Here is a 56,315-nt window from a genome sequence, read left to right on the forward strand (position 1 = left end):
TTGCACGTCATCGTCATGGCCCGCCTCAAATACGACACCCGCACCCAGCAATACCGCGACCGACGACTCGCTGAAGGCAAGAGCAAACGCGACATAATCCGCTGCCTCAAACGAGCCGTCGCCCGCGAAATGTTCCAACATCTCACCCAGAAAACTGCCACTTGACACTCATAGGAGCATCACATGCGTTCAGCCTTCGAGCAGTTTCTCCGTCGCGGCCAGCAGAACGCAGGTTGCGACGCCGTCCATCGACTTCTCCAGCTCACCGAGCGACGGGAAGCTCGGGGCGAGGCGAATGTTCTTGTCTTCCGGATCTTTTCCGTACGGGAAGGCCGAGCCGGCGGCCGTCAGAGCAATTCCGGCGTCCTTGGCCAGCGCGATCGACCGAGCTGCCGTGCCCTCGAGCACGTCGAGGCTGATGAAGTAACCACCCTTGGGCTCGGTCCACGACGCGATCTTCGACGCACCGAGCCGGTCCTCGAGGATCTGCTGCACCAGCGCGAACTTGGGCTTGAGAATCTCGCGATGCTTGGCCATGTGAGCCCGCACCCCCTCCGCGTCACCGAAGAAACGCAGGTGCCGCAGCTGGTTGAGCTTGTCCGGGCCGATGCTCTTCTTACCGAGGTGCTTCTGATACCAGGCGAGGTTCTCCTCGGAACTGCCGAAGAAGCTGACGCCCGCACCGGCGAACGTGACCTTCGACGTCGAGGCGAACACGAACGCGCGATTGGGGAAACCGGCCTCCGCCGCCATCCCGATGACGTCGTAGGACGGCGCGAACTCCTCGGTCAGCGGATGCACCGCGTAGGCGTTGTCCCAGAACAGACGGAAATCAGGCGCAGCAGCCGGCATCGTGGCCAGTGCGCGAACGACTTCCTTCGAGTAGACGGCTCCGGTGGGGTTTGCGTAGTTCGGCACCACCCACATGCCCTTGATCTGCGGATCCGACGCCACCAAGTTGGCGATCTCGTGCACATCGGGTCCGTCGGGACCCATCGGCACCGTAATCATCTCGATGCCGAAGCTCTCGGTGATCGCGAAGTGACGGTCGTAGCCGGGGGCCGGGCACAGGAAGCGAACGTTCGGCTCCGCCGACCACGGGCGCGGCGAATCCGACAGCCCGTGCAGCAGAGCCCAGACCATCAGGTCCTGCATGATCTCAAGGCTGGCGTTGTTACCGGCCACCAGGTTCTTCACCGGGATGCCGAGCAGTTCACCGAAGATGGCACGCAATTCCGGCAGACCCGCAAGGCCACCGTAGTTGCGGCAATCGGTGCCGTTGCCGTCCTTGTAGTCCGCGCCGGGGAGCGTCAGCAGCTCGGCAGCGAGATCGAGCTGCTCGGGCGACGGCTTGCCGCGGGTGAGATCCAGCTTCAGATTCTCGGCTTTGAGCTGCGTGTACTTCGCGCTCTGCCGCTCGTGCTCGGAGGCGAGCTCCTCATGGTTCATCAGACCCAACTGGGTTTGCGCTGGCATGCGGAGCGGCCTCTCGGTGACTGGGTTCCCCGGACAGTGTCTATGTCACTGAAATAAAGGGGACCCCGCGCACCCGGCAGAGCCCATTGACCCTTGCTGCCTTCCGGCCCTGGGGGAGTTCACAGGATGCGCGCCGCGCGGGATCCGTTAGGAAGTGTAGCCGCCTCCCGTCGAGCAACGCATCACCACCCTTCGCGCCTCCCGATTTGGGAGATGGTGGGGGTAACCGGGTAAGCTCCCCCACGGAGGATTCGCCTAGTGGCCTATGGCGCTCGCCTGGAACGCGGGTTGGGTTAACGCCCTCAGGGGTTCAAATCCCCTATCCTCCGCCAGAGAAGCCCCCGTGACACGTCACGGGGGCTTCTTGCTGTTCGGGGAGGGGTGCTCCGGCTCGCGCCCACCCGTCTCCCGATCAGCCCACCCGTCTCCGGATCAATGGGCGTTCGAGTCCGTCTGAGTGCAACAAAGCCGCATTCATCCGGTGGGGTGCGGCGACCCGATCCGGATGAATGCGACTTTGTTGCAATCTGAGCGACTGAAACCCACATTGATCCCAAAGTGGGGGCGCAGCAGACCGGCGTCACCAATCTAACGAGCCGACCAACCACCATCCATGGTGTAGGACGCCCCGGTGACCATGCCTGCGTTCTCGGAGGTCAGCCATCCCACCAGTGAGGCGACTTCGGCGGGTTCGACGAGTCTCTTGATGGCGGCCTCGGTCAGCAGAATTTTCTCGAGTACTTCGTTCTCGGGAATGCCGTGTGCCTTGGCCTGATCGGCGATCTGTTTTTCCACCAGCGGTGTGCGGACGTATCCCGGGTTGACGCAGTTGCTCGTCACGCCATGCGCTGCACCTTCGAGGGCTGTCACTTTCGACAGTCCTTCGAGTGCGTGTTTGGCGGTGACGTAGGCGACCTTGAATTCCGACGCCCGCAGTCCGTGCACCGACGACAGATTGATGACTCGGCCGAACCGGCGGGCATACATCCCAGGCAACGCCGCACGAATCAGCAGGAACGGTGCCTCGACCATCAGCGTCTGTATTCGACGGAATGCGCCGGGGTCGAAATCGACGATCGGTGCGACGGTTTGGATACCCGCATTGTTGACGAGGATGTCGACGTCCAACCGAAGGTCGTCCAGCGCGGTGGTGTCGAGCAGATCGACCGACCACACCTCGCCGTCGAGCTCGGCCGCCAATTCCTTTGCTGCGACGTCGTTCACGTCGGCGATGGTGACGCGGGCACCGCGGCCGGCGAGCTCACGCGCGCACGCGGCCCCGATGCCGGACGCTCCCCCGGTGACGAGGGCGGAGCGTCCGGTCAGGTCGGTCACCGCTTTACACTCGGATCGAGCAGACCGGCCTTCGCCAGCTCGGCTTCGGTGGCCAGGTTCTTGGCGTCGGCAATGTCGATGCTTTCGAGCGCCAATCCCTTTGTCTCCCTGGCTACGACGACGGCAACCACGGTGATCGCGCAGGCCACGGCCAGGTACACCGCGATGGGCACGGACGAGCCGTAGATGTCGAGCAGCTTCACGGCGATGATCGGGGCCAGCGAGCCGGCGACGATCGAGGTGACCTGATAGCCGAGGGACACACCGGAATACCGCATCCGCGTCGGGAACATCTCGGCCATGATGGCCGGCTGCGTGGCGTACATGAAGGCGTGGAACATCAGGCCGATGATGATGGCCAGCAGGATGACGACGCTGTGGCCGCTGTTCATCATCGGGAAGGCGAAGAAGCCCCACGTTGCCGCGGTGAGGGCACCGGCGAAGTACACCGGACGGCGGCCGATGCGGTCGGCGAGCCTGCCCACCAACGGAATCGTGCAGAAGTGGATCGCGTGGGCGATGAGCATCCACCACAGGATCGTGCTGGTGTCGGTGCCGACCTCCACCTTGAGGTAGGTGATGGAGAAGGTGACGACGAGGTAGTACATGACGTTCTCACCGAAGCGCAGACCCATCGCGGTGAATACGCCACGCGGGTAACGCTTCACGACCTCGAAGACGCCGTACGACGCGGCCTTGATGACCTCGGCCTGCTTGTGTGCCTCGAGGAAGATCGGGGCGTCGGAGACCTTGGTACGGATGTAGTAGCCGACGAAAACGATGACGGCAGAGAGCCAGAACGCGACGCGCCAGCCCCAGCTGAGGAAGGCTTCGTCGGACAGGGTTGTCGTCAGGACGAGCAGTGCGACGGTGGCGAGGAGGTTACCGGCGGGGACGCCTGCCTGCGGCCAGCTGGCCCAGAATCCGCGGCTCTTGTTCGGGCTGTGTTCTGCGACAAGGAGAACCGCGCCACCCCATTCGCCGCCGACGGCGAAGCCCTGAATGAATCGCAGGGTCACCAGCAGTGCCGGGGCCCAGTAGCCGATGGCCTCGAATGTCGGTAGGCAACCCATGAGGAACGTGGCTCCGCCGACGAGGACGAGGCTGAACTGCAGCAGCTTCTTTCGGCCGTACTTGTCTCCGTAGTGTCCGAAGACGATGCCGCCCAGGGGTCGTGCGACGAAGCCGACGGCGTAGGTGACGAAGGCCGCGAGGATGGCGTCGAGTTCACTGGTTCCGGCCGCGAAGAAGATCTTGCTGAACACCAGTGTGGCGGCGGTTCCGTAGAGAAAGAACTCGTACCATTCGACGATGGTGCCGGCCATCGATGCTCCGACGACCTTCTTCAGGCCGGTGGGGGTGGCATCGGGGTCCGGCTCGGACCTTTCTGCCAGCGGTTGGTCGACGCTCATAGCTTCTCCTGTGTTGCTCGGCACTGCGTGCTCGTGTTTGTGACAGACCACACATGTAGCGGGGTTGGTCTGAGTATTGGTGCAGATCTTTTTCTGCGCAAGAGGCATGGACGCAGGTTCGATCTGCAAAACTGCACACATGACACGCGGTGACGGGAAGGTTCCCAGTGCCGACGATCTGCTGGTCCTGCTCGCCGTCAGTCGAACCGGACGCTACAGCTCCGCTGCCGACGACCTCGGCATCAACCACACGACCATCTCCCGACGCATCGCCGCACTCGAGGACACCCTCGGCGGACGAGTGCTCACCCGTGCCGGCGGAGGTTGGGAACTGACTCAACTGGGGCACGGCGCACTGGCCGCTGCCGAGGCCGTCGAAAACGCGCTGCAGACGCTGGTCTCGAGCGACGCGGGTGCGCTGAAGGGCGTCGTACGCATCTCGGCCACGGACGGTTTCAGTGCTTACATCGCAGCCCCTGCGGCTGCTCGCGTGCAACGCACTCATCCGCTGGTGTCGGTGGAGATCGTCGCGACCACCAGACGTGCGTCGAGGCAACGGTCCGGACTGGACATCGAGATCGTCGTCGGACAACCGCAGGTGCATCGCGCGGAGGCCATCAGGCTCGGCGACTACGTGCTGGGTCTGTACGCGTCGCAGACCTACGTGGACGAGCACGGCACACCGCAGGTGCCGGCCGACCTCGCCGCCCATCCGTTCATCTACTTCATCGACTCGATGCTGCACGTCGACGATCTGGATCTGGCCCCCAACTTTACTCCGACGATGCGCGAATCGGTGACGTCGACCAACGTCTTCGTCCATGTCGAGGCCACACGAGCCTCGGCAGGCATCGGATTGTTGCCGTGTTTCATGGCCGACCGACACCCCGACCTGCAACGAATCCTGCCCGACGCCATCGCGGTGACCCTGACCTACTGGCTCGTCACCCGCACCGAAACCCTCAGACGACCCGAAGTGTCCGCAGTGATCGACGCGATTCGTGCGGTGGTCACCGAACAACACTCGGCTCTACTGGGTGAGAAATGAACGCACGGAACCTACGCCCCACAAGGAGAGTCCCCTGATGTCCGATATCGATTTCTATTTCGATCCGGTATGCCCGTTCGCGTGGGTGACCAGCAAATGGGTTCGCAAGGTTCAGGCCCAACGCGACTACACCGTCGACTGGCGGTTCATCTCGCTTCGCCTGCTCAACTCCCACATCGACTACGACGCCCATTTCCCACCCGAGTACGAGGCCGGCCACACCGCGGGTCTGCGATTACTGCGGGCCGCTGCCTCTGTTCGTCGTGAGCATGGGTCGGACGCTGTCGGGCCGCTGTATCAGGCCCTCGGAACGCACATCTTCGATACCGAGATCGTGCCCGACGACGCAGCGAGCCACGGACATCGCGGCACCGCGGCATTCCTCGGGCCGATCCTCGAGGAAGTCGGGCTGCCCACCCATCACACTGCAGCACTCGATGATTCGACGATCGACGACGAGATCCGGGCCGAAACCGATCATGCGCTGTCGCTGACCGGCAAGGACGTCGGAACTCCCATCATCGCCTTCGAGCCGCCGGACGGTGTGGCGTTCTTCGGTCCGGTGATCAGCCGACTACCCAGCGACGAAGAAGCAGTACCGCTGTGGGACAACGTGATCGGACTCGCACGATTCCCTGGATTTGCCGAGATGAAGCGCAGCATGCGTGAACTCCCCCAGTTGAAGGCACTGGGGGTGACGGAGGACGAGGTTGGCGTGCAACAGGATTGGCACGGCGGGAGCCGACGGCAGAAGAAGTGAATTGCCCTCCGATCTAGTCGGTCAGTACGTCGTCCATGTTGCCGACGTCCGGGGTCCCGGTGTCGAGGCCGTACCGCAGGTAGACGGTGCCCTTGCCGTCGACGGCCGGTGGCTCGAGCAGCGTCAGATTGCTGGGCACGGTGCCGTCGGCGAACACCTTCTTTCCCACTCCGAGAAGGATGGGATGCACCCACAGATCGAGTCGATCGAAGAGCTTCTCGCGCAACAGGGTCTGCACCAGATCGAGACTTCCGACCACCTTGATATTGTCGTGTCGATCTCGGATCTCACGCACGGCTCCGGCCAGGTCCGGTCCGAGCTGGGTCGAACCGTTCCACAGCAGATCGGGTGTGCCGCGGGAGGCCACGTATTTCGGGATCGTGTTGAACAACGTTGCGAACGAATCGTGTTGGTGCGGCCAGTACGCGGCGAAGATGTCGTAGGTGCGCCGCCCGAGCAGGAGCGCATCCGTGCCCTCGTAAGCGGCGGCGACCTGCGCCCCCGAAACCTGGTCGAGCAGAGGAGCCTGCCAGCCGCCGAAGGGAAAGTTCTCGGGGTCTTCCTCTGGGCTTCCGGGTGATTGCGCGACGAGGTCGAGGGTGGCGAACAGCTCCAACGTGATGAGGCCCATGATTGCTCCTGGTTCTGTAAGACGAAAGCTTCTTCAGCTCAATACTTTCCGAAGTGTTTCGGCAAATTCGGTCGGCTTTCCCATCTGACCGAATTCACCGCCGAGGAAGCCCGAGTGGCCACCGGGAAAGACGATCGGCTCCGATCCGAGGGTCGATGCAGTGGAATATGCTGCGCGAGCGGCGATGTGACCGTCCTCGGGACCGCCGGATTCTTCGCCGACTCCGATCACGACCGTGGTGGGAGCAGCACGCACCGCGTCGACGTCGGGCGCGAAATCGACTCCGCCGCCTCGCATGTTGGACATCAGGGCGTCGTCGCGGGTTCCGTCGTCCTCGGCCGAGAGGCCGAACTGCGCCGGGTCCAGTGCCGGGCGATCGAAGAACGTGTTGTCGATGGGGCCTGCGTGCATGAGCAACGCCATGAACTGGGCCATGGCCGGACCGCGGCCGTGAGCGTCGTATGCGGCCACCATGTTTGCGCACACGGTCGCGATGTTCTCGCGGTCCGGCAAGGTGCCTCCGGCGGGTGGTTCGTGGGCCACCAACGTCCGCACATCGGACGGGTATCTGCTGACGAGTACCAGCGCATTGACCGCACCCCCGCTCGAGGCGAACACATCCACAGGCCCATGGCCGACGGCGGTGAGCACTGCATGCAGGTCGTCGGCATGTTGGCCGAAGGTGACCGCGGCCGTCGTGTCGTCTCGTCGACTGCGTCCCACATTTCTCGGGTCGTACGTGACGACCACGCGGCCACGGAAATGCGATGCCAACGTCCCGAACCCGCTCGCATCCATCGGTGAGCCGATGAGCACCAAGGGAGTAACCCCGGGCTCGAGTTCGCCGACCACGTCGTACGTCAGGGTCGCACCGGGCACGGAAACTGTGTGTGTCGTCATGCTGGTGTGGACCTCGGTACGAGCGAAAACTCACCGGCTAGTCGTAGAGAATCGCAGTTCCCGTCTGTCGCAACTTCTCCAAACCTTCACGAAACCGGCTCAGGTATTCGGGCGAATGCCCGACCCACTCGGACGTCTCCTCGACGATGCGTACCGGTTCCGCGCTGCGGTAGGAATGAGTCGGATTGCCGGGGAACTTCTTGTCGGTGACGTTCGGATCGTCCTCGACGCTGCCGGTCGGCTGCACGATGTAGACCCGTGGACGCCCCTCGCCGACGGCCATCTCGGCCGCGAGCACGGCACCGTCCAGCACCTTGGTCATGTAGATGTAGTTCGAGATGTGCTCGGGACGGTAATTCGAGCGATAGCCGGGAGACAAGTAATCGCCGGCCTTCAGATCGGCCTTCGTGCCATGAAAATAACTTTGGTCGCTCCGCAGGCTGCGCTCCTGGGAGGCACCGGACTCGTGCACGCGAAATCGCTCCAGTGTGTCGGCCATGTCTGCCATAGAAATTCCTCCGTGTCGGTAGCCGGAAGAGTGTGCACCACCGACTGGGTCTTGCCGCAAGCCCCCAACTCAGCGATAAACTGAAGGCAACGCAGGCGAGCACCGCTCAGGATTTCCGCTCCCCGGGGCGGGCACCGACAGTCCCGACGCGAATCTGGATATGGCCTCCGCGGACAGCGCGGGCCGAAAGATCCTGCAGCAGTGGCGTCATCGCCGTCCACGGATGCGCGTCGATATCCGACCCTCCGAGTCGACACGCAAGCTTGGCAAGCGGGGCCCAAGCAGCAGCTCGTCCGACGGGCCGCTGCATGTCGACGACGGCCACCACTCCGCCCTCGCCAGTGTTCGCGATCATCGATTCGAGCGCCGCCTGCCATGGCGTCATCAACGACAGCGCGTAGGTGCTCAACGCCGCATCGAACGGGACCTGCTCCCCCAGATCGGCGGACGTCAGGGCGGTGGCGTCGGCGGGGATCAATGTGACATTCATCCACCCCGCGCGGGCAGCTCGAAGTCGCGCCTGTTCGAGCATCTGTGGGCTGGCGTCGATTCCGGTGATCGAGCCGGTCGGGCCGATCATCCGCTGCAACCCGGCGAAGTTCAGCCCCGTCCCGCAGCCGAGGTCCAGAACATGGCTCCCCACAGGCAGATTCATCAGCTCGAACGCCGCGTCCCGCCCGGCTCGATACACCGGCCATTCGGCGGAGATCACGTCATACAGGCGCGCCGAGAAGGTGTACTTGGTCGGTCGTCTCATCTCGGGTCTCTCCAAAGCGCGGGCATAGTGGGAGGTATGGGAATTCGTCGTTCGTCTTCGAGTGTGCCCGAGAGCCGCGCCGACGTGGTCGTGGTGGGCGGCGGTACCGCCGGCATCGTGGCGGCGAAGACCGCGGCCGGCTTCGGCGTTCGCGTCGTGTTGATCGAACGGGACCGCACCGGCGGCGACTGCCTCTGGACCGGATGCGTGCCGTCGAAGGCCCTGCTCGCGGCGGCCTCGGTGGCTGAGACGGTTCGATCCGCGTCCCGGTTCGGCATCAACACCGAGCCACCGCGCGTGGATTTTGCACGCGTGATGCAGCACGTGCACGGGTCGATCGCCGAGATCGCGCCGATCGATTCACCGGAGGCACTCACTGCGGCCGGGGTCGACGTCATCAGCGGTGACGCCGTGTTCACCGGTCCGAACACGGTGAATGTCGGCACGCGGATGCTGCATTTCGGTCAGGCGATCGTGACCACCGGCGCGCATCCCACAGTGCCGGCGATCGACGGCATCGAGCACGTGGACTACCTGACCAGCGACACCCTGTGGGAACTGACGGACTTACCGCAGCGACTGCTGATCGTCGGTGCCGGATCGGTGGGTTGCGAAATGGCGCAAGCATTCTCGCGTCTCGGATCCGACGTTACCCTTGTCGGACGGTCAGCGACTATCCTTCCCCGCGAGCACCCTGAGGCCTCGTCGATACTGACGCAAGCACTGGCGGACGAGGGCGTACGCGTGCTGACCTCTACCGCAGTCGTGCGCATCGGCGACGGTTCCGCAGTTACCGACTCGGGCGTAGACATCGCTTTCGACCGGGTCCTGATCGCCACCGGGCGGACTCCGCGCACCGCGTCCCTCGGCTTGGACACGGCCGGTGTGGAAGTGGACGACAACGGATTCGTTCAGGTCGACGAGCATCTGCGGACCACCAATCCCCGCATCTGGGCGGCGGGAGATCTCACCGGCCATCCGCAGTTCACGCACACTGCCGGTGTGCACGGCAGTCTGGCCGCGAGCAATGCTGCACTCGGCCTGAACCGAAAGGTGAGTACGACCGGAACTCCACGGGTGACGTTCACCGATCCCGAGATCGCCTCGGCCGGAATCGATGTGCGAACTGCAAGGGAGCGTGGTTTGCGGCTGCAGATCCTCGACCACCACCACGTCGATCGCGCCGTCACCGAAAGAGCAACGAACGGGTCGACGACGCTGATGCTCGACGCCAAGCGTCGCATCGTCGGGGCCTGCGTTGTGGGACCGCGGGCGGGCGAGACGATCGGGGAGCTGATCATCGCCATCGAGCAGGGTTTGCGTACTCGCGATCTCGCCGGAGCCACGCACCCGTATCCGACCTACAACGACGGACCGTGGAACGCGGCGATAGCGGACGTAAAGGCGCAGTTAGCTTCTCCGGTGATTTCTCGAGCAACGGCCGCACTGGCGAAGGTGCGCGGCGCGTGGATCAGGAAAGCGCGCGATACCCGGCAATGATCCGCTGGGTGGAGCTCACCGCGACCACCGCCGCCCACACCACGGCGATCTGCCAGGAGATACCCGGCAGCAGCAACCAGAGACTGTGCACCGCAATGGTTTCAGCACCCTCGGCCAATCCCCCGAGGAACGACAGCGAGCGGCCGTCGTCGATGGTGCGACCGGTGCGTTCGGCAATCGAGGAGAACGCAAGAAATGCGGTGCCGTTGATGTAGTACGCCAACAGCACCAGCAGGAACGGCCACCAGGGGGCGTCGTACGCGGCCGAGGCACCGACCGCAACGCCCACCACGGTCGTTCCGTAGACCACGAAATCGGCGGTGATGTCGAAGAATCCGCCGGCACCGCCCGTAGTGGAACGCCTACGCGCGAGAGGCCCGTCCAGCCCGTCGGCGATTCGGGAGACGATCCACAATGCCAACGCGAGCAGCCAGAATTGCAGGCCCGCGGCCAGTGCACTACCGAGGCCCAGTACGAGTCCGGCAGCGGTGATCCGATCCGGGGTGATCGAGGAACGGTCGAGCGCGCAGGCACAGCGATCCAGCGGGCGTTCGAGGTGGCGGCGCAGAAAGCTGTCTATCATTCGGTGGCTCCGGTCAATCCGAGACGTCGGGCCAACAGAGCCGAGCCGGCCGCGATCGCCAGCACGGCAAGCAATGCGATGGCAAACGGCCATGACAGCGGCGACGTCCCGTAGGCACCGAGCGCGGTGTAGGCGACGGTCGCGGGCACGATCCCGATCATGGTGCCCACCACGTAGTCACGTTGCCCTACGGCACTGACTCCGGCCGCGTAGTTGACCAGGGAGAACGGCAGCGGCACCAGGCGCACGAGCAGTACCGACAGCAATCCTCGTCGTCCGAGCATGGCGTCGAGCCGGCGGAGCCTGTCCCATTCGGTGCGGGCCACCTGTCCACGGCCGAGCGCCCGCGCTCCCCAGTACCCGAGATATGCCCCCGCGGTGGCAGCGAACACCACGACGGTCGCGCCCACCGCCAACCCGAACAGCAGTCCCGACGCGATGGTCAACGTGCTGGCGGGGAACGGGGTAGCCGACAGGACGGCATAGAGCACGACGAACAACGCGATGCCCCAGGGCCCGGCCGACGCCACGCGATCGCGGATGAACGACGGATCGGGAAGATCGACGGTGCTCAGCACGATCACCACAGCGATGACGATCACGGCAGCCGCGAGCAATTTCAGGGTCGTGCCGCGGCGACTACGCGTCGGGCGGTCCTGCGTCACGGTGTGTGCCTCTCGTCCGACGGTTCACGATCCATTGTGCACACGGCCGGTCTGCCCGCGTGTTCAGCGGTTGTCGCATTCGACCGATTACGGTGGTGAGGGCAGCGTCGACGACGGCTGCTTCGGTTGATCTGGAGGGCCCACGGTGATTCGTTCAGTACGGCGCGCAGTGACGATTGCCGCGAGCGCAGGGCTGCTGCTCACCGCATGCGCGGCACCATCATCGGAGGCTCCGCGCGCCGAGAACTTGTCCTGGAGCGAGATCCAGGAGCAGGCGCAAGGACAGACGGTATCGCTGTGGATGTACGGCGGCGACGAGCAGGGCAATGCTTATGTCGACGACGTGCTGACGCCCGCGGCGGCCGAGGAAGGCGTCACGCTGCGCCGGGTGCCGGTGGAATCGACGACCGATGCCGTCAACCGCATCCTGTCCGAGCGGCAGGCCGGGGTCACCGACGGCGAAGTGGATCTGGTGTGGGTCAACGGCGCGAACTTCGGCACCGGTAAGCAGGCCGGGGCGTGGCTGTGCGGTTGGACGCAGAATCTACCGAACATGGAATTCACCGATCCCGAGGATCCGCTGTTACTCGACGACTTCGGCACTTCGGTCGAGAACTGCGAATCACCCTGGCACAAGGCTCAATTCACGTTGGTTTACAACGCGGCTGCCATCCCCGATCCGCCGACGACATTCGACGGCGTGCTCGACTGGGCTCGCGCGAACCCGGGCCGCTTCACCTACCCCGCTCCCCCGGACTTCACCGGCTCGGTGTTCGTGCGTGAAGCGTTGACCAATATATCCGGAGGCGTCGACGAGGTTCCCGCTCAGTTCGATCAGGCCTCCTACGATCGCCTCGCCCCGGCATTGTTCGACCGATTGAACGAGCTCGCCCCGTCGCTGTGGCGCGAGGGAACGACGTATCCGCAGTCCTCCTCCGAGCTCGACGCCCTCTACGCCGGTGGCCAGGTGGACATGACGATGACGTACGGCCCCGCGACCCTCCCGAAACTTGTCGCCGACGGCACCTTCCCGCCGGAGACCCGCGTCCTGACTCTCGACGAGGGAACCGTCGGGAATGCGAGTTTCCTTGCCATTCCGTCGACGTCGGGGAAGTCGGCCGCGGCGCAGGTGGTTGCCAATCTCGCGTTGTCGCCCGAGCAACAACTCGCAAAGGCGACGCCGGAAGTGTGGGGCCAGTTCACCGTGCTCGATATCGACCGATTGCCCGATGACGCCCGCGCCAGGTTCGAGGCGTTGCCGAGTTCGACGGTTCTGCCGTCCTACGAAGAGCTGTCGGCCAACGCGCATCCAGAACTGTCAGCCGACTGGGTCTCGCCGGTCGACGAGGGTTGGCGTCGAAGCGTGCTCGCCGGTCAGTGAGCGCGTCCACGAGGAGCTTTCGCGGCACAGCGGCGGTACTCCCCGCCGTCGTCTTGGTCGTTGTCGTCGTCGGCGGCGGTCTCGGAACCGTGGTGCTGCAGAGCCTGGGTCTGATGCCTTTCGTCGGAACCCCCGAACTATCGGTCGACGCGTACTCCGCTCTGGGCGGTGACCTATGGCGCTCGGTGGTGCTGACGCTGTCGATTGCCGTCGTCTCGACGGCATTGGCCACGGTGATCGGGCTTGCCGCGGCACTGACGGCCTTGTCAGGTGGACGCACCCCGCTGGTCGCTGCCGGGTTGACCGTCACGGTTCCCCACCTGATCGGTGCCGCGGCGATGGCATTGCTGTTGGCAGATTCAGGGATGCTGCCTCGTATTCTCGGCATGACCGACGGCGGCTGGCCGGAGTTGGTCGGTGGGAAGTGGTGGATCGCCGTCGTCGCCGAATATGCCTGGAAAGAATCGGCTTTCGTGGCCGTTGTCGTGGCCGGGACTCTCGCCACCCGAGTAGCTGCATTCGACGAGACGGCCGCGACCTTGGGTGCCGGACGGTGGGCTCGGCTCCGTTTGGTCACGCTGCCGTTGGCTCGGCCCGCGCTGATCGCATCGGCGGCCATCGCGTTCGCCTACACGGTCGGCTCGTACGAGGTAGCCCACATTCTGGGTCGCCCGTATCCGGAGCCGTTGTCGGTGATGGCGATTCGTCTGTTCACGTCGATCGATCTTCAGACGCGTCCGCAGGCAGCTGCTGCCGCGACGATCGCCACCGCTCTGACGGTGGCCGTAGCCGCGGTGGCGCTGCACTATCTGCGCAGATCGGCGGCGTGGAAATGAACAGGGTGGAAGTGAACAGGGTTCTTCCCGCTGTCGGCAGGTCCGTACTGGTCCTGTGGTTCCTGTTGCCGCTGATCCCGGTTGTCTTGTGGGCCATCAGCAATCGCTGGTCTTTTCCCGGCTCGGTTCCGCAAGAATGGGGATTCGACGGCGTCCGTAGCGCCCTCGATGCCGGGGGCGTCGATGCTTTTGTGCGGTCTACCCTGCTCGCTCTCGCCGTCGCAGTCATCGCAACGCCATTGGGCGCGTTGGCCGCTCGCGCACTCGTGAACGGTTCCGTGCGTTTCCCCGCTTTCGTGGCCGGGGTTCTCTTCGCTCCGTTGGCCCTGCCCCCGTTTGCCGTGGCGTTGGGACTCGATGTTCTGGTGCTGCGCTCGCGCATTCCGAGCACGGTGGCGGTGATCGCGTTGCTGACGGTCGCGGCGATTCCGTACACGACGTACCTGATGCGAGTGGCGTTCGGCGCGTACGACATCGGCTACGAGGAAGAAGCTCGGACGCTCGGTGCGTCGAGTGCCATGGTGCTGCGACGGATTCGCATTCCCCTGTTGGCTCCGGCATCGGCGGGGGCGGCGTTACTCGCGTTCCTCGTGGCGTGGAGCGACTACGTGATCACTCTGCTGATCGGTGGAGGCAGACTGGTCACCGTGCCCATTCTCGTTGCCTCGTTCGCTGCCGGGACCGGTAACGACTCGGTGGTGGCGGCGCTGTCGGTTGCCGCCCTCATACCGCCGTTGTTGCTGGTGCTCATGCTCGCTCGGCTGCGCCGTAGGAGTGCACGATGAGCGTCGAACTGTCCGTTCACGGGCTCACGAAAGTGCATGCCGGTCAATCGGTTGCGGCTCTGAATTCGTTGGATCTCACCGTGCCACCGGGATCCTGCACGGCGATTCTGGGGCCGTCGGGTTCGGGCAAGAGCACTGCACTGCGGATCATCGTGGGACTGGATTCACCCACTGCCGGCACGGTGCAGATCGACGGACGCGAGGTGAACGGCGTTGCGGCAGAGAACCGCGGCGTCGGGATGGTGTTCCAGCGTCCGATGTTGTTCCCGCACATGTCGGTACTCGACAACATCGGCTTCGCCTACCGCGCTGCCGGGGAGAGTCGCAAGCGTTCGCGCGAGCGGGCCCGGGAGTACCTCGAACTGGTGCATCTCGGCGACATCGGGGGCCGAGCGGTGTCCGAGGTGTCGGGCGGGCAGGCCCAGCGGGTGGCGTTGGCGCGCTCACTCGCCGGTTCACCGCGAGTGTTGTTGCTGGACGAGCCCTTCAGTGCGCTGGACCCGGTGTTGCGCACCGAGATGCACGACCTGGTGCGCGAATTGCGTTCGACGTTGGATCAGACTCTGCTGCTCGTCACCCACGATCAGCAGGAAGCGGCGGTGCTCGCCGATTCGGTGGCGGTGCTCATCGACGGTCGATTGGAGCATCACTCCGATATCGCAACGGCCTACACGCGTCCGAGCACGTTGGCAGTGTCGCGACTGATGGGTGGGATGAACGAAATCGGGGGGCAGTGGGACGGGGTTGGGGTGCATCGCTCCGAGCTCGGGGAGCTGGAGGTCGAAGGAGTCTCTTTGCCGGCTGGGCCTGCCGTGCTACTGCTTCGACATGAGTTGATCACTTTGAATGACAACGGGATTCGTGGGGTCGTGTCGGGCATACGGCCCACCGGTTTTCGCAGCATTGCGGACGTCACCGTGGGCGCGACGACCGTGAAAGTGGAGTTGGCAGCGGGATCTGATGTGCGGGTCGGGGACGCCGTGGGATTGCAGATTCCGGGTGGGGCGAGGTTTGTCACGGGTTGAGGTCGAAGATGTGGCTGTTCGCAGTTCTCGCACTCCGGAGCCGGCCGAAGTCCCCATACCGCTGAGATGGTCGGCAGATCGGGCGTACCGGTCGCCGTGAGGTGAAATAGCTACCCTTGTGGTGTTCGATCCGACGTGTCGCAGGCCGGGTCTTCGAACTCGGTCGTCAAGGCTCGCGATCGAGGTCTGACCGTTCTCGCAGCCGTCTTTCCGCCTGTCCGATCCTCAACGGCTGTTCGAGTGGAGTTGTGAGCTGACGGCTCGTAGCGAGGACAGGTACGCGAACAGGGCGTTGGCCGCAATGACGCCGACTGCCAGCGACAGCGTTGCGGGCAGGCCGATCGGACCCACGAGGGCTCCGGCGAGGCCGGCACCGATGGGTTGTCCGCCCCACGCCAGCATGCGGGCCGTGGTGTTGACGCGGCCCTGAAGTTCGTCCGGGGTCACCAAGTGGCGGACGGTGATGCCGTTGATGATCACCGTCGATGCTGCTGTTTGGAAGACGACCAACGCACACACTCCCAGCACCGGTACGGTGGCCAGAATCCACACGCTGATCGCGCCTGCTTGTACGAGCAAACCGGCGATGGCGATCGTCCCAGCTGTGAACTTTCGGGACAGGCGCGGCAGTAATGCTGTCGAGATCAGGGTTCCAACCCCGAGGGCTGCGAAGAACAGACCCAGCTCGCCGCCGTCCTCGTCGACACCGTACCGCTCGACGGCGGTGACGACGAGGAGGCCGGTCATGATGCCGCCGGCAACACTGTTGCCGGTCCCGATCAGGGTGAGCAGGCGGACAAGTGGGTGACCGTAGATGAAGCGCACCCCGTTGCCGATATCGCGCCACAAATGGGGTTGTTCCGTCCGCGGCGCGGATGTGGGTTCACGTACCCACAGCAGTAGGATCGCGGTCACTGCGAACGTGGCCGCGTTGAGGGCCAGCGCGGCGAACGGCGAGGATGCGGCAATAAGCACACCACCCAATGCGGGCCCGGCCATAGTGATGACCGTTGCCATCGCAGTTTGTCGCCCGACCGCGTCGGCCAGTCGAGCGCGTGGCACCAGTGAGGGCAGCAAACCGAAGCCGGCGGCGTCGAAGAACACCATAGCGGCGGCGCTGACGAACGCTGCAACGAACACGTGTGCCGTCGACAGAGTCGCCATCCAATACGCAGTCGGTATGGATGCCGTTGCAGCGCATGCGGCGAGCGCGGTGACGACCATCGTCGGGCGACGCCGCCAGCGGTCGGCAACGGCACCGGCGAACAGCCCGAACAGCAGGTACGGTGCCGATTCGACAGCGGTGAGAAGCGCAGTGGCTGCGGCACTTCCGGTGGTGCGGTAGATGACGAGCGGAAAGGCTACCAACGCGACGGCAGTTCCGAACCAGGCGACGGTGCGCGCGAGCACCATCAACCGGAACGCGGACCCCAGCGGCGTCGGAGCGTTCGTCGAGCTCACTTGCCGAACACGTTGTCCGCGGTGTTCTCGATGGCGTCGACGATGCGGACTCCGGCAGCCTGGAAGTCGGCTTCGTTCTGCGGGTACACCCGGGAGTTCCGCACCGCTGGTGAGTTCGCGAGCAGAGCCGATATATCTGTCACGGCGGTCGCGGCGTCCGCTTCCGATCCGGCGTATTGCACCAGGACGACGTCGGGTGCAGCGCTCAAGGCTGCTTCGGGGGTGATTTCGGCGAAATTGCCGTCGAAGTCGGCGAATTCGTTGGTCATGCCGAGTGCGTCGACCACTGCGCTGTAGTAAGACCCACTCAAGGCGTAGAGCTTGCCGTCGAAGCTCTGGACAACCGCTGCCGACAGCGGCGCACTGTCGGTGTTCTTCGCTCGTGCTGCGGTGACGCGATCGCGCAGCGAGGTCACGACCTCTGCTGCTTTGTCCGGGACGCCGTAGATGGTGCCGAGGTTGTCCACGTCGGTGTAGACCGCGTCGATTGTCGTGGGCGCGGGCGTGTTCTGGCAGTATTCGCCGAGGACGTAGAGGTTGCCGCCTGCAGCGGTCAGGTCATCGGAGCTTGCCGATCCTTGGCCGCCGAGTTGCCCTTGGTCGTTGGACAGGAACAGATCCGGTGAGGCCCCGATAAGGAATTCGCGTGAGGGTGCATAGTCGTCGGTGTTGGAGGTCAGGCCCGAGAATCGGTCGAGTCCGTCGAATGCGTAACTGCCGTTGGTGTATCCGATCGCGCTGTCGGCGACGCCGAGTGCATCGAGCGTGGCGATGACTCCCGGAGCTCCGAGGAGTACCCGCTCGGGTGGGGCGTCGTAGGTGTAGTCGACGCCGCAACTGGCCACGGTCACCGGGTATGCCGAGGTGCCGCTGTCGGTCTCGGTGCCTGCGGCAGTGGGTTCGGCCTGTCCGCTCGAGCAGGCGGACAGTAGGAGAATGGTTGCGGCGAAGCAAGTTCCGGTTCGTACGGCGATCTTCATGGTTGGCTGCTTTCGGTGCGGGTGTCGAAATTGGGTTGAGTAGCGGTGCAGCTCGCGGTGGATGGGCGGTGCGAGGTGGCGGGTCCGAAATGGACGCAGCGTCGGCCGGTGATCGGGTTGACGGCGATGACCGAGTCGACGCCGTAGACCTCGCGAAGCATGTCCGTTGTCAAGACGTCGGTGGGAGTTCCGTGGGCGACGAGGGCACCGGATTTCATGACGAACAGGCTGTCGCAGTAGGCGGCAGCGAGGTCGATGTCGTGTAGTGCGACAACGACGGTGGCTTCGGTTGCGGTGAGCAGTTCGAGGAGGTCGAGCTGCGCCGAGATGTCGAGGTGATTGGTGGGTTCGTCGAGGATCAGTATCGGAGCTTGTTGCGCGAGGGCCCGAGCTACGAAGACGCGTTGCCGCTCGCCACCGGACAGGGTCGAGATCTGACGGTCGACGAGGTGCGCGATCCCGGCGGCCATCACGGCGGCGTCCACTGCGGCGACATCGACCGCGCCGAAGCGTCGCAGACCGGTGTTGTGCGGGATGCGTCCGAGTTCGATGATCTCCCGTGCGGTGAACTCGAATTCCGGTGAATCGTCCTGCAGGACAACCGCAGTCCTGGTCGCCGATTCACGAGCGCTGAGGCGGCGAAGGTCGTCCTCGCCCAGTACGATCGTTCCGCCTGAGGGCATGAGGGCCCGGTAGAGCGTGCGCAGCAGCGTCGACTTTCCGCTGCCGTTCGGTCCGAGAAGTCCTACAACCGAGCCTGATTCGGCGTGTATGACCCCGTCGGTGAGAATCTTGGCACCGTCGATGGCGACGGCGACACCCTGTGCGCCGAGTTTCATCGAGCCCTCGCCGTCCGCCCGGAGGAGACCAGCAGGTACAGGAAGAACGGAGCGCCGATGGCCGAGGTGACCACCCCGATCGGAAGTTCGGCGGGGGCGCGGAGCACGCGGGCGGCGATGTCCGAGAGCGGTAGGAAGCATGCGCCGAGCAGTGTGGCGGTGACGACGACGCGGCGGTGATCGGCACCGACGAGCAGACGCGCTATGTGCGGGATGACCAGGCCGACGAACCCGATACCGCCTACTTCGGCAACGATGACGCCGGTCAGGACCGACACCACCACCATCAGCGTCATTTGGAATCGCGCGACGTCGATGCCGAGGGAGTAGCCGAGGTCGGTGCCGGAAGCCAGGGCGTTCAGGCGGGCACTGTTCCACATCAGCCACGTCGTGGCCGCCGCAATGACGACCGAGGGCAGCAGCAGGCTCGCCCACGATGCTCCGGCGATCGAACCGAGACTCCAGAACAGCACGCGCTGAGATTGATTGGGAGTGGCGATGGTTTGAAAGAAGAACGTGAACGAGGAGACGAGGTACCCGACGGCGACCCCTGCCAGCACGAGCCGGGTCGGTGTCCATTGCCCTCCGCGGCGGGCGAGGACGAACACCAGCGCGAACGCCAGGAGGCCGCCGATGAAGGCTGCCGCGGACAGCGATACGCCGCCGAGTACCCCGGTGCCGAAGACGATGACGATAACTGCGCCCAGGCTCGCGCCCGGCACGATTCCGATCAGGTAGGGGTCGCCCAACGGGTTACGTACAACGACTTGGATGACCACGCCCGCTATCGCCAGACCCGCGCCGACGACGATGGCGAGAATGGTGCGCGGGACGCGGACCTGCCAGACGATCTGATCGTTGACCGGTGTCGAGGTGTGCGTGCCCGCCATGCCGAGGTGTTGGGCGACCGAGCCCCAGATGTCTCCGAGTCCGATGGTGACAGCGCCGATGCTGACCGACGCCACCGCGATGACCACGATGGCGACGCCCGAGATCGCCAGCAACACGCGAAAGCGTTGGGGCGAGGCGAAGGGCGGTGCGCCCGTGCTGCGCACCGCAGTGGCCGGCGATCGTTTCATCAGGTCTACATCCCGGCAGCTAGTTGTTAATGACAATCAGTGTCGATACAGTAGCGAACACAGTGCGGAGACGACACCTCGGGCTGTGCGTACTGGTGAAGGAGCCGACCCTGATGCATACGGAGATCGCGTCTCTCAGGGAGATTCACGATCGGCTCAACGGCGCAGTCGATCCTGCGCCGACTCAGAGACCCATGAATCGAAACGGTGCCTCGATTCACCTCCCGAAGCCACGCACACTCGACTCGCCGTTCACAGCGCTGGTCCATGCCCGGCGTTCGCGGTACGACTTCGACCCGAGTGGCGAACTGAGCGTGGATTCGGTCGGAACCCTGCTCGGTACCGCGCTCGGACTCGGACGCCGGATCGAGGCCTACGGCGACCGCGAGTACCCGCTGAGCGTGGCACCGACCGCAGGCGGCCTCCGCACCCGCGACACGTTCCTGTTCGCAACCCGCATCGCCGGCATCCGGCCGGGGATCTACCGATACGACATGGCCGATCGTTGTTCGCACGCACATACCGAAGTCTTCGCAGCCGAAACTCGCTGCGATACCCCGATACCCCGATACCGCAATCGGTTGGTCAGTTATGAACACCCTGAAACTAAGCTGTTCCCATGCCCGCCGGACGCTTCGCCCCCAGTCCTTCGGGCGATCTGCATCTCGGCAATCTACGAACCGCACTACTGGCATGGCTCTTCGCCCGCTCCACTGAACGTCGTTTCGTGATGCGCGTCGAGGACCTCGATCGCGTGAAAGCCGGCTCAGAGCAACGTCAACTCGACGACCTCGCGGCAATCGGCATCGACTGGGACGGGCCGATCATGCGGCAATCCGAGCGTCGGGAAATCTACGACGCCACGATTCGCACGCTCACCGCCGCCGGGCTGACGTACGAATGCTTCTGCACGCGTCGGGAAATCCTGCAGGCCGCGTCGGCTCCGCATGCACCCGACGGCGCATACCCGGGGACCTGCAGAAATCTGACCGCTGACGAGAAAGCAGCCAAAGACCGACCACCTGCCATCCGATTGCGCTCGCAGACAACCGAATTCACCGTCGTCGATCAGCTGCACGGTCTCTTCCGAGGCCAGGTGGACGACTTCGTCCTGCGTCGATCCGACGGTGTACCCGCCTACAACCTCGCCGTCGTCGTCGACGATGGCGCGCAAGGCGTCGACCAGATCGTCCGCGGCGACGACCTGCTCACGTCCGCGCCGCGGCAGGGCTACCTCGCTCAACTCTTGGGCCTGACCCCCGCGACGTACGTCCACGTGCCCCTCGCTCTGAACGTCGAGGGCAAGCGCCTTGCCAAGCGCGACGGTGCCGTCACGTTGCGCGAACGGCCCGATGCGTGGGCGCTCATCACCGGCTCCCTCGGCATGCCGGACGTGAAGAACGCCGAGGAACTGCTCGAACAGTGGAAGCCGAGGCTGGTGCCGCGCGAACCGTGGGTGTTCGACCCCTCGATCGTCTGACCACGAACCGATCGAGATCACGTTGCAACGCGACAGAACCCGACTCGAGGACGAATCGGACGTACAGTGACCGCGACAAACTTATCCCGAGGGAGAAGGACACCATGACCTCAGGCGGCTACGACCCCGACAAGGATCCACAGAACCCCGGTGGTTATCCCCCGCCGCAGGGCGGCGGCTACCCACCACCCGGCAACTACCCACCACCCGCGCAAGGCAACTATCCGCCGCCCGGGAACTACCCGCCTCCTCCCGGCGATTACCCCCAGCAAGGCGGCTATCCGCCACCCGGCGGCTACCCACCGCCCGGCGGCTACCCACCGCCCCCACAGGGCAACTACCCGCCGCCTCCGTCGTTCGGTAACTCACCGATGCCGACGCAGCTGTCCGTGGGAACGGCCATCGGCTACGGCTTCGAGAAGTTCAAGCAGAACGCACTCGTCTGGGTCGGCATCGTCCTGATCGCCGCGGTCATCCAGGTCGTACTGAACTACGTGTTGAGCTCCAACAACATCGTCTTCAGCTTGATCTTCAGCGTCATCATCGGTGTCGTCTCACTCCTCATCCAGGCGGCACTCGTTCGCGGCGCTCTGCATGAGGTGGACGGGGTCAAGCCCGCGTTCGGGTCCTTCTTCCAGTTCGGCAATGTTGCCGCCGTCATCATCGCCGGCATCCTCGTCGGCATTGCAACCAGCATCGGCTTCGTTCTGCTGATCATCCCCGGCATCGTCATCACGTTCTTCACGTGGTGGACCTTCCAGTTCGTCATCGACCGCGGCGACGAGCCGATTCCCGCCATCAAGGCCAGCGCGCAGGCAATCGCGTCGAACGGCGGGACCCTCTTCGTCCTCGCGCTCGCCCTGGTCGGCATCAATATCGTCGGCGGCCTCCTCCTCGGCATCGGCCTGCTGGCGAGCATTCCGATCACGATCATCGCCGGAACCTACGCCTACCGCGTCACGGTGCGTGGCCATGTCGCCTGACCTGTAGTCCGCCTCGATGGGCGCGCATCCCACCCCGGGATTCGCGCCCATCGTCGTCTCGGTGCTTGGATTGTCAGGTGACTACTACCCAACACACCGCCCCTGACGGCGGCACCGAGTCTGGGCAGGCCACGTTCGCTCACATCAGCCGGGGCTACTACCCCACCATCGTCGCGTTGTTCGTCGCGACGCTGCTGATCTCGAATGTGGCCGCCAGCAAAGGTGTCGCCTTCTTCGCCTCGTCCGACGTCATGCTCGGACCGTTCCAAATCCTGCCGATCAATACCGACGGCGCATTTTTCCTCTTCCCCCTCGCCTACATCCTCGGCGACGTGCTCAGCGAGGTCTACGGCTTCAGAGCCACGCGCCGGGCGATCTACCTTGGCTTCGGCTCCCTGCTGCTCACGTCCGTGTGCTTCTGGATCGCCATCGAACTCCCCGCCGCCTCGTTCTACGAGAACCAGGCCGCGCTCGAAAGCGTCGTCGGCGTCGTCCCCCGACTGGTCCTCGCCGGTCTCGCCGGCTACACCGTGGGGCAGCTCCTCAACTCCGTCGTGCTGGTCAAGATCAAGGAACGCACCAAGGAAAAGCACCTGTGGGCGCGACTGATCGGCTCGACCATCGTCGGCGAATTCTTCGACACGCTGATCTTCTGCTCCATCGCCGCCGGAGTCATCGGCATCACCACGTGGACCGACTTCATCAACTACGTCATCGTCGGATTCCTGTGGAAGACACTGGCAGAGGTCATCGTCATGCCCATCACGTACCGCGTCATCTCGTACATCAAAAAGCGCGAGCCGTCGTACCAGGATCGCTAGAACGCGACCCATTCCGTACTCAGATCGAAGTAGCGCTCCCGGGCCGTCTCGAACGTGGCGACGGCCCGGGTGCCCGGCCAGTCCTCCGGTGTCATACACGGCGGAAGACCCGGGTCGACGTAGGGAATGACGCGCCATTCGTCGAGCAAAGGCACGAATGTGACAAACGCATCGCGCGGGTTCCGCGCCGGCGACCCGCCGTCGAAAGCGTCGAGAAATGCCCGATGCCGATCAGCGATGCCGGCCAGCTCCCACCACTGCTCGGCACTTTCGCGCAGCGTGCCGGGAGGCGCGACCTCGGACGCGACGAACGTCGTGACGTACTGCGACAACTCCAACGCGTCGACGATGGCAATGGCCTCCGCCGCCAGATATTCGGGCGCGATCCACAATCCTGGTGAGACTGTGCCACAGCCTATTCCGGTGAGTCGTCGCCTCAGCTGGTGGCGCGCCGCGCGTTGCGTCTCGGGAATGGTGAACGAGATCAACCGGAATGGATCGCCGTCGGCCATCCGCCGGAAGCCGAAGATCCGACCGTCTCCCCGAGCGAACATCGCATCGGCCTGCTCGGTGATCCGATAGCCGGTGCGGCCCTCTCGATTAGCTGATTCGACGACGCCCTTCTTCTTCAACCTCGTCACCGCAATGCGCGTGCTTTCCGGTGGCACTCCCAGCGTGTCCATCCAGACGACGAAATCGGCGATGGCAAACCACCCGCCGAGAGGCCGAACGTAGGCTCCGAGCACCGTGCGCACCAAAGAGGTGGCGCTACCTGGACGAGACTCGAAGTCGTCGAGGATGGCCCCGGCGGTGCTAGGCGCGGAGTTCGTCACGAATCGCCACGATACCCAGGTACACCTCGCGGTACGAGGTACTCAGTGGGCTCAACCCCAGCCGAATACCCTGTGGTGCGCGGTAATCTGGGATGACACCCTGCTCCCACAGCCGAGCAGTGATGGCCTTGAAATCTGGGTGGTCGATGGTGACGTGACCACCGCGCCGATTCGAATCCTCGGGTGAGGCGATCTCCACCCCGAGCGGTACCAGCATCTCACGCACGAGTTCGAGGGCGTATTCGGTGAGCGCAACGGACTTCGCACGGATCGCGTCCATGCCCACCTCGGCGATCATCTCGATGGTGTCCTGCATCGCGATCATCCCGAACACCGACGGCGTACCACTGATGACGCGTCGAATGCCCTGTGCCGGAACGTAACCCTGCGCCATCTCGAACGGATCGGCCCGGCCCATCCACCCCCAGATCGGCTGCACGAAGTCGGCCAGAAGATCACTGCGCACGTACGCGAAGGCCGGCGATCCCGGACCTCCGTTGAGGTACTTGTAGGTGCACCCGACGGCCAAATCGACTCCCCACGAATCGAATTCGAGCGGCACCGAACCGACGGAATGGCACACGTCCAACAGCATCAGTGCGCCGGCTTCGTGCGTGATACGCGTCGCCTCGGCCACGTCGACAAGGAAGCCTGACCGGTAGGCGACGTGGGTGATCACCACCAGGGCGGTGTTCTCCCCCACCACCTCGGCGAGTTGTTCCGGTTCGATGCCTCCGCGGCGGTCCGTCTCGATCCATCGCAGGGTCATATTCAACTCGGCCGCAATACCTTCGAGCAGGTATCGGTCGGTCGGGAAGTTGTCGCGGTCGATGATGATCTCGGTGCGGCCGGGCCGCATGGCGATCGCCGCCCGCGCCAGCTTGTACAGCAGTACCGTCGTCGAATCGCCGATGGTGGTCTGCCCGGGCGCGGCCCCGAGGGTGGCGTCGGCCAGGGCGTCGCCGATGGTGACGGGGAGGTCGAACCACTGCTCGTCCCAGCCGCGAATGAGGCGTCCGCCCCAGGCGTCGGTCATGAAGGCATTGATGCGTTCGACGCTCGCCTTGGTCGGCCGGCCCAGCGAGTTGCCGTCGAGATACGCGCTGATCGACGGGTCGTCACTGCCGAGGAACTTGTCACGATAGCTGCGGAGCGGGTCCTTGTTGTCGAGTTCGACTGCACGTTCCATCATCGGCCGATTTCCGTTCTCACAGCGAGTAATTCGGGAAAGAACGTGAGTTCGAGTGCTTTCTGCAAGAACCCGACGCCACTCGACCCTCCCGTCCCGCTCTTCATTCCGATGGTGCGCAGCACCGTGCGCATGTGGCGGAATCGCCAGAGCTGGAAGTTCTCCTCCAAGTCGACGAGCTCCTCGAATGCCTCGTACACCGCCCAATGTTCGGTGTGGTTCTCGTAGACGAACTTGATCAGCGGCATCAGGTCCTCGTTGAACGTGTATGCCGTCGCGACATCACGGTCGAGGGCCGATGCCGGTACGTCGTATCCCTGCCGTGCCAACGACCGCCAGAAGGCGTCGTACAGGCTGGGCTCGCGCAACAGAGTCGAAAGCATCTCATGCGCAGCAGGATCGGACTCGAAGACCGTCAGCATTCCCGGATTCTTGTTGCCCAGCACGAACTCCACGGCCCGGTACTGATACGACTGGAACCCCGAGGAGTTGCCGAGGAAGTCGCGGAACTGGGAGTACTCCGTCGGGGTGAGTGTCGCCAGCACCGACCACTGCTCGGTGAGCGTCTTCTGGATGTGCTTCACCCGGGCCACGCACTTGAGTGCGGTACCGATGTCGTCGGCATCGAATGCGGCTCGCGCGGCAAGGGTCTCGTGCAGCACCAGCTTGAGCCACAGCTCGGTGGTCTGGTGCTGGATGATGAACAGCAGTTCGTCGTGATGCTCGGGGGTGCTCACCGGTTTCTGAGCGCTGAGCAGCGTATCGAGGTCGAGGTAGGACCCGTAGCTCATGCGGTCACTGAAATCGGTGACGACGCTCTTCTCGATATTCCGGGTGTTCGCTTCGACGCTCATGGATCGTCCTCGAGGTGGTGGGCTGGTGAGATCAGCGTATTACATCAATGTGCCGACCGCTAGGCATCTGTAAGCTAGCGAATGCCGCGAATCCGTACGGCACCGATCAGCGCAGCGATGCTGACCAGGGACACCGCCAGGATGTAGTAGCCCGGGGACACCGCCTGACCGGTCGCGGCCACCAGAGCGGCCGCGATGGTCGGAGTGAATCCACCGAAGATCGCCGTGGTGACGTTGTATCCGAACGACAGGCCGGTGGCCCTCGAATGGACCGGGAACGCGTCGGACATCACCGACGGCAGCGCACCGAAGTACAGCGCCTTCAGCAATCCGAGCACGGTCATGACGAGCGCGAGGGTGAGGAACGACGGCACCGCAATGAGCCACATGAAGAGCGGGACGACGCTGACGCCGATCGCGATCGCCGACGGCAACATGATCTTGATGCGTCCCACCTTGTCGGACAGCTGGCCGACGAACGGTGTCACCACCGTCAGGATGACGCCGGTGATCATCAATGCTACGAACGACAGCGAATTGTTCAGTCCCAGTTGCTTGATACCGAAGGTCGGCAGGTACTGCAGAATGAAGTTCAGCGCGGTGGACACCACCAGCACACCGCCGGCGATGAGAATCCCGCCCCACTGATTCCGAAACAGATCGCGCACAGGCGATTTCGGGGTGTCCGACGCGGCGACGACGGCCGGTGATTCGTCGACGTGACGTCGGATGAACCATCCCACCGGGCCCACCATGAGCCCGAAGACGAACGGCACTCGCCAACCCCAGTCGACCATGCTGGCCTCGGACAACACCGCGGTCAATCCGGCGGTGAACGAGGCCGCCATCAGCGTAGCCAGTCCCTGGCTGGCGAACTGGAAGCTGCCGAAGAATCCGCGGCGCTTGCCGTTCTGTTCGACGAGAAAGGATGTGGCCGCGCCAAATTCGCCACCGGCCGCGAAGCCCTGAATCAGGCGCGCGACGATGATACCGATCGGAGCGAGGATGCCGATGTCGTCGTAATTGGGCATGAAGGCGATCAACGCGGTGCCGAGCACCATCAGGCGAATGCTCATCACCAGAGCCTTCTTTCGCCCTTTCCGGTCTGCGTAGGAGCCGAGGATCAGTCCGCCGAGGGGGCGAATCAGATACGAGACCCCGAAGACCGCGAACGTCTGCACCAGTTGCACGCCGGGGTCAGCCGAGGGAAAGAAGTTCTGCCCGATGTAGATGGCAAACAACGCGTAGATGGCGATGTCGAACCATTCGAGAGCGTTCCCGATGGTCGCGGCCGCGATGGCCCGGACCGGATTCTTCACGGACACAACGGCTTCACCCGCGCCGTCACGATCGGGAGTTCGATGAACGTGTGCAGTGGACATGTCGGATTCTCCGGTGGTGTTCAGGAGCGCGAGGCGCTGGCGGATTCGAGCGGTGCGTCGCGGTCGTCGTCTGTACCCGCACCGAGGTCGAAGAACAGGCCCGTGGCCATGGCGAGTCCCTCGCGCGCAACGGATGCGAGCATGTGTTCGTCGGGTGCATGTTGACGGCATCCCGGGTAGGAGTGCGGCATCCAGACCGTCGGAATTCCGAGAGTGTCGGTGAATACGTGATTGGGCAGTGACCCACCGATGTTGGGCAGCACGGTGACCGGGGACCCGACGGTGCGCTCGACCGACTGGGCGACCGTGCGAACCCAGGGGTCGTTCGGGTCCGTTCGGCTCGCAGGAAACGAGATGCCGAGTTCGACGGCGACCATCGAGTACCCGTGCGCGTCGAGGTGTCGTCGTAACCGCGCGCCGAGATCGTCGAGGTCGGTCCCGACGACGTACCGCAGCTGCAACCGCGCTCGCGCCTGGCCCGGAATCGCATTGACCGGTTCGACGATGTTGCCGGCGCTCATGGCGATCACTTCGAGAGTGTTCCACCCGAAAACCCGCTCTGCAGGCGACAATTCGGTGGCCGACCAGCCGGAGTCGACCACCGGATCGCCCGGGGTGCGTCCGACCTCGATAGCTCTGAGCGCATCGACGACGGACTCGGGAATGCGCTCGGGCACCAAGCCGTCGAGCTGGATACGGCCGTGACCGTCGACGAGCGTCCCGATGGCACCGGCCAGGGTGGTCGCGGGGTTGCGGAGCAGTCCACCCCAGTTGCCCGAGTGGTAGCCGCGCTCACGTAGGTCGACGAGGTCGAAGTCCACGCCCCCACGGGCACCGAGAAACAGTGTGGGCGTCTGGGCGTCGAGGCGTGGTCCGTCCGAGGCGATCAGCACGTCGGCAGCGAGTTCGCCTCGGTGATCCGACACGAATTGTTCGAGTCCGGGTGAGCCGATCTCCTCACCGGTCTCGAACAACAGCGTCAGGTTGAATCCCAACGATCCGCGGGCGTCGAGAACCGTCCGCAGTGCCGCGAGGTTCACCAGATGCTGACCCTTGTTGTCGGCCGTTCCGCGCCCGTAGAGCCGGCCGTCTCGCTCGACGAGAGTCCACGGCGACAATCCGTCCGACCAGTCCTCGGCCATGCCCAGAACCACGTCGGCGTGGCCGTAACAGAGCACGGTCGGCAGTTCGGGGGCCTCGTGACGGGTGGCGATCAGGAAGGGACCACCCTCCTCGACCGGGTTGGAATAGGTCTCGACCGCACACCCGAGCGCCTCGAGCCTCGACACGAGCAGATCCTGGAGATATGCCGACAACGCAACTCGACCAGCCGTCGACTGACTTTCCGAGGGGACCGACACGAGCTCGGAGAGTTCACGATGGAACGCACCCGAATCGTAGAAGTCCTTGGCCTGTGCGATCACATGCTCGCGGTTCATCGAATCTCCCTCGCCGTCGGCCTGGTGTTCGCCTGACAGTAGCGAGCCCGATACCGTCTACACCATTGCCGATTGACGCTCCCTGCGTTGCTTTCACGGCAACGCTGAGGCCGGGCAGAGGTTCGATGACAATCACGTGTCACCGCCGTGACAGTGCTGTGAAAGAAGGGGTGATTTCGTTGCATCTGATGCCCTCCGCGCTGACGTACTTCTGCGAAGTAGCGAGAACGGGGTCGGTCACCGAGGCGGCCGCAACACAACATCTGGCCGCGTCGGCGGTCAGCAGACAGATCGCCAAGCTCGAACGTGACATCGGCGTGCCGCTCTTCGCGCGACATGCCCGGGGAATGACACTCACCGAAGCGGGCCATCGCCTCCTCGCCCACGCGCGCAGACACGAAGTGGAATCGTCGACTCTCATCGCCGAAATACGCAGCGTCGACGCCACCGAACACGGCAGCGTCACCGTCGCCTGCACCGAAGGTTTCTCGCAGTCCGTCGTCCCACGGGCCATGGCGTCGGTCCATCGGACTCACCCGTCGGTCACCTTCACTTTGGACGTGGTGGGACCGGACGAGGCCAGCCGACGGGTGGTCGACGCCCGCGCGGACGTCGCGGTCACCTTCTCGCTCGGTCGACGCACCGACGTGACGGTCGAACATTCCGTCACCGTGCCCATCTGCGCCGTCGTCGCGCTCGGTCACCCGCTCAGCGACCGAGCCAGCGTCGATCTGGCTGACATCTGCGCCTATCCCCTCGCGCTGTCGACCACCGGCTCGAGTCAACGCGAATTGTTCGACGCCGGAATCCGTCTGGAGGGACTCTCACCCCACGTCGGTCTGCAATGCGAGCGGCTGGCGCCGATACTGGAGTTCGCTCGCTCGAGCGACGGCGTCGCACTCGTCAGCGACCTGGGTGGTGACCGCAAATCGGGCCTGACGTACATCCCCCTCGTGCATCCGGTGTTCGCTCAGCGCCGGGCCGAAATTCACACGATGCGCGGTAGGCCGCCGTCGGCCCGAATCGTGGCTCTGATCGACGCGTTGACCGACATTCTCGAGGCCGCGGGATAGTGGCGGGACCTCGAACTGGCCTATCCTCGAGGTAACCGAATCGAGTGAGGGATCGCAGTGCGAAGAGCGTCCGGACAGTTGGAGGAGTCGATCCTCGATTTGCTCGGCGAGCACACGGAACTCTCGGTGGCCCAGGCCCGCGAGCATCTGGGCTCGGATCTCGCGCACACCACCGTCATGACCGCATTGGTGCGCTTGCACGGCAAGGGGCTGGTCGATCGCGAGCGTCGAGGACGGTCGTACGTCTACACCCTCAACGCCCCGGTCGACGAGATCCCGGCGCTTCGGGCCGCGATGCGAATGCGCACCGAGCTCGGCACACGAGCCGAGCGCGCCGACGTACTGGCCAGCTTCGTGGCCGCACTCGACCCTGAGGACGAGGCGACGCTGCGAGAGTTGCTCGCCAAATCGGACGCAGCCGAGCACCATCGATGACTCTGCTCCTGATCGTCGCCGTATTGCCGTGGGCGCTGTCGCTGCTCCTTGGATTCGGAGCCGACCGCATCGACCGTCGTCTCAACCCCTCGACCGCCGTGGTGCTGCTGCCCATTCTGTCTGTGGTCACGGCGTTCTCGGCGCTCGCGTCCCTGACTGCGCTCGCCGCGGTCTTCCTGGCGACGAGTCGGGCCGTGTGGGTGACACTGGGAATCGTGATCTGCGCGTGGATGATCTGGCGGTCGGTCGAAGTGGCCCGCCATATTCGACGCGTCGTCGCCAGTACGTCCATCGCATCCGAATTCGGTGACGAGGCGCGGGCGACGGGCGGCATCGTCGTGGTCGACTCCGACGTTCCTGACGCTTTTGCCGTCCCCTCCGGCGGAGGTGCCGTCGTGATCACTACCGGCCTCGCGGAAGCGTTGTCGGACAACGAATTACGAGCAGTGATCGAGCACGAGCGCGCCCATCTGCGGCACCGTCACAGCGTGTGGATCCAGATGTGCGAAATCGCGGCCCGCGTCGATCCGGTTCTCGAACCGTTGACCGCGAAGGTACGGCACGCGGCGGAGCGTCAGGCAGACGAGAGTGCGGCAAGGCTGGGACGGCGAGAGACGTTGTCTGCCATCGCCAGAACCTCTTTGCTCCGGAATCAGCTCGACCGTGGAACTCGCACCCTCGCCAGTACCGGTGGCGACGTCGTGCGGCGGGTCCAAGCCCTCGGTGAACCACCGCAGCATCGCCCCGACCGTGGAATCCTGGCCGCCGGCGTGGTCCTCGTCCTCGCCTTCGCCGTCATCTCGGTGGCATTGTTCGACGTCGTCCAAGATGTGGTGGCACCCGAAACCGGGGAAGCTGCCACTTCGATCTTCCGCTGATCTCGGTCAGATACCGGCAACGCCCGCCAGTTGGCCGATCGCATAGGTGACGGCCATCGCGATCGCACCACCGATCACGATGCGAGTCATCGCCGGCCGACCCGGCGCACCGCCGAGACGCGCGCTGATGCTTCCGGTCAAGGCCAAAGCCAGCAGCACCACGACGAACGTCACCGGAACGCGCAGCGACGGCGGCAGCAACAGAATGGACAGCAACGGCAGCAGGGCACCGCTGACGAACGACACCGCAGACGAGCCGGCCGCCTGCCACGGATTGGTCAGCGCATCCGGGTCGATGCCCAACTCGATGTCCACGTGGGCGGCAAACGGATCGTGCTCGGTGAGTTCGCGAGCGACGGTCTGTGCCGTGTCGGCCGACAGGCCCTTGGCCTCGTACAGTGCCGCGAGCTCGGCCAATTCCTGCTCGGGTTGCTCGTCGAGTTCTCGGCGTTCCTTGATCAGCAGAGAACGCTCGGCGTCACGTTGCGTGCTGACCGAGACGTACTCCCCCAGCGCCATGGACACCGCTCCGGCGACGAGCCCCGCGACACCAGCGGTGAGCAGCGACCCTCTGTCCGTGGTGGCGGCCGCGACGCCGACGACCAGGCCGGCGGTGGAGACGATGCCATCGTTGGCACCCAACACCCCGGCCCGCAGCCAGTTCAGCCGACCGGACAGATCACCGTGCGGTTCGTGCTCGTGCAGGCTCGGCTCGGGCTCACTCATCGACGGCCGTTGCCGATACGTCGTCCCACGCGGCGCGAGCGCCGGACTCTCCGATTCTGTACACCTGGACGATTGTGGTCGCTCCGATCACTACTGCCAAGACCACGACGACAATCGACTGCCACCGCACGGGCGCGTTACCGCGACGCTCACGCAGATGCAGGAACACGAGCAGCGCAGCGACGATCACCAAGCCGACGGAGAAGTAGATCATCCAGTCACCGATCTCGGTGTGCTGCTCCACCGCCGCGGTCTCGGGTACGCGCTTCTCGAGCCACTCGCCTGCCTCGGTGGTCAGCGGAGTCAGCGCCAGCGTGAACACCGCCAGGGCTGCGATGAGCCACACCAGCCTGCTGCGCACACCGGTCCAGATACTGGCCGCAATGGCGAGCAGCGCGGTCAACGGTGCCAGCACCACGATGAAGTGAACGAGCAGAATATGGGCCGGAAGGCCGTTGAAGGTGGACATGCGTTCTCCCGCTGGATTCGAAGTCGCGTGCACCTCACGCACCGTAGATACTACACATCGTGTAGTACATAGGTGGTCGGGTTTCGCCACGCCGAGTCCGGTTCTGCGACGCCTGCCGTCAGGATCTGCTCGAATCGCCGACCGAGCTCCATCACGGTGTTCTGGTCGAACAATGCTGTGGAATAGACGATATCGACCGTAGTCTCGATAGCCTTCCCTTCGTCGTCCCGCCGTTCGGTGACGTGAAAGTGGAGATCGCACTTGGCGATGTCGATCGGCTGCGGCGTGATCTCGACGTGCACGTCCCCCATGTCGAGGGTCGCGGAGGTGAAGACATCCAACGACAGCGCAACCTGAAAGATGGGATGCCGCGCTTCCGACGACTCCGCAGCGACGGCAGTCACGACATCTTCGAACGGCACCGTCGCATGGTCGAAGGCCCGCAGTTCGCTGGCCCGGGCCGCCTTCACGACGTCTTCGACGGTTGTCGCCGCTGCGATCTCGGTCCGGATGGCAACGGTGGTGGTGAACGTTCCGACGACCTGCTCGAGGTTCGGGTCGTCGCAACCGGCAACCGGGGTTCCGATGACCAGATCAGTGGACGCTGTCATCTCGGCGAGCAGAATCAACAGCGCTGCGCGCAGCACGGTGAATCGTCCTGTCACGCAGCGTTGTGCGAGACCGGACATTCTCTGCGTGGCGTGTGCATCGAACCGTAGCGTTGTGCGTGCGCCGGAGAAATCCCAGTCCTGTGCTCGCGGCCGGTCCAGTGGCAAGTCCCTCGACCTGGGTATGTCCGCCAGCTCTGCGCGCCAGAAGTCCAGATCGGCCGATACGTCTCGTGTGCAGGCCCAGACGCTGTAATCGGCGTAGTACAAGGGTAATTCGGGCCACGACGGCGTGGTGCCGGTCATCCTGGCGTGATACGCGACGACGAAATCCGACGCCAACAGCCCCAGTGACCACCCGTCCGCGGCGATGTGGTGAATGGCGCACGCAAGCACGTGGCGATCGGGCGCTACTGCGAACAGGCGCGCTCGGATCGGAACCTCGGTGCGCACGTCGAAGGCTTGCTCGAGGATCTGCGTCACCGCGGCATCGTCGAAGTGGTGGACAACGAGATTCGGTGCGACGCCGGCAGAATCCGGTTCGACCACTTGCACCGGGACCCCGTCGACATCCGGGTAGCGCGTACGCAGCGTGCTGTGTCGATCGATCAGGTCGGTCAAGGCCTGCGCGGCTGCTACTGCGTGGAACTCCCCGGAAATCGTGACCGTGAACGGCAGGTTGTACAGCGGAAGCCGTGCGCTTCGATCGATGTGGCGTTGCTGCGGCGCGAGCGGAATTGCGACTACCCCCTCCGAAATTCCGCATTCGGGCCGCGAATTGTCCTGCCGCTCAACCAGACGACGCTCATCGATACATGCAGCCAACGCCTGGACGGACGGCGCACCGGCGAGGTCTCGCACACCGATGTCCGCCGATGTCTCGGCCCGCACCGACGCAACGACTCTGGTCGCCGCCAGCGAGTCGCCTCCGAGGTCGAAGAACGACGCGGTGCAATCGACACCGTCCCTGCCGAGCACGCGCGCGAACGCGGCCGCCACGATTTCCTCGGTGGCACCGGACGGTTCGCTTCGAGCACCGGTCGTCGACGTGGTGAGGTCCGGCGCGGGAAGTGCACCGCGATCGACCTTCCGATTGATGGTCAACGGAATCTCGTCGAGAACCGACAGGGTCGACGGCACCATGTGGGTAGGCAGTCTCTGTGCGAGATCCCGACGAATGGCCTCGGTGTCGAGCACGTGCCCGGCGCGCGCGGCCACGACGTACCCGTCGATACGCAGATCACCAGTGTCGCTGCGACGCAACGCAGACGATGCCGATACGACCTCCGGATGCGCCCGTAGCGCTGCGTCGACCTCACCCAGTTCGACGCGATTTCCCCGAATCTTGATCTGATCGTCGATGCGGCCGAGGAACTCCAGCGTGCCATCTTCGCGCCGGCGCGCCCGGTCTCCGCTACGAAACATCCGAATCCCATTGCTACTGAACGGGTTCGCGACGAACCGCGCCGATGTGTCCACGGTGCGACCGAGATATCCCCGCGCGATACCGGACGTCTCGATGTAGATCTCACCGACCGCACCCGATGGAACCGGCCGTAGGGTGCGATCGAGGAGGTGAATCACCGCACCCACCATGGCTCGTCCGATTCCGTCGGTGCTGCCCGGACGCAGCGGCGCCGTCATCGTCACACTGCAGGTCGTCTCGGTGGGGCCGTAGGCGTTGAGCAGTCGCCGACCCGTCGACCAGCGGTCGACCGTATCCTGCGGGGCTGCCTCACCGCCGATGATGATCGTCCCGACACCCACCAGCGCTGCGGGCTCCATCGTCGCCAGAACCGAGGGCGTGATCAAGAGATGGGTAATAGCCTGTTGGGCAATCACATCGGACAGTTCCGAGCCACCGTAACTACTTGTCGGTGCGATCACCACTGCCGCGCCTGCACTCGCTGCGGCCAGCATTTCGACTAGGGCGGTGTCGAATCCGGGTGAGGCGAGATGACAGACCCGCGACCTGGCGTCGAGGTCGTAGCTGCGTCGGATCTGTTGCACCAGAGCGGAGATTCCATCGTGGGTGACGACGACACCCTTGGGTGTACCGGTGGATCCCGAGGTGTAGATGACGTAGGCCGCCTGGTGCGGTGCGGTCGACGCCGTCCTATCGTTCGAGCTTCCCTTTGCGACAACGTTCTCGATGTTCAGCCACTCGATCGCGCCCGATTCGTTGCCGGCCGTGCACAGACCCAACACTGCTGCGCTGTCGTGCACGACGAACTGCGCCCGCTCGCGGGGGTGATTCGGGTCGACAGGAACGTACACCGCGCCCACTCGCGCGATTGCCCAGAACGCGACGACTCCCTCCACCGACCGGCCGATGCGCACGGCCACCCGGTCCTCGATGCCGATTCCTCGGGCAGTCAGAACAGATGCGAGGGCAGCAACTCTCGTGGCCAACTCTGCGTAGGTGACCGACACATGCGCATCGTGAATCGCAATTCGATTGCTGCAGTTCATGATTGCCTCGGTCAACGTCTCGTTCAGAGAACCGTGCTCGGTCACGGCCGCGCCGACCGAAGCGGACGCCACATCACGCTCGTCGGGGAGGAACAGGTCGAGGTCGGCCACTGCCGTGTCGCCGTAGCCGGATGCGGCGAAACGGTCGAGGAAGTGCAGGAACCGTTCGTGGTGGCGAGCGAGGTCGCTCGGGGTGTACGCGGCAGGGTTGGCCTCGAAGTCGATGCGCGGACGAGCTCCGCCTCGACCGGGATAGATGTTGACCGCAAGGTCCGGCACCGGACCCGTGGCCAGAATGTTGATCTCGCCGTCGACATCGCCGAGGGACACCGTGTTCGCGAACATCATCACGTTGATCGTCGGCCCGAAACGGCCGGCGCGCAGTGCACGTCCACTCTCCGACGCCGGGGGCCTGCTGCGTTGATGTCGCAGCACGGCTGCGATGGCGACCTCGGTCGATTTGACCACGCTGTTCACTGTCGCCGACCCGATGCCCGGCAGCCGCAACGGAACCACATTCGACAACGACCATCCGGCTCGGCGCAGAAGTGCTGTGGGCCGTGCAGATACGGGCAAGGACAGATCGACGTCGTCGGTGTCGTTCATGCGCGCGAGATAGGCGGCGAATGCTGCGATGACCACCGTCGACGTGGGTTGACCGCAGTCGGCCCGAGAAATGGTTCGATCTTCGCCCACGACGATGGGCACGAATGCAGGCGTGGCGGCCGGGCTTAGGGGCGCGGTGTACCCCATCTCGGTGGATTCCCAGTACTCCCGATCCCGCCGTGCGCGAGTGGATGCGTGATAGCGCTCGTCCTCGGCGAGAAGTGCCGCGGGAGTCGTCGGCTCGATCAGCGGTGGCTCCACTCCGTCCTGTACTGCGGCATATAGAGCCGCCGCCCGCTCGAGAACCTTCATCGAGGCATAGCCGTCGAGCGCGATGTGGTGGGCTCTGGTGTACCAGAACACGCGATCGTCCCCGACGCGGAGGACACGCAACCGTACGAGCTGACCGTCCGTCGACAGCGGTGTTCGACAATCGTCGTTCATCCACTGTCGGGCCGCGTCTGCCGGAGAGTCGTGCTCACGGAAGTCGAGGATCTGCACTGCGTCGGTCTCCGCCGCCTCGAACCGCTGCGTCGGGAGGCCGTCGATCTCGACGATGCGCATCGTCGACGACGAGTACTCTCGATGCGCCGCGCTTCCGCTGTTAACCAGGGTATCCAGGTCCACAGCACCGACGAGATCGACGTAGTACGCGATGGCGAAGGGCGCGTCCGGCATGAATTGCTGAGCCATCCAGATATCGGCCTGCGCCGAAGTCAGAGGCAAGGCGTCGAACATTGTGGTCCCCCCACGGCGGTTCCAGCTACTACATGATCTGTAGTAACAATGTACGCCGCTGCCAGAGTCGAACACTGGCGAGATCTCGACAGCCGTGCTGGCCTGGGGTGTCGTATGGTCGGTGCGTGCCGCCGAACAACCACTATCACCACCTGATGTTCGGCCCTGCCGCGATTGCGCGGCAGCAGGTCGACGGCAGTTACACCGCCTACGGCTCACAGACCGAGCGACCCGACGACGGCCCGATGCCACTCGACGATCGCGAGAAGGCGATGATCCGCGCCCTGGATCAGTTCCAGATCGCCACCGTCACCGAGTCCGGGTGGCCCTACATCCAGTACCGCAGTGGACCGAAGGGATTTCTCCAGGTTCTCGACAACCACACTCTGGGTTTCGCCGATTTCGCCGGCAACCATCAGTACGTGACGGCGGCCAATCTCGATCACGACGATCGCGTCGCGATCTTCCTCGTGAATTACCCTCTGCGGCAACGACTCAAGCTCTACGGACGGGCACGTACGATCGAGGCCGCGGACGATCCCGAACTACTGGAGCGACTCAAAAAGATCGGTGACCTGACCGTCGCGGCCACCTGCGAACGCAGCGTCGTCATCCACGTCGAGGCATTCGACTGGAACTGCACGCGCAGCATCATCCCGCGCTACGACGCGGCGTACCTCGCGGACCTGTCCGAGGTATACCAGCGCAAAGCTGCCGAACGGGAAACCGAACTACTGCAGCGTATTTCGGAGCTGGAAGATCAGCTCAGGCAGTCTTCGACGCATAGAACCGGCCCAGATACTCCGTCTTGAACTCGGTGAATCGCTGCTGCTCGATCGAAGCGCGGATGTCGTCGACCAGCTTGACCGTGAATCGCTCGTTGTGAATCGTGCACAGCGTCGAGGCAAGCATCTCCTTCGCCTTGAACAGGTGATGGATGTAGGCCTTGGTGTAGTGCGCGCAGGTGTAGCAGTCGCAGTTCTCGTCGATCGGGGTGAAATCGCGCCGATGCTTCGCGGTGTTGATGTTGAAGCGGCCCGTGGGCACATAGATCGCCGCATTGCGCGCCACCCGTGAGGGATTGACGCAGTCGAAGGTGTCGGCACCGTTCTCGATTGCGACGAAGAAGTCGTCCGGCTCGCTGATCCCGAGCATGTGGCGCGGCTTGTGTTCGGGCAGTTCCTCGTTCACCCACCGAGTGATGGTGCCCAGGTTCTGCTTCTCGAGTGCGCCGCCGATTCCGTAGCCGTCGAAGCCGCGGCCGGTCTCACCGGTGATCGTCTCGAGGTCGTGCGCGGCCTTGCGTCGCAGGTCCTCGTACTGCGCTCCCTGGACCACTCCGAACAGCGCCTGGTACGGCTTGTCGGCACGCTCGACGGTGAGGCGTTCGTGTTCGAGGACGCATCGCTTCGCCCATGCCTGGGTGCGGTCGACCGACTTCTCCTGATACCCGCGGGTATTCATCAGCGTGGTCAGCTCGTCGAACGCGAACATGATGTCGGCTCCGAGCCGATGCTGAATCTGCATCGACACCTCGGGAGTGAATCGATGCTTCGAGCCGTCGAGATGGGACTTGAATGTGACTCCGTCGTCGTCGACGTGGGCCAATCGTTCCTTGCCCTCGGCGATGACGTCGTCGGACTCCACCCGTGAGGCATCCATCGAGATGACCTTCTTGAACCCGACACCGAGGGACATCACCTGGAAGCCGCCGCTGTCGGTGAACGTGGGCCCGTCCCAGTTCATGAATTTGCCCAGGCCGCCTGCCTCGTCGACGATGTCCGAGCCCGGCTGCAGGTACAGGTGATACGCGTTGGCGAGTACCGCCTGTGCGCCGAGTTCCTTCATCGCCTCCGGCAGCACCGCTTTGACGGTCGCCTTCGTCCCCACCGCAATGAACGCGGGGGTGGCGATATCGCCGTGCGGGGTGTGGATGGTGCCGGTGCGTCCGAGCTCACCGTCGAGCCGGGTGCCGATATCGAAGCCGAAATTGGAAGAACTCACCGCGTCAGTATGCGGCTTCGCCGCTTGTGAGTGGAAATTCGTAGCCCACTACGATTTTCCACTCACGTGCGGCGCCAGCCGCCTAACTGCTGTAGAGCCGGTAATACGCACCCTTGGCCTCGAGCAATTCCTCGTGATTGCCCTGCTCGACGATGCTGCCGTTTTCCATCACGACGATGGTGTCGGCGTCACGGATGGTCGAGAGACGATGCGCGATAACGAAACTGGTGCGGTCGTTGCGCAGCGCTGCCGTCGCCTTCTGCACCAGCAGTTCGGTGCGAGTGTCCACCGAGCTGGTGGCCTCGTCGAGGATCAGGATCAGCGGCTTGGCCAGGAAGGCACGGGCGATGGTGATGAGCTGCTTCTCACCGGCGCTGACGTTGTTGCCCTCCTCGTCGATGATCGTGTCGTATCCGTCGGGCAGCGAATGCACGAACTTGTCCACGTAGCTCACCCGAGCCGCCTCGAGAATCTCTTCCTCACTGGCGGTCGGGTCACCGTAGGCGATGTTGTCTCGGATGGTGCCGCCGAACAACCACGTGTCCTGCAACACCATGCCGGTTCGTGAACGCAACTCGTCGCGAGTCATCTTGCGTGTGTCGACGCCATCGAGTGTGATTCGGCCGGAATCGATCTCGTAGAACCGCATGATCAGGTTGACCAGCGTGGTCTTGCCGGCACCGGTGGGTCCGACGATCGCCACCAGATGTCCCGGATCTGCGGTGAGCGACAGGTTCTGAATGAGCGGCTGCTCCGGCGAGTAGCTGAACGAGACGTCGTCGAACACGACGCGTCCGCGGCGCTCCGTCGGGCTGGACGCAGGCACGACGTCCGGGTCTTCCTCGTCGGCGTCGAGCACCTCGAAGATGCGTTCGGCGGACGCGACTCCGGACTGAATCAGGTTGATCATCGCGCCGACCTGCGACAGCGGCTGAGTGAACTGCCGCGAATACTGAATGAACGCCTGCACTTCGCCCAGGCTCAGTGTTCCCGACGCCACGCGAAGGCCGCCCACGACGGCGACGACGACGTAGTTGATGTTTCCGAGGAACATGATGATCGGCATGATCAGGCCCGAGATGAACTGCGCCCGGAAGCCTGCTTGGAAGAGCTTCTCGTTGCGGTCACCGAACTCGCGTTCCACCTCCGCCTGGCGGCCGAACGCCTTGACGATCTCGTGGCCGGTGTAGGTCTCTTCGATCTGCGCGTTGAGCTTGCCGGTGTGCTTCCACTGCGCCACGAAGTGCGGCTGCGACCTCTTGGCGATCAGCGCGGTCACCAGGAACGAGGCCGGGATCGTCAGCAGCGCAACCAGAGCGAGCAACGGCGAGATCCAGATCATCACGCCGAGGATGCCGAGCACGGTCAGGATGCCGGTGATGAGCTGGCTCAGTGTCTGCTGCAGGCTGGTCGAGACGTTGTCGATGTCGTTGGTGACGCGGCTGAGCGTCTCGCCTCGGGCATTGTTGTCGAAGTACTGCAGCGGCAGGCGATGCACCTTGGCCTCGACGCTGCCGCGCAGCAACAGAATTCGACGCTGCAGCGCGATGTTGAGGATGTAGCCCTGAGCCCACGCCAGCAGTGCAGACACTACGTACAGTGCGAGAACCCAGAGCAACACCGTTCCGACGGCACCGAAATCGATTCCCGCACCGGGCGTCACGTCCATGCCCGAGACGAGGTCGGCGACGGTGTCGTTACCGGCGGCCCGAAGGCCGTCGACCGCTTGTTCTTTCGTCTGCCCCGGTTCGAGATCTCCGCCGACGACTCCGTTGAAGATGAGGTTGGTCGCATGCCCGAGGACGGTCGGCGCAGCGACGCTGAGGACGACGCTGACGATTCCCAGCACGAGCATCAGGCTCAGCAGGAATCGTTCTGGAGCAAGCAAACCGATGACGCGTTTGAACGAGCCCTTGAAGTTCTTGGCTTTCGTGGCCGGCAGTGCCTTCGCGACGCGACTGCCCTTCTTCTTCTCCAAGGAGGGCTTGGCCGCGGAATCCTTGGTGGTGTCGGTGTCGGTGTCGGTCACAGTGCACCTGCAACTTGCCGCTGCGAGTCGACGATCTCGGCGTAGGTGGGGCAGGTGGCCATCAGTTGCTCGTGGTTACCCACGCCCACCGGCTTTCCGTCGTCGAGCACGAGTATCTGGTCGGCGTCGACGATGGTCGACACCCGTTGAGCCACAACGATCATGCATGCATCTCGCGTCACCGGCCGCAGCGCCGCACGCAGTTTCGCGTCGGTGGTGAGGTCGAGAGCGGAGAAGGAATCGTCGAACAGGTAGATCTTGGGTTTGCGTACCAGCGCCCGGGCAATGGCCAGTCGTTGCCGCTGACCGCCCGACACAGTAGTGCCGCCCTGCGCGACGGCAGTCTCTAGGCCGTCGGGCATCGCGCGCACGAAGTCGGCTCCCTGGGCGATCTCGAGCGCCTCCCACAGTTCCGCGTCGGTGGCGTCGGCCTTGCCGTACCGCAGATTGCTGGCGATGGTGCCGGAGAACAGGTACGGCTTCTGCGGCACGAATCCGATCTCGGATCGCAGCAGGTCCAGATCGAGTTCGCGAATGTCGACACCGCCGACCCGCACCTGGCCGCCGGTGACGTCCATCAGCCGTGGAATCAGATTGACGAGAGTCGATTTACCCGATCCGGTACCGCCGATGATGGCGGTGACCTTGCCTGCCTCGGCAGTCAGATTCACCCCGCACAGCACCGGGTATTCGGCTCCGGGATAAGAGAATTCGGCCCCGACGAGCTCGACCGTGCCCGGTGAGGACACGAACGTCCGGGGATTCTCGGGCAACACCACCGAGGATTCGGTGGCCAGAACCTCGCTGATGCGATCGGCGCAGACCGATGCGCGCGGCACCATCATCGCGATGAACGACGCCATCATCACCGACATCAGGATGAGCATGATGTAGCTCAGAAGCGCAGTGAGCGAACCGATCTGCATCGTGCCGTTGTCGATGGCGTGACCACCGAACCAGATGACGGCGACGCTGGTGACGTTGCTGATGAGCATGACGGTCGGGAACATCAAGGCCATCAGCCGGCCGACCTTGAGTGCTGTCTCGGTCAACGAGGTGTTGGCTGCGCCGAAACGGTCGACCTCGAATTGTTCGCGGACGAACGCCCGCACGACGCGAATGCCGGTGATCTGTTCGCGTAGTACGCGATTGACCGCGTCGATGCGCTTCTGCATGGAGCGGAAGGCCGGCACCATGCGAACGATGATCAGGCCCATCGCGAGTGCGAGGCCGGGCACGGCGATGAGCAGGATCCACGACAGGCCGATGTCCTCACGTAGTGACATCACGATGCCGCCGATGCACATGATGGGAGCCATCACCACGATGGTGAATCCCATGATGATCACCAACTGCACCTGCTGCACGTCGTTGGTGTTGCGGGTGATCAGTGACGGAGCACCGAATTTTCCGACCTCGCGGGCGGAGAACGTGCCGACGCGTTCGAGGATTGCTCCGCGAAGGTCGCGTCCGACACTCATGGCCGTGCGTGCACCGAGGAACACCGCTGCGGCAGAGCTGATGATCTGTACTGCCGAGATCAACAGCATGACGCCGCCGGCGGACAGGATGTAGCCGGTGTCGCCGACGGTCACACCGTTGTCGATAATGTCCGCGTTGAGACTCGGGAGGAACAACGCGGCGAGGGTGGCGATCAGCTGCAGCAGCACCAAGCAGAGAATCGGCAGCTTGTACGGGGCGAGAAACCTACGCAGAAGGGGGATCAGCATGATGACCGAAGATTACTCGTACACATGGATAACAGTCTCTCCGTTTCGAGTATTACGAGCAATCTTCGGCCTCTCAGCTGCGACGCGAGTACTACGCGCGCTTCTCCGGGGCCGTCTTCAGCTTGGCCCCTTCGATGTCGACGTTGGGCAGGATCTTGTCCAGCCACTTCGGCAACCACCAGGCTTTGTCGCCCAGTAGCGCCATCACCGACGGAATCAGCACCATACGGACGACGAACGCGTCGAAGAAGACGGCGGCGGCCAATGCGAAGCCGATGGACTTGATGAACGAGTCCGGCTCGGCGATGAAGGCGGCGAACACCGAGATCATGATGACCGCTGCCGAGGTGACCACGCGTGCGCCGTACTTGAAGCCGTTGACGACGGCGTCCTTGGCGGCCGCGCCGTGCACGAACTCCTCACGCATGCGCGAGACGAGGAACACCTGGTAGTCCATCGCGAGGCCGAACACCACACCGATGAGGAAGATCGGCATGAAGCTGACGATCGGCTGCGGGTTGGAAATGATGCCGAGCCCGCCCTCTTGGAAGATGAACACCGTCGCACCGAAGGTGGCGAGCACGCTGAGCAGGAACCCGACCGTTGCCGTCAGCGGCACCAGAATCGAGCGGAACACCAGCATCAGCAGCACGAACGCCAGTCCGACGACCACGGCCAGGTACGGAATCAGCGCGCTCTGCAGCCGCTCCGAGATGTCGATCCCGATCGCGGTTTCGCCCGTCACTCCGTAGGAGACGCCCGAGCTCTCCTGCAATCCGCTCTCGGCATCGCGCAGGTTGGTCACGAGCGCCTTCGTCTGGTCGCTGTTGGGTGTGCTCGACGGGGTGACGAGTATCTGCGCGGTGTCACCCGCCGGATTGACGGCGACGATCTGCGCGTTCGTGACGTCGGATTGTGCGGTGATCGTCTCGATGACCTTGCCGAAGGACGCGGTGCGGTCTGCCTCGGCGACGTCGGACGCGTCGGCGATGACGAGCAGCGGTCCGTTACGTCCCGGCCCGAATGCCTCTTCGGTGATGTCGTAGGCCTGACGGGCAGGCGTGGACGGGTCCGAGGTGGCGATCGACGGGAGAGCCAGCGACAGCCCGGTGGTCGGGCCCGCGATGACACCGAGCAGCACGATGCCTCCGACGAGGCCGAGGATCGGCTTCTTGACCAGGAACCGTGCCCACCGAAGACCGTTGGTGGGGGTTGCGTTCGGGTCCTCCGGGTCGGTGGTGTTGACGAACTTGAGCTTGCCCGCGAAGGCCTTGCCCTTGTAGACGCCCAGCATGGCGGGCAGGAACGTCAGGGCGATGAGTACCGCGACGAACACTGCGAAGCCTGCTGCCAGACCCATCTGCGACAGGAACGGGATGCCGACGACGCGCAGGGCGACGAGGGCGATGAGCACGGTCGCGCCGGCGAACACGACGGCTGATCCGGCGGTACCGACCGCGCGACCGATTGCTTCTTCGCGGTTGTCGGTGAGCGTGAGTTCGTGCCGGTACCGCGCGAGGATGAAGAGCGAGTAGTCGATCGCGACGGCAAGACCGATCATGATCGCGAGAATCGGCGTGAACGAGGACAGGCTCGCGAACCCGGAGGCCGTCGTGATGGCCAGACTCGAAATACCGATACCGACGATCGCGGTGATCAGCGGCAGGCTGGCAGCGGCGGCCGAGCCGAACATGATGAGAAGGACGATGGCGGCGACGGCCAGACCGACGATCTCCGAACTTCCACCGGGCGACGGGTTCTCCTGGGCGACGGTGCCACCGAGGATGACGGTCAGCCCTGCGTCACGCGCGGGTTGCGCCGCGGCATCGAGATCGCTGCGAATCGCGTCGGTGACATCGGCCAGCTCGACGTTGATCGGAACCGTGACGGTGCCGACGTTGCCGTTGGGGCTCAACGGCGACGTGGCTGCCGCGTCGGCTGCCACCTTGTCGGCCGGCGTTCCTGCCTCGGCGGCTGCGTCGGTGTACTGCTGCACGATGGCCTTGTTGGCCTCGACCGGATCGGCAAGCGGCGGAGCGCCTTCCGCCGGCTTGGCCGCATCGACCTTCTCGATCTCGGCGATCGTGGCGTCGATGGCCGAGGTGTACTGCGGGGCATCGAGCGACTGACCGTCGGGTGCCTGGAACACGTACTCGGCGTTGACGGCCTGAAGGGGATCCTCGGCTCCGCCGAATCGTTCCTTCTGCAGATCCAATGCAGCCTGAGCAGGCGTTCCGGGGATGCTGAACGAGTTGACGGTAGGCGCGGACAGCGTGGCTGCGCCCACTCCGGCCAGGATCAGAATGACGAGCCAGAGGCCGAGGACGACCCCCTTGCGGCGGTAGGCGAATCTGCCGATTCGGTACAGATAGGTGGCCACTGTCAGGCTCCTCGGTTGTTATCGGATACGTGCTGGCGAGATTTCGGCTCGGGGATTCCGGCGCGGAGTTGTTGGAATGCGTTCTCCACAAGCGCTTTCGGAGTGTTCTCTCCGCCGGGGTCGTTGATCCACAGGTTCAGTGCGGCGGTCACGGCACCGCCGACTGCCATTTGCAGCAGGTTGGGGTAGAGGTCGGAATCGATATCGGTTCCGGTGCGCTCAGCGATCGCCTCGCCGAGTTTGCGGGTGAGCGAGTGGTGCATTTCGAGCTTGCGCGCCATCAGCGCCGGGTTGGCCTCGATGAGTCGTGCTGCGGCGAATGTGTCGTCGAGGTCGCGGCCGGGGTCGGCGACGAGGTTGACGGCGATGTGCTGCAGCGAATCCCAGATGGGTTCGGCCTCGGGTCTGGCGCGAAGCAGCTCGAACCATTCCAGGGCCGAGGCCTCGATGTTGTGGAGTACCGCTTCTTCCTTGTTGGAGAAGTAGTTGTGGAACGTTCGGGTCGACACTCCGGCTTCGTGTGCGATGGCGTCGGCCGTCACGGCATCGAGTCCGTGCTCTTTTCCCAGACTGACTGCGGCAATGCCGAGGGCATCGCGGGTGGCTGCCTTCTTCTGATCGCGAAGGCCGGTCGGGGTGGTCACCCTGTCCAACATACGGAAGTTGCACAGCTCGGCAAGTTTGCAGAGCTGTGCAATATTGACGACCGTGCCACATCGGTGGCCGACTGTGACTCAGGTCATCGACGGGACCATGCGGTCGGCTCGCTGATCAGCTCTCCGACGAAATCCGGGAGGTCGTCGTCGACGATGTCCGCCAGCGATACGGATTCGAGAACCGCACGCAGATTGACCCGGACGGCCAGCCACACCCGCGTCAACGGCTCGGCGGGACCGGCGTACTGCGCATCCTCGGGCCGTTGCCCGCGCACCGACGCGAGCGGCCCCTCGACGGCACGCATCACGTCCGCGACGGAAATGTTCGACGCCTCCCGCGCGAGCCAGTATCCGCCGTCGGGTCCCCTTCTACTTCGCACCAACTCGGCGCGACGCAGGTCGGAGAGCACCGACTCGAGAAATTTGTGCGGTATCCCTTGAGCGGCGGCAAGCGCCTCGGCCTTGGCGGGTGCTCGGCCGCCGACCGCGGCGAGCTCGACGAGAGTCCGCACCGCGTAGTCCGCTTTCGCCGTGATGTGCACGATTCAATTCCTATCATTTCGATAGGAAATTAGCGACCGAGAACGTACCGATGCTCGACGGCTCTGCGCCCGTCGGGCAACACCCAGTCCGCGGGTGCGGTGCCGGTCCTGACCCAGCCCGACTTTTCGTAGAACGCGATCGCCGCAGCCGAGCCCTGCTCCACGTGCAGTTCGATAGCAACGGTCCGTTCTGCCGCATACGCCACTGCGGCGTCCAACAAGGCCGCGGCTGCGCCTGTACCCCGGCACTCGGGCCGGACGAACAATCGCGAGACCATCAGCCCGTCGTCGACCAGGTCGAGTGCCAGGTGGCCGATGATGCGGTCATTCGACTCCGCTACCCATGCGGCGACCTGCGTTGCGGAGTGCAACCAGGCGGCCGGATCCTCGGGCCACAGTGCGGGATACCCGTCGGCCTCGTGCACCGTCGCCAGCGCGGTCACACAGAACGCAATATCCCCGGAACGGCGGCTACGAATTTTCACGCGTCGAGACTACGATCACCATACTGTCGTTACACTTCGAACAGCAGTGTCACGCACGGAAGGCTGTACACATGAGGGACCAACTCGCATCGGCGTGGAACTCGCTACCCGAACCGCTGCGGGATCCGGTTGCCCTGGCCGTCCCCGCGTTCGCGCTACTGCTGACGATCGAGTGGATCGCGGCGAAGAAACTCGAAGACGGAACCCCCGGCGCGTATTCGGCCCGGGACGCACGGGCGAGCCTGAGCATGGGTTTGGTTTCGATCGCAACCACGACTGCGTGGAAAGCGCTGGCCCTGATCGGCTACACCGCCATCTACGTCTACATCGCGCCGTGGCATCTACCCGCCGACGCCTGGTACACGTGGGTCATCCTCATCCTGGGCGTCGATCTGCTGTTCTACGGCTACCACCGCATCGCACACCGAACCCGACTGATCTGGGCGACCCATCAGGCTCACCACTCGAGCGAGTACTTCAACTTCGCCGCGGCGCTGCGGCAGAAGTGGAACAACAGCGGCGAGATCATCATGTGGCTGCCCCTGCCGCTGCTGGGGATGCCGCCGTGGATGGTGTTCGTGGGCTTTTCGATCAATCTCGTCTACCAGTTCTGGGTACACACCGAACGGATCGACAAATTGCCGCGGCCGTTCGAGTTCGTCTTCAACACGCCCTCGCACCACCGCGTCCATCACGGTCGCGATCCGCAGTACCTCGACAAGAACTACGGCGGCATCCTGATCGTCTGGGACCGCCTGTTCGGCAGCTACGCCGACGAAGTCCAGCGACCGAACTACGGACTGACCAAGCCCGTCGGCACGTTCAACATCTGGACGCTTCAAACACACGAATACCGCAACATCGCACGGGATGTCGCGGCATCGAGGTCATGGAAGGAACGCGTCGGATACGTCGTCGGACCGCCGGGATGGACACCGGCGGCCCCACGAGAACGGGCTACTGCCGACTCAGATTGATCAGGAAGTCGACGGTTCCCGAACCCTCGACGGTCACGAAACCGAGCGACGGCGGCTCGATGCCGTAGTCCGACCACGTCGTCGGAATTGCACCCGACGCGATGAGCGTGTCACCGGACTGCAGCACCTCCATCTCGACCGACACCGGACGCGTCTGATCCTTGAGCGTCAATGTGCCTTCCGCCGTGACGGTTTGGGTGGTGCCGTCCTTGGGCAACGACGAGAGGTCGACGGGCTGGTCGATGGTGAACGTCGCCGTCGGATATGTCGCGGTGTCGAAGATGTTGCCGCGGAACTGACCGTCTCGACGGTCACTGTCGGTGGTGATCGAATTGGTCTGCACCACAACCTCACCGGCGGTCAACGAATTATCCGCCACGGTCACCGAGCCGCTGACCTCGGGCGTCGACCCGACGACGGTCACGTCGGATCCGTTGAGCACCTCGTCGACGGTGTAGCCGGCCGCGGTCTTGTTCGACGCATCGCCTGCCGTCACCGTCCAGGTGCCGTTCAGATCGTCGGTGGTGGCGGCCTGCGCACCGGAGGTGTCGACGGTCGCTGCCGGAGCGTCGTCCTCCTGGAAGGACGCGTAGATCTTGGGGCCGAAATACAGCCCGAGGGCCACGAGCACTACGACAACGACGCCAACTGTCCACCATTTCTTGGTCATGACCGACGATGATAGTTGCAGCTTCAAGCCCATGGGGAGTGAGCGACCTGGCAACTCCCTGAGAATTTTGTCCGATTACCCCGTGCGCAGGTGTCGGTGGTGCCAGGCACAATGGAACCCATGGATCCGGTGGAGGCACTTCGTGAGATCGGCTTCTGGCTCGAGCGTTCGCGCTCGGACACCCATCGCGTCAAGGCCTACCGCCGAGCCGCGGATGTCGTCGAATCACTCTCTCCTGCAAAACGATCCGAGCACGAGAAGGCGGACAGCTGGTCGTCGTTGGCCGGAATCGGTGCGAAGACCTCGCTGATCATCCGGCAGGCGCTGACCCAGGACGTTCCTGACTACCTGGCCGAGCAACGCGACGCCGCAGAACCCATCGGCAACAACGCACTACGGGCCGCACTCAAAGGCGACCTGCACACCCATTCCAATTGGTCCGACGGCGGCAGCCCCATCGACGAGATTATGCGCACCGCCAAGAACCTCGGGCACGAGTACTGCGCGTTGACCGATCATTCACCGCGGCTCAAGGTCGCCAACGGACTCAGCGCCGAGCGTCTGCGAAAACAACTCGACATCATCGCCGAGCTCAACGAGCAACTCGCGCCGTTCCGCATCCTCACCGGAATCGAAGTGGACATCCTCGACGACGGTTCGCTGGATCAGGACGAGGGATTGCTCGCCGAACTCGACGTGGTGGTGGCCAGCGTGCACTCGAACCTGCGGGCCGATTCTGTGGCGATGACGAAGCGCATGGTCACCGCCATCGCGAATCCGCACGTCGACGTACTCGGTCATTGCACCGGCCGACTGGTCGAGGGCGGCCGGGGAAAGCGGCCCGAGTCGACGTTCGACGCCCCGGTGGTGTTCGAGGGATGCCGACAGTTCGGCACCGCGGTGGAGATCAACGCCAGGCCCGAACGCCAGGACCCGCCCGAGCGCCTGATCGACATCGCCCTCGAACGCGACTGCCTCTTCTCCATCGATACCGACGCACACGCACCGGGCCAGCTCGACTGGCAGGGCTACGGCTGTGTCCGCGCCGAAGCCCAAGGCGTTCCCGCCGATCGCGTCATCAACACCTGGTCGCTGCCCGAGCTGCTCGATTGGACGGCTCAGGGCACGTGAATCGTCGCCACTTCCTGTCCGGCCTGCTCGCTGTCACGCTGGTCGGCTGCAGTTCCACGGACACCACATCCTCACCGAGCACAGCAGAGACGTATTCGGCTGCACTGCAACCCGTTTCGGGACCGACCGGAGATCCGATCCGGCTGAAGTACGGGTACCAACCCGACAACATCGGAGACCTGTATCTGCCTGCCAACACTGCGACGTCACTGCCGGTGGTGGTGATGATTCACGGCGGTGGATGGCAGGAGAACCTCGATCTGTCGTACTTCCAGCAGATGTCCAAAGCCATCGCAGACCAGGGCATCGCCGTGTGGAACGTCGAGTATCGGCGCGGACCGAACAATTGGGCCAACACCCTCACCGACGTCGACGACGCCACCGAGGCACTGGCAACCGTCGTACAGAACGCCGCCGACGGGCGACTCGACCTCGATCGAGTGCACGTCGCCGGACATTCGGCCGGCGGACAGCTGGCCGCGTGGGTCGCTGCGCGTCATCTGATGCCGATCGACGCACCGGGAGCAGACCCCAGAATCCGGCCGCGCAGTGCCACCATCATGGCCGGGGTGTTCGACATGAAACGAGCGGCGAACATCGGCAACGACAAGTTCGTGCCCGCATTCCTCGGCGGCATGCCCAACGACGTTCCCGGTCGATACAAGATCGCCTCCCCCATCGAATACCTCCCGCTCGACGTCCCGTTGACCGCGCTGCACGGTGATGCGGACCAGACCGTGTCGGTGAACCAGAGCCGCGTGTACGTCGACGCCGCGACCCGCGCAGGGAGCACGGACCCCGAGCTGGTCGTGTTGCCCGGAGCCGGACACGGAGCGTTTTTGGACCCCAAGCACATCGCCTGGTCCACCGCATTGAGCACCATCACCGGGCGCGCGCAGACACTGCTCTGAGCCGCAGGTGGTACACAGTGGCGATGAAACGAAAGATCGCGACCGGATTGCTCGGGCTGATGGTGGCCACCTCTGTAGCCGGATGCGGCGACGACGCGTCGACCGAGAACGCGTCGACCACGTCCGTTCAGGCCACGTCAGCTCCGGCCATGTCGGCCACGACGACGCAGGCGACCACCGCAGCTGCCACCCCGACGGTCGATGCACCCGCTGACAGTCCGGCTCCCGAGGCACCGCCCGCCGCTGATCCAGCCGACCCCGCAGTGACCGGAGGAACCGGAGGCGTCACCGGCGACGATCTCTACCGTCAGACCTGCACCCAGTTTCTCCCGTCCATCGATGCACTGGAGCAAACCGGAATCTCCGATCGCGCAAAATCCGTCGAGGGTCTGCGCAGCGAAATGACCACCGCGCCGAGTTGGTCCACGGTGCCCGAGGCCGATCAAGGCGAAATTCTGCGGGGACTCGACGCCGCGGGCGCGGGGCAATGCTGAGCGTCTGAGTCGGTCGCCGCCCCTCTACCGCCGCAAACGCGCGCGCGTTTGCCAGGTGCGCGCGAAGTAGACCCCGAATCGGTGGCGAATCTGAACGCATCTGACGAATGCGCGCGCGTTTGCCGCGTAACACCCGCCCGGTGATCCCGCCCGGCCCTGGGGGTTCGATGCCCGGGCCCTGTTGATCCCGCAAACGCGCGCGCGTTTGCCAGGTGCGCGCGAAGTAGACCCAGAATCGGTGACGAATCTGAACGCATCTGACGAATGCGCGCGCGTTTGCCGCGTAACACCCGCCCGGTGATCCCGTCCGGGCCCTGGGGGTTCGATGCCCGGGCCCTGGTGATCCCGCAAGCGCGCGCGTTTGCCAGGTGCGCGCGAAATAGACCCCGAATCGATGGCAAATTCGCTCGCGTCTGACGAATGCGCGCGCGTTTGCCGAGCAACACCCAGCCACCCCACCCCGCGCACAAAAAACTCCCCACCCGACGGATCGGGTGGGGAGTCTTGGCGGTGGCGGAGGGATTTGAACCCTCGGAGGGGGTGAACCCTCACACGCTTTCGAGGCGTGCTCCTTAGGCCGCTCGGACACGCCACCGCAGAAGACTGTACCGGAATGAGCGCCTGAGGCTAAATCGCCTGCTCAGAGCGCAAAGTTACTTGCCGGTGAGCTTGTCCTTGATGTTCGAGGCCGCGTCCTTGACCTTCTCGGCACCGTCTTTGAATGCGGCGGAGGTCTGATCGCCCTTGCCCTCTGCTTCGAGGTCCCTGTCTCCGGTTGCCGAACCTGCGGCTTCTTTTGCCTTGCCGCCGAGGTCTTCGGTCTTGTTCGAGATCTTGTCGTCGAGTCCCATGAGTGTCTCCTTCGCAAGTTCGGAGCGCAGCGTTGCGCCCTGCCCTCCACCCTCCCCAATGTTGGACATTCCGGCCACCCCGTGACGAGATCGTTATCTCTGGCGGGCGAAGAACTGGGTCAGCACTTCGGCGCATTCGGCTTCCAACACTCCCCCGCGCACCTGTGGGCGGTGGGTGAGTCGACGGTCTCGGACGACGTCCCACAGCGAGCCAACGGCCCCGGTTTTCGGTTCCCAGGCTCCGAACACCACGGTGCCGACGCGGGCCGCAACGAGGGCACCGGCGCACATCGTGCAGGGTTCCAAAGTGACTGCAAGAGTGCAGTTTTCGAGCCGCCAGCCGTCTCCGTGGACGGCGGCTGCTCGACGCAATGCGAGCACTTCGGCGTGCGCAGTGGGGTCGCCCGACGCCTCCCGCGCATTGCAGGCTCGCGCGATCTCACGTCCCGACGCGTCGTACACGACGGCTCCGACGGGGACGTCGGCGTCCGATGCCTCGGCTGCGGCCGACAGCGCTGCGCGGATCATGTCCGCGTCGGGCAGCGGCATCGGTTACCGCCGCAGCTTGTTCACCGCTGCGGCGAATTCGTCCTCGAAGCCCAGGCGCTCGGCGATGGATTGCAGTTGTTCGTCCGGGTAGTCGTCGGTCTCGGCGACGATGATGCCCAGGACTGCCTCGGGCAGGCCCAGGTCGGCGAGGAGAGCGAGGTCGCCTTCCTCGTAGGGTTCGATGTCGTCGAGTTCGTCGGGGTCGACGTCGGGGATCTCGATGTTGAGTGCGTCGAGGACGTCGGCGGCGATTTCGTAGTCGACGGCGGCGACCGCGTCGGACAGCAGTAGGCGGGTGCCGTTGGGTGCGGGACGCAGGATGACGAAGAATTCCTCGTCCACGTCGAGCAGTCCGAACACCGCTCCCGAGCTGCGTAGTTCACGCAATTCGGTCTCTGCTGCCGACAGGCTGGTCAGTGCGTCGTCGGACAGTGGCGTCACGGTCCACTTGCCGTCCTCTCGGACAACTGCAACGCCGAATCCTTCGAGGTCGTCGTACTCCGATGCGGAGGCACGGTTGTTGTTCGCGCGCTGTGCGGCCATGTGCGCAACGGTAGTCCGGTAGGTGCCGGTATTCGAAGTCCACCTCCCTTGGAAGTCACCCACCTGTGCCAATCTGATCGGGTGACTTCTTCTTCGGTGTGCGTTCTCGGTCTGGGACTGATCGGTGGGTCGATTCTGCGGGCGGCGCACGACGCCGGTCGCCGGGTGTGGGGCTGGAACCGATCGGCCGACGCGATCGCCGGGGCTGCGGACGATGGCTATGACGTCGGCACCGATCTGGCAACCGCCCTGACCAGGGCTGCAGATGAGGATGCGCTGATCGTCATCGCCGTTCCGATGCCTGCCGTCGACTCCGCTCTGCAGGCCATCGCCGAGCACGCACCCACCGCCCCGATCACCGACGTGGTGAGCGTCAAGGCCGAGGTTGCCGCGGCCGTCGCTGCTCGCGGACTACAGGCCCGCTATGTCGGCGGCCATCCGATGGCGGGTACCAACCACTCGGGCTGGTCGGCGACGGACCCGGCACTGTTCGCCGACGCGGTCTGGGTGGTGTCCACGGATTCCGGTGTCGACGCCGACGTGTGGGTGCGGGTGGCCCAGCTGGCCCTGGCCTGCGGTTCGGTGGTCGTTCCGGCCGGCAGCGTCGAGCACGACAGCGCCGTCGCCCGCATCTCGCACCTACCGCATCTGCTGGCCGAGGCGTTGGCGATCGTGGGGGCCGCGGGTGGGCCGTTGGCGCTCGGGCTCGCCGCGGGGTCGTTTCGCGACGGCACCCGGGTGGCGTCCTCGGCGCCGACTCTCGTCCGTGCGATGACCGAGGGCAACGCGACCGCGCTACGAACCGCGCTCGACGAGGCGCTGCATGCGCTCACCACAGCGCGCGAAAAATTGAACGAGAACTCGACCGAAACGCTGGTCGACGCCGGACACGCAGCGCGACTGCAGTACGAGCAGCATCAGCGATTCGACATCACCGACGTAACCCCGGGCGAGCCGGGGTGGCGAGAGAACCTGCAGGACGCGGGGCGACGCGGTGGCGTCGTGCGTCAGATCCGCTCGGCGAGTCCCGGGTAGTCGATGACAAAACCGTCGGCGTCGACCGTCACCGACGATGTCGAGACCGGCGAGATGACGTGGATGCCGTGCGCGCCGCTGCTGTAGGTCAGGGTCGCTTCCTGGATGCTCAGGTCGAGAAGGTTGACGTACACCGTCGGCACCTCGAGGTCCTGGACCTGGGTGTGCAGACCGAATCGTCGGATCGGCAGGGTGTTGAAGAACGGGCTGAGCACCATGTCGACGTCGAGGGCACCGCTGTAGGTCGAGCGCTGGTGGTTGGCGGAGTTCTCCACCATCCAGTAGCCCTCATCGTCGCGGCTGACCGAGGCCTGCCGGTCACCCGACGCGAGCGACGTGCGCACCGAGAGCCTCTTGGTGACGCCGTATTCGTCGGTCACCAGGTCGTACGACGCACTGAACGCGGGATGATCACTGCAGGCGGCACCGATGATGCGTCCGGCAGCTTTGATGCGGTTGCCGGAAAGCTGGACGCGTACGGACTCCATGCGGGGAACGTCGTGCGCTCGCCACGTCAGGATCGAGGGCCAGGATTTCGCGTCGGTGGTGGCGGTTGCGGGAACGGAGACGTGCTCTGCACCCGATGCTTGAGTGATCACGGGTCCTACGGTATGCGACAGGGCCCCCTGTAGAACAAGCGGACGCGACTTTTCTTTGCACCGACCCAGCCGTTCATGCTGCGCTCGGCCTCGGCCGACCCCCGTCGACGTCGACTTCTGGCCCGACACCGTGTGCGACGCCTTACAGCGGCCGGGCCCTGTCGATTTCGCTCACGATTACTAAGGTGATGGCCGTGACGACAGGGAACCCAGGCGGCGGCCAGTTCGATTTCGCGCATTCCGAGCAGGCCGCGAAGAGCCGACAGGACAAGGCGACCGCTCTGGCGCGCTACGTCTGGGAGCGCGGGATCAGCGGCGCGGAACTGCTCGATCTTCCCGACGCCACCCGTCGAAAACTGGCCCGCGCAGCGGACCTGCATCCACCGAGCACGATGGAAACGTGGACCATCGTGGCCGAGTTGCTCGACCGCAAATCCGCGTGGGCGGCCGAGCACCCCGGTCACGACGGGGCGACGCCCCAGCACGCCGACGAGAAGATCATGTGGGTCAAACCGCCGATCACCCCCTGGACCTAGACGAGCGAGTCCTCCCACGCCTCGTGCAGGTGTGCGAAGCGGCCCTCTCCCGCAATGAGGTCCGCCGGGGTTCCGTCCTCGACGATGTTGCCGTCCGCCATGACGAGGACGCGGTCCGCGATGGCCACCGTCGACAAGCGGTGCGCGATGATCAACGCCGTCCGGCCCTGCAGAATCGTTTCGAGTGCGCGCTGCACCAACCGCTCGCTCGGGATGTCGAGACTCGACGTTGCCTCGTCGAGCACGATTACCGACGGCGCAGCGAGGAACACCCTCGCGAACGCCACCAATTGCCTTTGGCCCGAGGACAATCGGCCTCCGCGCTTACGCACGTCGGTATCGATCCCTTCGGGGAGCGAGGCGATGAACTCGGTCAGTCCGACGGCCTCGGCGGCAGCGCGGACCTCGGCGTCCGTCGCGTCGGGACGTCCGAGGCGGATGTTGTCGGCCACCGAGCCGGAGAACAGGAACGATTCCTGTGTCACCATGACGACGTTGCGGCGCAGGTCCTCGTCGGAGATGTCGCGCATGTCGATGCCGTCGAGTCGCACGGATCCGGCGGTCGGATCGTAGAAGCGCGCCAACAGCTTTGCCAACGTCGACTTTCCGGCTCCGGTCGCACCGACCATGGCAACCACCTGACCCGCCGGCACGTGCAGCGAGAACTCGGGCAGCACGACGCGCTCGGTGCCGTAGGAAAAGTGCACGTCGTCGAACGTGATGTCTCCCTTCACCGTTCCGATCGACACCGGGTTCTTCGGGGCAACCACCGACGGCTCTTCCTCGAGTACGCCGGAGATCTTCTCCAGTGCAGCGGCGGCCGACTGGTAGGCGTTGAACACCATCGCCAGCTCGTCGAGTGGGCCGTAGAACCGGCGAAGGTACAGCACGTACGCGGCGAGCACGCCGACGTCCATGTGCCCGTTGATCACTCGCCAGCTACCGAACACCAGGATGATCGCCAGAGTGACGTTGCCGATCCACCGAACGATTCCGGTGTAGCTCGCCATGCCGCGCAGGGCCGCGGTGGTGGCATCTCGGTACTCCGAGTCCTCGGTCTCGAGGATCGCGTCGTTGCGACCTTCACGCCGAAAGACCTGTACGGCACGGATTCCGCCCATCGACTCCACGAAATGAACCACCACACGTGCGATCGCCACCCGTGTTCGACGGTATCCCTGGCGTTGGCGTCGTTGTGACCACCGGGTGACGAGCACCAGCGGTACGAAGCCGGCGAGCACGATCA

At 64.4% G+C, this 56,315-nt stretch carries 54 protein-coding genes, 2 tRNA genes and 1 other RNA gene (1 of these 57 running past the window's edge); 21 read left to right on the forward strand and 36 right to left on the reverse strand.

The window, feature by feature from the left end; genetic code table 11:
* Positions 1–189: 189 nt before the first annotated feature.
* Both AB0P23_RS07765 and ffs read right to left on the reverse strand, forming a co-directional pair.
* Positions 190–1,476 (reverse strand): aminotransferase class I/II-fold pyridoxal phosphate-dependent enzyme, encoded by a 1,287-nt coding sequence (locus tag AB0P23_RS07765; RefSeq protein WP_032373957.1) that lies wholly within the window; start codon positions 1,474–1,476, stop codon positions 190–192.
* Positions 1,477–1,530: 54 nt separating this feature from the next.
* Positions 1,531–1,625: signal recognition particle sRNA small type (gene ffs, locus AB0P23_RS07770), an RNA gene on the reverse strand.
* A gap of 95 nt (positions 1,626–1,720) precedes the next feature.
* Here ffs and AB0P23_RS07775 point away from each other — a divergent pair.
* Positions 1,721–1,808 (forward strand) — tRNA-Ser (locus tag AB0P23_RS07775).
* A gap of 256 nt (positions 1,809–2,064) precedes the next feature.
* Here AB0P23_RS07775 and AB0P23_RS07780 read toward each other — a convergent pair.
* Positions 2,065–2,811: a 3-hydroxybutyrate dehydrogenase gene (locus AB0P23_RS07780; RefSeq protein WP_287454403.1), complete on the reverse strand. Its 747-nt coding sequence runs from the start codon at positions 2,809–2,811 to the stop codon at positions 2,065–2,067.
* Positions 2,808–4,223 carry an MFS transporter gene (locus AB0P23_RS07785; RefSeq protein WP_206498913.1) on the reverse strand — a complete coding sequence of 472 codons (1,416 nt, stop codon included), beginning with the start codon at positions 4,221–4,223 and terminating at the stop codon, positions 2,808–2,810. The genes AB0P23_RS07780 and AB0P23_RS07785 overlap by 4 nt, the downstream gene beginning before the upstream one ends.
* A 139-nt stretch (positions 4,224–4,362) precedes the next feature.
* On the opposite strand from AB0P23_RS07785, the gene AB0P23_RS07790 reads away from it, so the two are divergent.
* Positions 4,363–5,271 carry a LysR family transcriptional regulator gene (locus AB0P23_RS07790; RefSeq protein ID WP_155288574.1) on the forward strand — a complete coding sequence of 303 codons (909 nt, stop codon included), beginning with the start codon at positions 4,363–4,365 and terminating at the stop codon, positions 5,269–5,271.
* A gap of 37 nt (positions 5,272–5,308) precedes the next feature.
* Positions 5,309–6,031: a hypothetical protein gene (locus tag AB0P23_RS07795; RefSeq protein WP_206498912.1), complete on the forward strand. Its 723-nt coding sequence runs from the start codon at positions 5,309–5,311 to the stop codon at positions 6,029–6,031.
* Positions 6,032–6,044: 13 nt separating this feature from the next.
* Here AB0P23_RS07795 and AB0P23_RS07800 read toward each other — a convergent pair whose 3' ends face one another.
* The 4 genes from AB0P23_RS07800 to AB0P23_RS07815 all read right to left on the reverse strand — a co-directional run bounded on the left by AB0P23_RS07800 (position 6,045) and on the right by AB0P23_RS07815 (position 8,827).
* Positions 6,045–6,662, reverse strand: coding sequence for a dihydrofolate reductase family protein (locus tag AB0P23_RS07800; RefSeq protein WP_032384115.1), 618 nt, complete (start codon positions 6,660–6,662; stop codon positions 6,045–6,047).
* 33 nt (positions 6,663–6,695) lie between these two features.
* Positions 6,696–7,562: an alpha/beta hydrolase gene (locus tag AB0P23_RS07805; protein WP_287454401.1), complete on the reverse strand. Its 867-nt coding sequence runs from the start codon at positions 7,560–7,562 to the stop codon at positions 6,696–6,698.
* Between the two features lie 37 nt (positions 7,563–7,599).
* On the reverse strand, positions 7,600–8,061 hold the full coding sequence (gene arr, locus AB0P23_RS07810; RefSeq protein ID WP_206498910.1) for an NAD(+)--rifampin ADP-ribosyltransferase: 462 nt from the start codon (positions 8,059–8,061) through the stop codon (positions 7,600–7,602).
* A gap of 115 nt (positions 8,062–8,176) precedes the next feature.
* Positions 8,177–8,827 carry a methyltransferase domain-containing protein gene (locus tag AB0P23_RS07815; RefSeq protein ID WP_206498909.1) on the reverse strand — a complete coding sequence of 217 codons (651 nt, stop codon included), beginning with the start codon at positions 8,825–8,827 and terminating at the stop codon, positions 8,177–8,179.
* 36 nt (positions 8,828–8,863) lie between these two features.
* Between AB0P23_RS07815 and AB0P23_RS07820 the strand changes: the two genes are divergently transcribed.
* Entirely contained in the window at positions 8,864–10,327 is a 1,464-nt protein-coding gene (locus AB0P23_RS07820; protein ID WP_206498908.1) for an FAD-dependent oxidoreductase, read from the forward strand.
* Here the strand turns inward: AB0P23_RS07820 and AB0P23_RS07825 are convergent.
* Both AB0P23_RS07825 and AB0P23_RS07830 read right to left on the reverse strand, forming a co-directional pair.
* Positions 10,299–10,910 (reverse strand): CDP-alcohol phosphatidyltransferase family protein, encoded by a 612-nt coding sequence (locus AB0P23_RS07825; protein WP_206498907.1) that lies wholly within the window; start codon positions 10,908–10,910, stop codon positions 10,299–10,301. The genes AB0P23_RS07820 and AB0P23_RS07825 overlap by 29 nt on opposite strands.
* Positions 10,907–11,575: a VTT domain-containing protein gene (locus AB0P23_RS07830; protein WP_283348102.1), complete on the reverse strand. Its 669-nt coding sequence runs from the start codon at positions 11,573–11,575 to the stop codon at positions 10,907–10,909. Before AB0P23_RS07830 ends, AB0P23_RS07825 begins: the two co-directional genes overlap by 4 nt.
* 145 nt (positions 11,576–11,720) lie before the next feature.
* On the opposite strand from AB0P23_RS07830, the gene AB0P23_RS07835 reads away from it, so the two are divergent.
* From AB0P23_RS07835 to AB0P23_RS07850, 4 genes are read left to right on the forward strand one after another with little or no spacing between them, the layout of a single operon-like run.
* On the forward strand, positions 11,721–12,956 hold the full coding sequence (locus AB0P23_RS07835; protein ID WP_206498906.1) for an ABC transporter substrate-binding protein: 1,236 nt from the start codon (positions 11,721–11,723) through the stop codon (positions 12,954–12,956).
* Positions 12,953–13,792: an ABC transporter permease subunit gene (locus AB0P23_RS07840; protein WP_206498905.1), complete on the forward strand. Its 840-nt coding sequence runs from the start codon at positions 12,953–12,955 to the stop codon at positions 13,790–13,792. Before AB0P23_RS07835 ends, AB0P23_RS07840 begins: the two co-directional genes overlap by 4 nt.
* 11 nt (positions 13,793–13,803) lie before the next feature.
* Positions 13,804–14,577 carry an ABC transporter permease subunit gene (locus tag AB0P23_RS07845; protein ID WP_363797183.1) on the forward strand — a complete coding sequence of 258 codons (774 nt, stop codon included), beginning with the start codon at positions 13,804–13,806 and terminating at the stop codon, positions 14,575–14,577.
* Positions 14,574–15,602, forward strand: a complete 1,029-nt coding sequence (locus tag AB0P23_RS07850; RefSeq protein WP_206498903.1) for an ABC transporter ATP-binding protein — start codon at positions 14,574–14,576, stop codon at positions 15,600–15,602. The genes AB0P23_RS07845 and AB0P23_RS07850 overlap by 4 nt, the downstream gene beginning before the upstream one ends.
* 225 nt (positions 15,603–15,827) lie before the next feature.
* On the opposite strand, the gene AB0P23_RS07855 is transcribed toward AB0P23_RS07850, so the two are convergent.
* From AB0P23_RS07855 to AB0P23_RS07870, 4 genes are read right to left on the reverse strand one after another with little or no spacing between them, the layout of a single operon-like run.
* The gene (locus tag AB0P23_RS07855) at positions 15,828–17,063 is read right to left on the reverse strand and encodes an MFS transporter (RefSeq protein ID WP_052061285.1); all 1,236 of its coding nucleotides are present in this window, start codon (positions 17,061–17,063) and stop codon (positions 15,828–15,830) included.
* Entirely contained in the window at positions 17,060–18,043 is a 984-nt protein-coding gene (locus AB0P23_RS07860) for an ABC transporter substrate-binding protein (RefSeq protein WP_032399314.1), read from the reverse strand. The genes AB0P23_RS07855 and AB0P23_RS07860 overlap by 4 nt, the downstream gene beginning before the upstream one ends.
* Positions 18,040–18,882, reverse strand: coding sequence for an ABC transporter ATP-binding protein (locus AB0P23_RS07865; protein ID WP_080736359.1), 843 nt, complete (start codon positions 18,880–18,882; stop codon positions 18,040–18,042). Before AB0P23_RS07865 ends, AB0P23_RS07860 begins: the two co-directional genes overlap by 4 nt.
* Positions 18,879–19,961, reverse strand: coding sequence for an iron ABC transporter permease (locus AB0P23_RS07870; RefSeq protein WP_080736360.1), 1,083 nt, complete (start codon positions 19,959–19,961; stop codon positions 18,879–18,881). Before AB0P23_RS07870 ends, AB0P23_RS07865 begins: the two co-directional genes overlap by 4 nt.
* Positions 19,962–20,580: 619 nt before the next feature.
* On the opposite strand from AB0P23_RS07870, the gene gluQRS reads away from it, so the two are divergent.
* From gluQRS to AB0P23_RS07885, 3 genes are all read left to right on the forward strand, one after another.
* On the forward strand, positions 20,581–21,441 hold the full coding sequence (gluQRS, locus tag AB0P23_RS07875) for a tRNA glutamyl-Q(34) synthetase GluQRS (RefSeq protein ID WP_032399315.1): 861 nt from the start codon (positions 20,581–20,583) through the stop codon (positions 21,439–21,441).
* 104 nt (positions 21,442–21,545) lie between these two features.
* A complete protein-coding gene (locus AB0P23_RS07880) occupies positions 21,546–22,424 on the forward strand; it encodes a hypothetical protein (RefSeq protein WP_080733284.1) in 879 nt (292 codons plus the stop codon).
* A 77-nt stretch (positions 22,425–22,501) separates the two neighbouring features.
* Positions 22,502–23,245 (forward strand): queuosine precursor transporter, encoded by a 744-nt coding sequence (locus AB0P23_RS07885; RefSeq protein ID WP_032373944.1) that lies wholly within the window; start codon positions 22,502–22,504, stop codon positions 23,243–23,245.
* Here the strand turns inward: AB0P23_RS07885 and AB0P23_RS07890 are convergent.
* The 5 genes from AB0P23_RS07890 to AB0P23_RS07910 form a co-directional block, all read right to left on the reverse strand.
* Positions 23,242–24,078 carry a PaaX family transcriptional regulator C-terminal domain-containing protein gene (locus AB0P23_RS07890; RefSeq protein WP_032373943.1) on the reverse strand — a complete coding sequence of 279 codons (837 nt, stop codon included), beginning with the start codon at positions 24,076–24,078 and terminating at the stop codon, positions 23,242–23,244. The genes AB0P23_RS07885 and AB0P23_RS07890 overlap by 4 nt on opposite strands.
* Entirely contained in the window at positions 24,059–25,267 is a 1,209-nt protein-coding gene (locus tag AB0P23_RS07895; RefSeq protein WP_032373942.1) for an aminotransferase class V-fold PLP-dependent enzyme, read from the reverse strand. Before AB0P23_RS07895 ends, AB0P23_RS07890 begins: the two co-directional genes overlap by 20 nt.
* Entirely contained in the window at positions 25,267–26,121 is an 855-nt protein-coding gene (locus AB0P23_RS07900) for a tryptophan 2,3-dioxygenase family protein (RefSeq protein WP_032399316.1), read from the reverse strand. Before AB0P23_RS07900 ends, AB0P23_RS07895 begins: the two co-directional genes overlap by 1 nt.
* Positions 26,122–26,195: 74 nt before the next feature.
* Entirely contained in the window at positions 26,196–27,503 is a 1,308-nt protein-coding gene (locus tag AB0P23_RS07905; protein WP_045841462.1) for an MFS transporter, read from the reverse strand.
* A gap of 20 nt (positions 27,504–27,523) precedes the next feature.
* On the reverse strand, positions 27,524–28,942 hold the full coding sequence (locus tag AB0P23_RS07910) for a M20 family metallopeptidase (protein WP_363797188.1): 1,419 nt from the start codon (positions 28,940–28,942) through the stop codon (positions 27,524–27,526).
* A 125-nt stretch (positions 28,943–29,067) separates the two neighbouring features.
* Here AB0P23_RS07910 and AB0P23_RS07915 point away from each other — a divergent pair, with 125 nt between their 5' ends.
* The 3 genes from AB0P23_RS07915 to AB0P23_RS07925 are packed head-to-tail and all read left to right on the forward strand — an operon-like array spanning position 29,068 to position 31,328.
* The gene (locus AB0P23_RS07915; protein ID WP_206498901.1) at positions 29,068–30,015 is read left to right on the forward strand and encodes a LysR family transcriptional regulator; all 948 of its coding nucleotides are present in this window, start codon (positions 29,068–29,070) and stop codon (positions 30,013–30,015) included.
* Between the two features lie 57 nt (positions 30,016–30,072).
* Positions 30,073–30,450 carry a BlaI/MecI/CopY family transcriptional regulator gene (locus AB0P23_RS07920; RefSeq protein WP_032367790.1) on the forward strand — a complete coding sequence of 126 codons (378 nt, stop codon included), beginning with the start codon at positions 30,073–30,075 and terminating at the stop codon, positions 30,448–30,450.
* Positions 30,447–31,328 (forward strand): M56 family metallopeptidase, encoded by an 882-nt coding sequence (locus AB0P23_RS07925; RefSeq protein ID WP_032399318.1) that lies wholly within the window; start codon positions 30,447–30,449, stop codon positions 31,326–31,328. The genes AB0P23_RS07920 and AB0P23_RS07925 overlap by 4 nt, the downstream gene beginning before the upstream one ends.
* 6 nt (positions 31,329–31,334) lie before the next feature.
* Here the strand turns inward: AB0P23_RS07925 and AB0P23_RS07930 are convergent, their stop codons facing one another.
* From AB0P23_RS07930 to AB0P23_RS07940, 3 genes are read right to left on the reverse strand one after another with little or no spacing between them, the layout of a single operon-like run.
* Positions 31,335–32,054, reverse strand: coding sequence for a VIT family protein (locus tag AB0P23_RS07930; protein WP_032373937.1), 720 nt, complete (start codon positions 32,052–32,054; stop codon positions 31,335–31,337).
* Positions 32,047–32,523, reverse strand: coding sequence for a DUF2231 domain-containing protein (locus AB0P23_RS07935; RefSeq protein WP_032392836.1), 477 nt, complete (start codon positions 32,521–32,523; stop codon positions 32,047–32,049). The genes AB0P23_RS07930 and AB0P23_RS07935 overlap by 8 nt, the downstream gene beginning before the upstream one ends.
* A 50-nt stretch (positions 32,524–32,573) precedes the next feature.
* On the reverse strand, positions 32,574–36,935 hold the full coding sequence (locus AB0P23_RS07940) for a non-ribosomal peptide synthetase (protein ID WP_230593348.1): 4,362 nt from the start codon (positions 36,933–36,935) through the stop codon (positions 32,574–32,576).
* Positions 36,936–37,072: 137 nt separating this feature from the next.
* On the opposite strand from AB0P23_RS07940, the gene AB0P23_RS07945 reads away from it, so the two are divergent.
* A complete protein-coding gene (locus tag AB0P23_RS07945; protein WP_230593349.1) occupies positions 37,073–37,759 on the forward strand; it encodes a pyridoxamine 5'-phosphate oxidase family protein in 687 nt (228 codons plus the stop codon).
* On the opposite strand, the gene tgt is transcribed toward AB0P23_RS07945, so the two are convergent.
* From tgt to AB0P23_RS07980, 7 genes are all read right to left on the reverse strand, one after another.
* Complete coding sequence (tgt, locus tag AB0P23_RS07950; RefSeq protein WP_032399321.1) at positions 37,713–38,951, reverse strand: tRNA guanosine(34) transglycosylase Tgt; 1,239 nt, start codon at positions 38,949–38,951, stop codon at positions 37,713–37,715. The genes AB0P23_RS07945 and tgt overlap by 47 nt on opposite strands.
* A gap of 82 nt (positions 38,952–39,033) precedes the next feature.
* Positions 39,034–40,893: an ABC transporter ATP-binding protein gene (locus AB0P23_RS07955; RefSeq protein WP_230591456.1), complete on the reverse strand. Its 1,860-nt coding sequence runs from the start codon at positions 40,891–40,893 to the stop codon at positions 39,034–39,036.
* 83 nt (positions 40,894–40,976) lie between these two features.
* Complete coding sequence (locus AB0P23_RS07960) at positions 40,977–42,710, reverse strand: ABC transporter ATP-binding protein (RefSeq protein ID WP_027494600.1); 1,734 nt, start codon at positions 42,708–42,710, stop codon at positions 40,977–40,979.
* Between the two features lie 91 nt (positions 42,711–42,801).
* Positions 42,802–45,090: an MMPL family transporter gene (locus AB0P23_RS07965; RefSeq protein ID WP_032399322.1), complete on the reverse strand. Its 2,289-nt coding sequence runs from the start codon at positions 45,088–45,090 to the stop codon at positions 42,802–42,804.
* 2 nt (positions 45,091–45,092) lie between these two features.
* Positions 45,093–45,743 carry a TetR/AcrR family transcriptional regulator gene (locus tag AB0P23_RS07970; protein ID WP_363797326.1) on the reverse strand — a complete coding sequence of 217 codons (651 nt, stop codon included), beginning with the start codon at positions 45,741–45,743 and terminating at the stop codon, positions 45,093–45,095.
* Between the two features lie 86 nt (positions 45,744–45,829).
* On the reverse strand, positions 45,830–46,288 hold the full coding sequence (locus AB0P23_RS07975) for an Rrf2 family transcriptional regulator (protein WP_027494603.1): 459 nt from the start codon (positions 46,286–46,288) through the stop codon (positions 45,830–45,832).
* Between the two features lie 29 nt (positions 46,289–46,317).
* Positions 46,318–46,773, reverse strand: a complete 456-nt coding sequence (locus AB0P23_RS07980) for a GNAT family N-acetyltransferase (protein WP_032373329.1) — start codon at positions 46,771–46,773, stop codon at positions 46,318–46,320.
* Positions 46,774–46,844: 71 nt separating this feature from the next.
* Here AB0P23_RS07980 and AB0P23_RS07985 point away from each other — a divergent pair, with 71 nt between their 5' ends.
* Positions 46,845–47,750 carry a sterol desaturase family protein gene (locus AB0P23_RS07985; protein ID WP_032373328.1) on the forward strand — a complete coding sequence of 302 codons (906 nt, stop codon included), beginning with the start codon at positions 46,845–46,847 and terminating at the stop codon, positions 47,748–47,750.
* On the opposite strand, the gene AB0P23_RS07990 is transcribed toward AB0P23_RS07985, so the two are convergent.
* The gene (locus tag AB0P23_RS07990) at positions 47,731–48,420 is read right to left on the reverse strand and encodes a YceI family protein (protein ID WP_032368648.1); all 690 of its coding nucleotides are present in this window, start codon (positions 48,418–48,420) and stop codon (positions 47,731–47,733) included. The genes AB0P23_RS07985 and AB0P23_RS07990 overlap by 20 nt on opposite strands.
* 120 nt (positions 48,421–48,540) lie before the next feature.
* Between AB0P23_RS07990 and AB0P23_RS07995 the strand changes: the two genes are divergently transcribed.
* The 3 genes from AB0P23_RS07995 to AB0P23_RS08005 are packed head-to-tail and all read left to right on the forward strand — an operon-like array spanning position 48,541 to position 50,956.
* Complete coding sequence (locus AB0P23_RS07995) at positions 48,541–49,551, forward strand: PHP domain-containing protein (protein ID WP_032373334.1); 1,011 nt, start codon at positions 48,541–48,543, stop codon at positions 49,549–49,551.
* On the forward strand, positions 49,548–50,462 hold the full coding sequence (locus AB0P23_RS08000) for an alpha/beta hydrolase (protein ID WP_032373327.1): 915 nt from the start codon (positions 49,548–49,550) through the stop codon (positions 50,460–50,462). Before AB0P23_RS07995 ends, AB0P23_RS08000 begins: the two co-directional genes overlap by 4 nt.
* A gap of 23 nt (positions 50,463–50,485) precedes the next feature.
* Complete coding sequence (locus AB0P23_RS08005; protein WP_032373326.1) at positions 50,486–50,956, forward strand: hypothetical protein; 471 nt, start codon at positions 50,486–50,488, stop codon at positions 50,954–50,956.
* 505 nt (positions 50,957–51,461) lie between these two features.
* On the opposite strand, the gene AB0P23_RS08010 is transcribed toward AB0P23_RS08005, so the two are convergent.
* The 4 genes from AB0P23_RS08010 to AB0P23_RS08025 all read right to left on the reverse strand — a co-directional run bounded on the left by AB0P23_RS08010 (position 51,462) and on the right by AB0P23_RS08025 (position 52,899).
* Positions 51,462–51,551: transfer RNA gene (locus tag AB0P23_RS08010), tRNA-Ser, on the reverse strand.
* Positions 51,552–51,609: 58 nt separating this feature from the next.
* On the reverse strand, positions 51,610–51,807 hold the full coding sequence (locus tag AB0P23_RS08015; protein WP_027494609.1) for a CsbD family protein: 198 nt from the start codon (positions 51,805–51,807) through the stop codon (positions 51,610–51,612).
* Positions 51,808–51,900: 93 nt separating this feature from the next.
* A complete protein-coding gene (locus tag AB0P23_RS08020) occupies positions 51,901–52,356 on the reverse strand; it encodes a nucleoside deaminase (protein WP_027494610.1) in 456 nt (151 codons plus the stop codon).
* Positions 52,357–52,359: 3 nt separating this feature from the next.
* The gene (locus AB0P23_RS08025; protein ID WP_027494611.1) at positions 52,360–52,899 is read right to left on the reverse strand and encodes a tRNA adenosine deaminase-associated protein; all 540 of its coding nucleotides are present in this window, start codon (positions 52,897–52,899) and stop codon (positions 52,360–52,362) included.
* Between the two features lie 81 nt (positions 52,900–52,980).
* Between AB0P23_RS08025 and AB0P23_RS08030 the strand changes: the two genes are divergently transcribed.
* Positions 52,981–53,934, forward strand: coding sequence for a prephenate dehydrogenase (locus tag AB0P23_RS08030; RefSeq protein ID WP_196249521.1), 954 nt, complete (start codon positions 52,981–52,983; stop codon positions 53,932–53,934).
* Here the strand turns inward: AB0P23_RS08030 and AB0P23_RS08035 are convergent.
* The gene (locus tag AB0P23_RS08035) at positions 53,907–54,422 is read right to left on the reverse strand and encodes a putative glycolipid-binding domain-containing protein (RefSeq protein WP_032373332.1); all 516 of its coding nucleotides are present in this window, start codon (positions 54,420–54,422) and stop codon (positions 53,907–53,909) included. The two genes, AB0P23_RS08030 and AB0P23_RS08035, sit on opposite strands and share 28 nt — an antisense overlap.
* 299 nt (positions 54,423–54,721) lie before the next feature.
* Between AB0P23_RS08035 and AB0P23_RS08040 the strand changes: the two genes are divergently transcribed.
* A complete protein-coding gene (locus AB0P23_RS08040) occupies positions 54,722–55,069 on the forward strand; it encodes a hypothetical protein (RefSeq protein WP_032373325.1) in 348 nt (115 codons plus the stop codon).
* On the opposite strand, the gene AB0P23_RS08045 is transcribed toward AB0P23_RS08040, so the two are convergent.
* Positions 55,066–56,315, reverse strand: the 3' portion of a protein-coding gene (locus tag AB0P23_RS08045) for an ABC transporter ATP-binding protein (RefSeq protein WP_032373324.1). The gene runs 574 nt beyond the window's last position; the window shows 1,250 of its 1,824 coding nt (coding positions 575–1,824); the start codon falls outside the window, past its right edge; its stop codon occupies positions 55,066–55,068. The two genes, AB0P23_RS08040 and AB0P23_RS08045, sit on opposite strands and share 4 nt — an antisense overlap.

This window comes from Rhodococcus sp. NPDC077669, from assembly GCF_040686915.1.
Classification (GTDB): Bacteria; Actinomycetota; Actinomycetes; order Mycobacteriales; family Mycobacteriaceae; genus Rhodococcoides; species Rhodococcoides fascians.

What these genes read in the sequence shown, in the direction of transcription:
- AB0P23_RS07765 (WP_032373957.1), bottom strand. Translation starts at nt 1,476, where the DNA reads ATGCCAGCGCAAACCCAGTTGGGTCTGATGAACCATGAGGAGCTCGCC.
- AB0P23_RS07785 (WP_206498913.1), bottom strand. Translation starts at nt 4,223, where the DNA reads ATGAGCGTCGACCAACCGCTGGCAGAAAGGTCCGAGCCGGACCCCGAT.
- AB0P23_RS07790 (WP_155288574.1), top strand. Translation starts at nt 4,363, where the DNA reads ATGACACGCGGTGACGGGAAGGTTCCCAGTGCCGACGATCTGCTGGTC.
- AB0P23_RS07795 (WP_206498912.1), top strand. Translation starts at nt 5,309, where the DNA reads ATGTCCGATATCGATTTCTATTTCGATCCGGTATGCCCGTTCGCGTGG.
- AB0P23_RS07800 (WP_032384115.1), bottom strand. Translation starts at nt 6,662, where the DNA reads ATGGGCCTCATCACGTTGGAGCTGTTCGCCACCCTCGACCTCGTCGCG.
- AB0P23_RS07805 (WP_287454401.1), bottom strand. Translation starts at nt 7,562, where the DNA reads ATGACGACACACACAGTTTCCGTGCCCGGTGCGACCCTGACGTACGAC.
- arr (WP_206498910.1), bottom strand. Translation starts at nt 8,061, where the DNA reads ATGGCCGACACACTGGAGCGATTTCGCGTGCACGAGTCCGGTGCCTCC.
- AB0P23_RS07815 (WP_206498909.1), bottom strand. Translation starts at nt 8,827, where the DNA reads ATGAGACGACCGACCAAGTACACCTTCTCGGCGCGCCTGTATGACGTG.
- AB0P23_RS07820 (WP_206498908.1), top strand. Translation starts at nt 8,864, where the DNA reads ATGGGAATTCGTCGTTCGTCTTCGAGTGTGCCCGAGAGCCGCGCCGAC.
- AB0P23_RS07825 (WP_206498907.1), bottom strand. Translation starts at nt 10,910, where the DNA reads ATGATAGACAGCTTTCTGCGCCGCCACCTCGAACGCCCGCTGGATCGC.
- AB0P23_RS07850 (WP_206498903.1), top strand. Translation starts at nt 14,574, where the DNA reads ATGAGCGTCGAACTGTCCGTTCACGGGCTCACGAAAGTGCATGCCGGT.
- AB0P23_RS07860 (WP_032399314.1), bottom strand. Translation starts at nt 18,043, where the DNA reads ATGAAGATCGCCGTACGAACCGGAACTTGCTTCGCCGCAACCATTCTC.
- AB0P23_RS07865 (WP_080736359.1), bottom strand. Translation starts at nt 18,882, where the DNA reads ATGAAACTCGGCGCACAGGGTGTCGCCGTCGCCATCGACGGTGCCAAG.
- AB0P23_RS07870 (WP_080736360.1), bottom strand. Translation starts at nt 19,961, where the DNA reads ATGAAACGATCGCCGGCCACTGCGGTGCGCAGCACGGGCGCACCGCCC.
- gluQRS (WP_032399315.1), top strand. Translation starts at nt 20,581, where the DNA reads ATGCCCGCCGGACGCTTCGCCCCCAGTCCTTCGGGCGATCTGCATCTC.
- AB0P23_RS07880 (WP_080733284.1), top strand. Translation starts at nt 21,546, where the DNA reads ATGACCTCAGGCGGCTACGACCCCGACAAGGATCCACAGAACCCCGGT.
- AB0P23_RS07895 (WP_032373942.1), bottom strand. Translation starts at nt 25,267, where the DNA reads ATGGAACGTGCAGTCGAACTCGACAACAAGGACCCGCTCCGCAGCTAT.
- AB0P23_RS07900 (WP_032399316.1), bottom strand. Translation starts at nt 26,121, where the DNA reads ATGAGCGTCGAAGCGAACACCCGGAATATCGAGAAGAGCGTCGTCACC.
- AB0P23_RS07905 (WP_045841462.1), bottom strand. Translation starts at nt 27,503, where the DNA reads ATGTCCACTGCACACGTTCATCGAACTCCCGATCGTGACGGCGCGGGT.
- AB0P23_RS07910 (WP_363797188.1), bottom strand. Translation starts at nt 28,942, where the DNA reads ATGAACCGCGAGCATGTGATCGCACAGGCCAAGGACTTCTACGATTCG.
- AB0P23_RS07915 (WP_206498901.1), top strand. Translation starts at nt 29,068, where the DNA reads ATGACAATCACGTGTCACCGCCGTGACAGTGCTGTGAAAGAAGGGGTG.
- AB0P23_RS07925 (WP_032399318.1), top strand. Translation starts at nt 30,447, where the DNA reads ATGACTCTGCTCCTGATCGTCGCCGTATTGCCGTGGGCGCTGTCGCTG.
- AB0P23_RS07930 (WP_032373937.1), bottom strand. Translation starts at nt 32,054, where the DNA reads ATGAGTGAGCCCGAGCCGAGCCTGCACGAGCACGAACCGCACGGTGAT.
- AB0P23_RS07935 (WP_032392836.1), bottom strand. Translation starts at nt 32,523, where the DNA reads ATGTCCACCTTCAACGGCCTTCCGGCCCATATTCTGCTCGTTCACTTC.
- AB0P23_RS07960 (WP_027494600.1), bottom strand. Translation starts at nt 42,710, where the DNA reads ATGCTGATCCCCCTTCTGCGTAGGTTTCTCGCCCCGTACAAGCTGCCG.
- AB0P23_RS07985 (WP_032373328.1), top strand. Translation starts at nt 46,845, where the DNA reads ATGAGGGACCAACTCGCATCGGCGTGGAACTCGCTACCCGAACCGCTG.
- AB0P23_RS07990 (WP_032368648.1), bottom strand. Translation starts at nt 48,420, where the DNA reads ATGACCAAGAAATGGTGGACAGTTGGCGTCGTTGTCGTAGTGCTCGTG.
- AB0P23_RS07995 (WP_032373334.1), top strand. Translation starts at nt 48,541, where the DNA reads ATGGATCCGGTGGAGGCACTTCGTGAGATCGGCTTCTGGCTCGAGCGT.
- AB0P23_RS08005 (WP_032373326.1), top strand. Translation starts at nt 50,486, where the DNA reads ATGAAACGAAAGATCGCGACCGGATTGCTCGGGCTGATGGTGGCCACC.
- AB0P23_RS08015 (WP_027494609.1), bottom strand. Translation starts at nt 51,807, where the DNA reads ATGGGACTCGACGACAAGATCTCGAACAAGACCGAAGACCTCGGCGGC.
- AB0P23_RS08020 (WP_027494610.1), bottom strand. Translation starts at nt 52,356, where the DNA reads ATGCCGCTGCCCGACGCGGACATGATCCGCGCAGCGCTGTCGGCCGCA.
- AB0P23_RS08025 (WP_027494611.1), bottom strand. Translation starts at nt 52,899, where the DNA reads ATGGCCGCACAGCGCGCGAACAACAACCGTGCCTCCGCATCGGAGTAC.
- AB0P23_RS08035 (WP_032373332.1), bottom strand. Translation starts at nt 54,422, where the DNA reads ATGGAGTCCGTACGCGTCCAGCTTTCCGGCAACCGCATCAAAGCTGCC.
- AB0P23_RS08040 (WP_032373325.1), top strand. Translation starts at nt 54,722, where the DNA reads ATGGCCGTGACGACAGGGAACCCAGGCGGCGGCCAGTTCGATTTCGCG.